Origin of the sequence: Thermosipho globiformans (assembly GCF_003990895.1) — a bacterium.
GTDB lineage: Bacteria > Thermotogota > Thermotogae > Thermotogales > Fervidobacteriaceae > Thermosipho > Thermosipho japonicus.
In genome coordinates this window covers 57,672-115,342 of the sequence record NZ_BHXD01000005.1, presented here as the reverse complement: position 1 = coordinate 115,342, position 57,671 = coordinate 57,672, and the positions used below count along the sequence as shown (strand labels likewise).

Sequence of the window (57,671 nt, the reverse complement as noted above, 5' to 3'; positions counted from 1 at the left end):
TGTTAGTGCAGAAAAAATAGAATTAAAAAATAAGTTAGAAAAGGATTTAAGAAGGAAATTACATCAGTCGATTAAAAAAATAACTGAAGATATAGAAGGTGGATTTAAATTTAATACGGCAATTGCAGGATTAATGGAATTAAACAACAGTTTTTCAGATTATTTGAATAAGACCGAGGAAAAAGATTTAAATTTACCTCTTTTGAGGGAACTGGTTGAAAAACTTGCACTTATACTTTCACCATTTGCACCACATATGGCTGAGGAGATTTGGCATGACTTAGGCAATGATACATTAATTGTAAATGAAGAATGGCCAAAGTATGATGAAAAGGCTTTGGAAGTTGATGAAGTAACTGTAATTATACAAATAAATGGTAAAGTCAGAGGAAAAATAAACGTTGATGTCAATGCAGATGAAGAGACAGTAAAAAAGATTGCTTTTGAAGAGCCAAAGGTATCTTCATATATAGAAGGAAAAGAAATAGTAAAGGTTATTTATGTAAAGAATAAGTTGCTTAATATCGTTGTAAAATGAGGAGGAGATTGTATGAAACGTTTTTTGCTTTTACTTTTTGTTGTTTTTTCAGTGGTGATTTTTTCCGAGGAACTTCCAGCAACATCAACCGTTGCAGTTGTAAACGGTGAGACTATTACGCTTGAACAATTAAATAGAGCCGCAGACGTGCAAAAACTTATGATCGGTATAAGTCAGGTGGATCAAACGTTTTTTAATGTTTTATCGAATACAGAAGAGGGTGTAAAAGTAATATTAAGATACAAAAGAGTAGTTTTAGATGATTTAGTAAATAAGTTATTAATAGTACAATTTGCTCAAAAATATGGTGCAAGACCAACTGAGCAAGAAGTAAAAAGTGTAGTCGACAAACAAATATCAGATTATTTAAACCAACAGGGAATTGATGAAAAAACATTTGATATGTACTTGCAGTATGCAAATATGGGAACTTTAGAAGATTTTAAAGAAAAGATGTATTTTGAAACGCTTGTTAATCTATCGCTTGAAAAACTTTTTAATGTGGTTACAAAAGATGCAACAGTTTCTGATGAAGAATTAATGGATTACTATCAAAAACATATTGATGAGTATTCTACACCAACCCAATATACTCTAAGCTTAATAGCTTTTGACAATGAAAAAGTTGCAAATGCTGCAAAAACTAAGATAGTTTCCGGTGAAACGTTTAATAGTGTTGCAAGTGAATATGGAATTTCTCATTTTAAATATGAAAATATAGCTGAGGATACTACTTTCCCAGATAAGTTATGGAACTATATAAAGAATGCACCACAAGGTGCATTGTTGGGGCCAATAAATGTAGATGAAAAATATTACATCTTTAAAGTAGAAAAAGTTATCCCAATGCAATCTAAAAAATTTGAAGAAATAAAGGAAGAAATTTCAAATATGGTTTTGTCTGAAAAGAAGAAAAATTTGTGGGCCAACTTTATTGACAGTGAATTTAGTAAATTTAAAAATGAAAGTACAGTTGAGGTTTATTATAAAGTGGATGTAGAACAAAAAAATAATAATTAGATGAAAAAATAACCCCCAAGAATTTAATCATCTTGGGGGTTATTTTTTTCTAATGTTTACTTAATTAATGTCCACCCGATACTGGTAATTGATAGGTAGGAAATGTAAGTGGATATCCCGCAAGTCTTGCAATAATTCTTGGTATTTCAGTGTTATCTATTAATCCTTTAAAGTTATCAGCACCTTGTCCAAATGCGTATAGTGCAACAGGTGCCCCTGTGTGATCATATGTAGTCCAACCAAGGTGTGCTTTTTTGCTTATTAGTCTTCCTATTGCATTTGAAAATGCATAATATGAATTTCCTTGTTCTTTTACTAGAGAGTCGAAAAGCTCTAAATCTTCATCGGTTAATTCTAATTGATAGTATTTTTTAATAAGTTCTTTTAATTTATTTTTGTCTTTATTTGATTCTCTCGATATAAAATCCGTATTTTTACTAAATTTTCTTATCATTTCAACATCGAAATAGTATCCGCCACTTGAAAGGCCTAGACCTCCAGTTTCATGATCTGCGGTTACAATAATCAAAGTATCTGGGTTTTGTTTTAAAAATTCCATAGCAACTTTGAATGCTTCTTCAAATTCTATTATTTCTTTCCAAACGCCGTATGGGTCATTACCATGTGCTTCCCAGTCTATTTGTGAGCCTTCGATCATTAAAAAGAAAGGTGAATTATCTTTTGAAAGTATTTCAAGGGCTTTTTTTGTCATCTCAGAAAGTGTTGGTTCATTTACCCTATCAGTATATGCTGGTAAATGGCTTGAATTGAAAAGTCCTATTACTTTTTTTCCGTTGTAATTAAGTAGTTCTTCTTTTGTTGTAATATAATCAAATCCTTTTTCCTTTGCCAATTTAATTAGATCTTTTCCATCGTTTCTTTTTCCGCCAGTTGCTACAAAATGTCTCCAGCCGCCACCAAACGCAACTGTTATAGGGCTGTTAACTAATTGTTCTGCAAGAGTGTTTTCATCCTTTCTTGAATTTACATGACCATACACTGCGCCTGGGGTTGCGTGAGTAATTCTTGATGTTGCTATAATTCCAATTTTTACACCATGTTTTGCTGCAATTTCTGCAATTGTAGGAACACTTGTGCCATCTGGCAATATGCCGATCATTCCATTGTTAGTTTTAAAACCAGCAAAAAGTGCAGTTCCAGCAGCTGCTGAGTCCGTAACATTACTATTTGCAGAATGTGTGGTTACTAGTGCAATATTTTGGGTTTTCATAAACTTTAGAAGTCTTCCTTCAAGATAGCTGGCAAGCATAACGTGATTAATTCCCATACCATCCCCAATCATGTAGATAACGTTTTTTACAGAAAATGAAAATACAGAGACTAGTAAAAGCAATATAAGTAAAAGTTTTTTCATAAAGCTCCCTCCCTTTTTTTGAAATTAAGTAAAAAACTTTCTAGTTTGGGCTTTGTTATTTTATCTTGCTTATTTTCATCAAAAGTTTAAAACATACATTTTATTTTACTATTTAGAAATATTTAGTTATTTTAAGATATGATATAATTAAATAATAGATAAAGTGAAAAGGAGGTTTTGATATGAAATTGAAAACTATGACTATGGAATGGACGGGAGATGAATTGATTTTAATTGATCAGAGGAAAATACCACTTGTTGAAGAGTATGTCAGTTGCAAGTCATATAAGGAAGTTGCTGTAGCTATAAAAGATATGGTTGTAAGAGGTGCTCCTGCTATAGGTGCTTCTGCAGCTTTTGGATATGTTCTTGGAGCAAGAGAAATGTTTGTTGAAGATTTTAATGCATTTGTTAAAAAAATGGATGAAGTAAAAGAAGTTTTAGCAAATACAAGACCTACAGCGGTTAATTTATTTTGGGCTTTAAATAGAATGGAAGATTCATTAAAGAAATATGGAAAAACAGAAGGTGTTTTAGAATATCTTGAAGAAGAAGCTATGAATATTGCAAAAGAAGATATTGAGGTAAATAAGGCAATTGGTAGAAATGGTGCAGAACTTTTAAAAGATGGAGATACTGTATTAACTCATTGTAATGCAGGTGCACTTGCAACGGTTGATTATGGTACAGCTCTTGGAGTTATAAGAGCGGCTGTTGAGCAAGGAAAGAAGATAAAAGTTTTTGCTGATGAAACAAGGCCATACTTGCAAGGGGCTAGACTTACTGCTTGGGAATTGATGAAGGACGGTATAGATGTAACGCTGATAAGTGATAATATGTCTGGTTGGTCAATGAAACTTGGTAAAATAAATGCGGTAATTGTTGGTGCTGATAGAGTAGCTGCAAATGGTGATGTTGCAAATAAGATAGGAACTTATATGGTCGCTGTTTTGGCAAAAAGGCACGGAATTCCTTTTTATGTAGCTGCACCAACGAGTACAATTGATTTGAATACAAAAACTGGTAAAGATATCCCTATTGAAGAAAGAAAGCATACAGAGGTTACACATTGCGGTGGAAGACAGATCGCACCAGATGGGGTAAAAGTATTTAATCCTGCGTTTGATGTTACAGATGCAGAGCTTGTAACAGCGATAATAACGGAAAAAGGCGTAGTTTATCCTCCTTACGAAGAAAATTTAAAAAAGTTGTTTGAGGAGTGATTAAAATGATTGATGTTAAATTGTTAAGAAAAAATCCTGAAATATTTTATGATGCTTTAAAGAAAAGAAATATGGAAATAGAAATTATTGACAAAATTTTAGATGTAGATAAAGAATGGAGGCAACTTGTTGCGAAGGTAAATGAATTGAAAGCAAAGAGGAATGAGTTTTCTAAGTTAGTTGCAAAGGCAAAGGCTGAAAAAGATAATGAAAAGGCGAGTAAATTAATAGAAGAAAGTAAGAAAATAGGAGAAGAGATAAAGAAAATAGAAGAGCAAGAAAAAAAATTAGAAGAAGAAATGCAAAATTTAGCATTGAATATTCCAAATATTCCAGCAGAAGATGTTCCATTTGGAAAAGATGAATCGGAAAATGTTGAAATTAGAAGATGGGGAGAGCCTAGAAAGTTTGATTTTGAGCCTAAAGCTCACTGGGATCTTGGTCCTGAACTTTCAATGATGGATTTTGAAAGAGGTGCAAAATTAAGTGGTTCAAGGTTCACGGTTTTGTATAGTTATTTAGCAAGGCTTGAGAGAGCCTTGATTCAATTTATGCTTGATGTTCATACAAAAGAACATGGATATACAGAAGTTTGGGTGCCACAACTTGTCAAGAGAGAGGCAATGCTTTGGACTGGTAAACTTCCAAAATTTGAAGAAGATGCATATCGTATTGAAAAAGATGATATGTTTTTAATTCCAACAGCCGAAGTTCCACTTGTGGCACTTCATGCACAAGAAATTCTTTCTGAAAAAGATCTTCCAATAAAATATACGGCGTATTCTGCATGTTACAGAAGGGAAGCAGGAAGTTATGGAAAAGATGTTCGTGGAATGATTAGACAGCATCAATTTGATAAGGTTGAGCTAGTATGGATAACAACTCCTGAAAGATCCTTTGAGGATCTTGAAAGGTTAACACAGGATGCAGAAAGGATATTACAGCTTTTGGAACTTCCTTACAGGGTTGTTTCTTTGTGCAGTGGTGATTTAGGATTTGTTTCTGCAAAAACTTATGATATTGAAGTGTGGCTTCCATCTTACAATTCCTACAAGGAAATTTCTTCATGTAGTAACACTACAGATTTTCAGACAAGAAGATCGAATATAAGGTACAGAGGAAGTGACAATAAATTGCATTATGCACATGCGCTTAATGGATCTGGACTTGCTGTTGGAAGAACTTTGGTAGCCATTGTTGAAAACTATCAGAACGAGGATGGAAGTATAACTGTTCCAAAAGTTTTGGTTCCTTACATGGGAGTTGAGAAAATAGAAGTTAAATAAGTTTTTTAAAATTAAAGAGGTGGTTAAGTGGATTATATTTCTTATATAAGAAGAATGGATTACGATAAGTTAGGTAATTTTGCAAAGCAGATAAGAGAATATATTATAGATGTTATATCAAAAAATGGTGGCCATCTTGCATCAAATTTAGGTGTGGTTGAGCTAACTCTTGCACTTTATAGGGTTTACAATCCCTATGAAGATTTCATTATTTGGGATACAGGGCATCAAACTTACACTCACAAGTTGTTAACGGGAAGATGGAATTTGTTTTCAACTATTCGAAGATTTAATGGTTTGAGTGGATATACAAACATTTTTGAATCTCATGTTGATAGATTTGGTGCAGGACATGTCGGAACGGCTATATCTGCTGCATTAGGAATTGAGCAGGCATTGCGATTAAATAATAGCAGTGCAAATGTAGTAGTAGTTATTGGTGATGGTGCTCTAACCTCTGGTCAATCACTTGAGGCATTAAATCAAATTAAGACTTTAAATTCGAAGATAAAAATAATTGTTAATAATAATTCTATGTCGATATCAAAAAATGTAGGTGCGCTATCTCACCTTTTTGACAAGCTTAGATCAAGTAAAGTGTATTTAGAAACCAAGAAAACTCTAAAAAAATCTATGAGTTTTGAATTAAAGAATGAGTTGAAACGGATAAGAGATGCTATAAAGGTTTCAATAAGCGGAGAAGATTTCTTTGAGGGGCTTGGGTTGAAACATTTTGGACCTGTTGATGGGCATAATTTGAAAGAACTTGAAGAAGAATTAAAAAGAATTAAAGATTATGATTATCCTACAATACTAACTGTTAATACTGTTAAAGGTAAAGGATTTGAAAATTCAGAAGTTGATCCTGAAAGTTTTCACAGTGCAGGTAAATTTGATGTTTCATCGGGAGTTTTCATAAAAAATAAGGGAATAATTTCGTATAGTGAAGCATTTGGTAAAATGTTAACTAAAATTGCAGAAAAAGATGAAAAGGTTGTGGCAATTACCGCTGCCATGAAGAGTGGAACAGGTTTAACTGAATTTGCAAAAAGATTTCCAGAAAGATTTTTTGATCTTGGAATAACTGAGCAAATGTGTGTCACATTTGCTGGAGGAATGTCAACTTTGGGTTTTAAACCTGTTTTTGCTGTATATTCTACCTTTTTGCAAAGAGGATTTGATCAAATAATTCATGATATAGCGCTTCAGAATCTCCCAGTAATTTTTGCAATTGACAGAGCTGGTGTGGTGGGCGAAGATGGACCAACCCATCATGGAGTTTTCGATATTGCATATTTGAAAATGATTCCAAATATGAAAATTTATGCACCGATGGATATTCAAGATTTGCTTAATATAATGCATACTATTTTTAAGTTTAATATAGATGGGCCGGTTGCAATAAGATACCCACGTGATTATGAATTTGGGAAATTTGAAGAATTATATGATAAAATAAGATTGGTTGATCTAGATAAATGGCAAATTTTAAATGAAGGAAAAGATATTGCTATTATTGCAACTGGATATCTAACAAAATCAGCACTTTCCGTTGCAAAGAGGAATGGATGGACCTTAGTGTATGCAAGGTCGGTAAAACCAATTGATGCAGAAACTTTAATTTGGGTTTTTGAAAATCACGAGGAAGTTTTTTCCATCGAAGAAGGAGTTATAAATGGTGGTTTTGGAGAATCTCTGAGCAGGTATGGAAAGATTAGAATATTAGGAATTGAAGATAGATTTGTACCACATGGAAGTAGAAAAGAACTTTTAAAACTGCTAAAGCTTGATGAAGAGGGGATTGAAAATCAGATAAAAGGTATTGTTGAAAGGAGGAAGAATTATGAAGATTCAAACAGAACTTGGTGAACTTGATATTACGTTAAATGCAATCAGAAAATTAGTATATTTTGCAATTTTAGAAACTTACGGTCCCGTAAGTATTTCTTCTGATAGCTGGTTTTCAAAACTACTGAGTAGTGAAGAAAGTAGAGTTAAGATTCAAGAAGATGAATTTGGACACGTTAAAGTTGATGCTTATGTAGAATTGGAATATGGTACAAAAATTTCAGAGGTTGGAAGGAATATTATAGAAAATGTGAAACATAAACTTCAAAATTTAGCTGGCTGTGAAAGTGTTGAAGTAAATGTCCATGTTATAGACGTGAAATAGTAAGGAGGGTTATACGTTGGATAAAATAACAGCCAAAGAGCTGAAATATTTATTTATGAAAGGTGCAGAAAATCTTTTAAAACATAAAGACGAGATAAATGCACTAAATGTTTTTCCGGTTCCAGATGGTGACACCGGGTCAAATATGTCATCAACACTTTTGGAAGGTTGTAAATATCTTGAGAGTGTGGAAGATGAAAGAGCAGATAAGATAATAGAAGCTATAAGAAATGGAACATTGATGGGTGCGCGAGGAAATTCTGGAGTAATCTTGTCGCAAATTTTTAGAGGATTTACAGATTACTTGAAAGGAAAGACTGAAATAACGATAGAAGATTTTGCATACGCATTTAAAAGTGCAAAAGAAGTTGCATATGGTGCAGTTATGAAGCCAGTAGAGGGTACTATATTGACTGCTATAAGGTATTTGGCTGAGAATGTTGATTATTTAATTGACAGCAGTGATTTTAAAGAATTTTTCGAAAAAGTGCTTGAAGTTTTAGATAAGGCAGTTAAAGATACACCTAGTATGTTGAAAAAATTAAAGGAAGCAGGTGTTGTTGATGCTGGTGCAAAGGGATTATATTATATTGCTGAAGGGTTTTATAAATATATACAAGGCGAAAAAGAAATAGATTTGAATATAAAAACTACAACAATGCCAGTAGAAGAAATTAATATAATTCCTGAAGATTTGAAATTTCAATACTGTACCGAATTGATAATAAAGGCTTATGAGACTTTAGAAGCTGATAAGGAAGAGGAGTTAAGAAACTTTTTGTATGAAATTGGAGATTCAGTAGTATTTTTCGTTCAAGATAGTGTAATCAAGTTACATGTGCATACCAATAACCCTGGAAGTGTAATAGAAAAGTTCTTAACAGTTGGAGAATTGATGAAAGTTAAAATAGATAATATGAAAATGCAACATGAGCATTTTGTTTCAAAAGAAGTAGAGCAAGAGAAAAAGAAAATAGGAATAGTAGCTGTGTCTCCTGGTGAAGGGATTTCAAGAATTTTAAAAGATTTAGGAGTTGACCAGATAGTTTTTGGCGGTCAAACAATGAATCCAAGTACTGCCGATTTGAAAGCGGCAGTTGAAAGTGTTAACGCCGAAAATGTGTTTGTTTTTCCAAACAATTCAAATATTATACTTGCTGCAAAACAGGTTGCAGAAACTGTTAAAGATAAAGCTGTATACGTTGTTGAGAGTAAGAATGTCCAAGAGTGTATTGCAGCATTGATTAGGAATATTCCTGATGAAGAACCAGAAAAATTGTTTGAAGTTTTTAAAGAAGCAATTTTAGAAGTTGTAACTATATCTATTACTAGAGCGGTTAGAAATGCAAAATTGAAAGGTGAGAAGATAAAGAAAGATGAGTATCTTATCTTTTTAAATAATGATTTTTCAGTACATGATATGGATTTTAGAATTGCACTTGAAAAGACGTTTGAAAAAATTGAAGATATTGAAGATAGGGAAATTGTGACAGCAATAATTGGAAAGGATGCAACAGCTGTAGAAATTGATATTTTTGAAAGCTTTATTTCAAATATATATCCAGATTTAGAACTTGAAACATATGAAGGTGGGCAGGCGCACTATCCATTTTTAATTTTGATTGAATAAGGTGATAATATGAAAGAATTATTTACTATAGCAAAAGTGGATGAAAAATATATTTATCTTGAACGTGACACAAGTGCTTGTGGCTCATGTGCAATATCAGGTAGTTGTAATGTAAAGTCTGTAGAGCAATTAAAAGTGGAAAAAGATAATAAATTTGAATATTTTCCTGGAGATTTTGTTATATTAGATTTAAAATATCGTCCAGCTTTGCTTGCTTTTATTTTGTACGGGCTTCCAGTGATACTTTTAATTTTTGGAGTAGGACTTGGAACGTATTTAAAATTTTCTGATTATTTTAGTTTTTTGATAGGTCTTTTATTTATGAGTGGGGCTTTTGCAGTGTTTAGAATTTGGGATAAAAGATATAAACCGAAAATAGTTGATGTTAGACATGTAAACAGGGGGGGAGTAGGTTGATATATTCGATTAAAAAAGGTGAACCTAAAAAGGGATGGGTCGTTGTAGTTCATGGACTTGGAGAGCATATTGGAAGGTATGAAAAATTAATTGATGGTTTTGTTGACAGGGGGTATGCTGTTCTTGGGTTTGACCTTCCTGGTCATGGGAAAAGTCCAGGAAAGCGGGGGCATACATCTATTGAAGAAGTTATATCTGTAATAAATGATTTAACTAGTGAAAATAACATAGAAAAGTTTCATATCTTTGGCCACAGTTTAGGCGGTCTAATTTCAATTAGATACACCCAAGAAAATTTACAAAGAGTCAAATCTTTAGTAGTTTCTTCTCCTGCATTATTTCTTTCACCAAAGTTTTCACAACTTTTACTTTTAAATTTATTTAGCATAATTTATCCAGCGCTTACGTTAAGAAATGGAATAGATCCAAAAGATTTATCCAGGAATGAGGAAGCTGTTGAGAAATATATAAGTGATGAGCTTGTACATGATAAGATAAGTATAAAACTTGCAAGAAGTTTATTAAAAAATGTAAAATTGGCCCATGAAAAAGTGGGAATTATTTCTGTACCGACTATGATACTTGTTGGTACCGCTGACAAGGTTACACCACCACAGGGTAGCTATTTATTTTTCAATAATTTACAGCTTATGAGGGAAAATAAAAAATTAGTTAGATTTGAAGGCGCTTATCACGAAATATTTGAAGATAATGAATGGTCTGAAGAATTTTATTCTACGATCTTTGAATGGTATGAAATGAGGTGAAAAGTTGAAATATAATACTAGATTAGGTGAAATTGAGATAAATGAAAATGAAATAATAACTTTTGAAAAAGGGATTCCTGGTTTTGAGCACTTGAGAAAATTTTCTGTGATCTCATTAAAAGATACTTTGCCAATACTTTGGCTTGTATCTCTTGAGGATGAAAATATTTCACTTCCAATAATTGATCCATGGATTGTTGATAAAAATTATGAGATTGAGATTTCTAATGAAGATATAAAAGAGCTTGAGATAGAGGATAAGGAAAAAGTTGCTGTATGGGCTATTTTGACTATACCATCTGGGCACCCAGAAGATACCACAGTAAATTTAAGAGCGCCAATAGTTATTAATATGGAAAAAGGAAAAGGAAAACAGATCATTTTAGACACGGAAAAGTATAAAATAAAACACAAACTTTCGGAGTTTTCTTTTCAAGAATGAGGTGATTTAAGTGCTTGTTTTATCAAGAAAAATAGGTCAGAGCATAATAATTGGTAATGATATAGAAATTAAAATCTTAAAGATAGATGGTGGAGAAATAAAGATAGGAATAGAAGCACCAAAAGATATTAAGGTTTTAAGAAAGGAATTATATGAAGAACTTTTAAAAGAAAATAAAGAGGCGGTAAAATTTGATATAAAGAATTTACCAGGATTTTTTAAGAAAAAATAGTACATGGAGGTGTTTGACTTGAAAATAGATGAAAAGTTGATTGAAGAAATTGCAAAATTAGCAAGACTAGAAATTGAAAATAAGCAAGAATTTATTAATGAAATGCAAAAAATAGTTGATTATTTTGAATTATTGAATAATGTTGATACAAAAGGTATTGAGCCAATGTATACTCCTCTAGAGTCTAGTGCATCTCTTAGGGAAAATGGTGTTGTTAATTTTGAAAATGTAGAAGGTATAAGGAAGAATTTTCCTGAAAGAGAAGGTAATTATCTAAAAGTACCAGGAATACACAAGTAGGTGAAGCATATGAAAGTAATAGCTACAAACAAAAAAGCATATTCAGATTACAATATTTTGGAAACATATGAAGCAGGAATTGAACTTAGGGGAACAGAGGTTAAATCTTTAAGAGAGTCGGGAGCAAATTTTAAAGACAGCTTTTGTCGAATTAAAAATGGAGAGGTTTTTCTTTTAAATTTAAATATTCCACAATATAGAAATGGCAATTTAAATAACCATGATCCAGAAAGACCTAGAAGATTACTTCTTCACAAAAAGGAGATTCATAGGCTTATTGGTAAAGTTAAGGAACAAGGGCTTACCATAATACCTACAAAGATTTATTTTAACTCAAGAGGATTAGTAAAAGTTGAGATCGCTGTTGCAAAGGGAAAGAAAAAGTATGATAAAAGAGAAGATATTAAAAAGAAAGAAATTAATAGAAAAATAAATGAATATTTAAAAAGAAATAGGTAAAGGAGTGTGAAAAATATGGATATAAAAAAAATTGTGGAGGAAAAAATTAGAGAGTTTAAAGAAAGCTACAAGTTTGAATTAAAGAACATAGAAGTTAGAGATGTTAATAAGTACATTGAACATACAAACTTAAAGGCTACGGCAACTGAAGAAGATATTTTGAAGTTATGTCAGCAAGCAAAGGAATATAACTTTAGAGGTGTATGTGTAAATCCTTCGTTTGTACCTCTTGTTAAAAAACAATTAGATGGAACGGATGTTAAATTAGTTACAGTTATAGGTTTTCCATTGGGAGCAACATCTACAAAGGCAAAGGTTGAAGAAACAAAAATTGCAGTTGCAGATGGTGCTGACGAAGTTGATATGGTAATTCACATTGGCTACCTAAAACAAAAAAATTATGAGTATATTTATGACGACATTAAGGCTGTTGTTGAAGCTGCAAAAGTGCCCGTTAAGGTTATAATAGAAACATGTTATTTGACTGATGAAGAAAAAGTTGCAGCATGTATGATTTCTAAAGAGGCAGGTGCAGCATTTGTTAAGACATCTACAGGTTTTGGAACAGCTGGAGCAAAGGTTGAAGATGTAAATTTAATGAGATGGGTTGTTGGAGAAGGTATGGGTGTCAAGGCATCTGGTGGTGTAAAAACATATGAGGATGCAGTAAATATGATAAAGGCAGGTGCAAATAGTATTGGAACAAGTTCTGGAATTGATATAGTTAAAGGTAGGTGATATATTGAAAGTATTAGGCTTAATTCTTGCAGGAGGAAAAAGTGAGAATCTTGGAAAGCTAGTTTACAAACGTGCAAGTGCAGCCCTACCTATAGCTGGAAAATATAGAGCAATAGATTTTACTTTGAGTAACATGGTTAATTCTGGAATAATAAAAGTCGGTGTTCTAACCCAATATAACCCTAGAAGTTTAATGGATCACCTAGGTTCTGGCAAAGAATGGGATTTGGATAGGAAAAAAGGTGGTTTGTTTATTTTGCAACCTTATATAGGTTTTTCTGGGGAATATTGGTATAAAGGTACGGCAGATGCAATATTTCAAAATATGACAGTTCTAAGACGTGGAGAAGAGGATTATGTATTGATAGGCTCTGGAGATCATATTTACAAAATGAATTATAGTGATCTTTATATGTATCATTTTTCAAAAGGTGCAGATATAACTCTTGTAACAAAAGAGCTTGATGATACGTATGATATGAGCCAATATGGAAGTGTCGTTGTAGACGAAAACATGAAAATTACTCAATTTTATGAAAAAGTAGAAAATCCTCCAAGTAGAAGGGCATTTTTGGGGATATACTTTATAAACAAACACCTTTTAATGGAGTTACTATATTCAACGGTGCCTAATGGTGGGAACGATCTTTTACTAGATGTTATATTACCTCGACTTGATGAACTGAATGTTTATGCATATGATTTTAAGGGATATTGGAGAAATATTAAAAAGGGTGTTGATGAATATTTCAAAATAAATATGGATATTATTAATGATAGAAATGTGCGGGAAGAATTGTTTTATCAAAATGGTAAAGTATACACTAAATTAAAAGATTTTCCACCTGCAAAATTTACATCTAATTCCGAAGTTATAAACTCTATAGTTGCAGATGGAAGTATTATTTCAGGTAGTGTAAAAAATTCTGTTCTCTTTAGAGGTACGGTTGTAAAGGCTGGTGCAAAAATAGAAAATTCAATAATTATGCAAGGTACTGTAATTGAAGAGGGTGCTGTTGTAAAGAATGCTATTTTGGATAAAGATTGTCATGTTAGAGAAGGTCAAGTTATAATTGGAGAAGATGAATTAGTAGTACTTGAGAAGAGGACTATAATATAGGGGTTGATAGCGTGAAGAATGTTGTTGCGCTTATTTTAGCTGGTGGTCAAGGTACAAGACTTGGAGTATTAACTGAAAAGATAGCAAAACCTGCTGTTCAATTTGGAGGGAAATATAGACTCATTGATTTTACATTAAGTAATTGTGTTAATTCAGGAATTTATAAAATCGGAGTTTTGACACAATATAAACCACATCTTTTGAATCAGCATATAGGAATAGGTAAACCTTGGGACTTAGATAGAAAAGATGGTGGAGTAACTATTTTACAGCCCTATTATACTGAAAAAAAGGGTGTTTGGTATAATGGTACAGCAGATGCTGTTTATAGAAATATAGAATTTGTAGATGATTATAATCCACAATATGTTGTTATTTTATCAGGAGATCATATCTACTCAATGGATTATAATGAACTACTTGATTATCATAAAGCTAAAAGTGCACTTGCAACTGTTGCGTGTATGGAAGTTCCACTATCAGAAGCTAGTAGATTTGGTATAATGGTTACTGATCTTGAAAATAGAATAATAGAATTTCAAGAAAAACCTAAACAGCCTAAATCAACACTTGCTTCATTAGGAATTTATGTTTTCCAGTGGAGTTTTATAAGAGAAGTATTAATTGAAGATGCGAAAAATGATCAGAGCTCTCATGATTTTGGTAAGGACATCATTCCAAAGATTATTCAAACAGAAAGAGTTTTTGCATTTCCTTTTGATGGTTATTGGAAAGATGTAGGGACAATTTATTCATACTGGGAATCTAACTTAGAACTTACGAGACCAATACCACCTTTCAACATTCATGATGAAAATTGGCGAATATATACTCACTCTAAAGAAATGCCACCTGCTTACATAGCAGATAGTACAAAAGTTAAAAATTCACTGATTAGTGAAGGATGTGAAATTTACGGTGCAGTTTCAAATTCTGTTCTTGCACAAGGTGTGGAAATTGGAAAAGATTCAATTGTCAAAAATTCAGTTATAATGAGTAATGTAAGAATTGGTGAAGATTGCTATATTGAAAATGCTATAATTGCTGAAAACGTAGTTATTGGAGATTTTGTAAAGATTGGAATTGGAGAATTTGCAGAAAGTAAGTTAAATAAAAAGGTTTACAATTCGGAGATAACCGTGATTGGTATGGATAGTATTATTGAAAGTAAAGTTGAAATTGGTAAAAACTGTGTTGTTGGAATTGATAAGATTGTAAATAAGAATTTGAGTTCAGGTGATTATATATAGGGGGTTTAATGAATGGACCTATATTTTGTTAAGGTAAAAGGAAGAAGTAAAGCTACTGCGGAAGAATTTGTTGGTTTTCTTTTTGGTAAAGCTAATAATGCTCCAGATTTTGATTTTTTGATGGTACCACTTAGATTTTCTGAGCAATTAGATGAGATAGACTTAAATGATAATATTTTAGATTTTAAGGAGAAATATAACAAGTTGAAAAATGAACTGATGAAAGAATCAGTCGTTGAAGATTTGACGATTTCTTTTAATTCATTTTTAAATACAATCTTTAATAAAAGAGGAAAAATTGCTGTAGGTATTGAAATTACGGCTGCAGTAAAGGAAAATGACATGGAACTTTTGAAGGTTATTTTGACCGGTTTAATTGAAGAATGGTCTCCAAAACCTGACTTGGAGGTAGTAGCGGATGGTTTGACGCTGGAGGAATATTCGGCTTATAACGTTCTAGATATGAAAGAAGACTTTGAGGATGTAATAATAAGTGACTTGTATAAAAGATCTGATCTTGAAAAACTGCCAGAATTTTTTCCTGTTATTGATCCAATAGGAGGAGAATCAATTACTAAGTTTGACGTTGGAGATGTTATATATGTAGTTCCTGTGGAAATAAATAAATTGGAGGAAAAATTAAGAAAAAAATATCCGAAAAATTTTGTCGAAGACAATAAAGTCTTACCATTTCCTGCCAAAATTTTGGCTAAAGAAATGGTTCCTACAAAGAAAGGATATTTGTATTTATGTAAAATAGACCTTGGCGATGAAATTTACGGAAAATTTGTAGTAAGTCCTTCATTTAAGTTATTATATGATGAGAATGTGTTAAGGGAAAAGCAAAAAAATACAGAAAAAGTTTCAGAGCATAAAGTAAAAATAGTAAAACCTGCTAATGTGAATGTTCCTGGTGGTTCTGAGCTTTTCTGGGCATTTATGACTACTATGATATTCTCTGGACTTTTGATTATAATACTTTACTTTCTAAAGATACTATAGGAGAGTGTATGAATGAAATTTACAAAAATTAACGAAGACAATTACATAGATTGTGCAAGGTTCATATATGAAGAAAAAAAAGAATACTTTGATTATTTGTTCAAAAAAGATGCCTTTGAAGTAATTAAAAAGGCAATACTTTTTAATATTCCTCCTTTCTTAATGGAAAATTCACTTGTAATTGAAAGTGATGAAGGAAAAATTTTAGGTGTTCTCCTATATGCTTCTAAAAGTGCTTTTAGGCATAGATATGAAAAGTGGATTAAAATTTTAGGATTGAAAGTTTTAGGAACAGGTGTTAAATTAGCATCTATAATAGGTCAAATTTTGTTGAATTTTTCAGTGGATGATGTATATATCATTTCTCTTTCTGCACAAGATTTTTACTTGGAATATGAGCTTTTATATAGATTTGTAATATCACATGATTATAGTAGAATTTTGACGGATGTTACAGAAGAATTGATTGAAAAATATAAAAGAATGGGATTTGTTGTGGAAAAAGGGTTGGATGATAAGATATTTAGAATGCATAAAAAATCGAAGATGAATATTGCAAGTGGAATAGGATGGGATACCCATCCTATTAAAAAGGATCGAAAATTAATTTTAGGTGGTGTAGAGATAGAATCAGATATAGGGCTTGATGGTCACTCGGATGCAGATGTTTTGATTCATAGTATTGTAGATTCCTTTGTGGGCGTTTCACTGAAGAAAGATATAGGTGAACTTTTTCCAGAAAAAGATGTTCCAAAAGGTATAAGTAGTGTTTTCATTCTAGAAAATGTTCTAAAGAGTATGAAAGAAAATGGTTTTTTTCCAGAGAGCGTTGACTGTGTGTTAATTACCGATTTTAGACTTGGAAAGTATAGAGCTGAAATTTCAAAAAATCTAGAAAAGATTATTAATTGTCCTGTAAGTATAAAATTTAAAACTGGAAATAGTGTATATCCAGAAACTAACCTCAAAGCAATGACGGCAATGTGTGTAAGTAATATTATATCTATTTAGGAGTGTGAAATGAATGAGAAGACTAAGCGTATTTTTGATTTTATCTATCTTTATACTTTCTTTTTCAAGTGTGTATAACATAAAAATTGGTGAAACATCGTTTGGGACTTCTGTGTTGATTAAAGTTGATCCACAAACCTATAGAAGCATATCTACGATAGATTATGGTGTTGTATATACAGTTGATGCTACAACTGTATATGACGGCTTATGGTTTAAAAATTATGTGGCTTCTTTTACTGTTGATGGAAGTTTTACTGGAGTTTTAAAAGCGGAAAATGATGGAAATGAAATAAATTTTGTTTATGAGACCAGATATGGTTCAAAGACAAGTTATAAACTTTCAGGTGGAAAGTTTGTTATACTTGATAATAATTTTATATTGGCACATATTGAAAGACTTTTAGAGTATCCAATACCTTATTTTAAGCTTGTTGTACCACAGTTAATTTTTAATCCTTCAAAGACAGAATTTGCAACTGGACAAGCAAGTTTGAAGAAAAATGGAGAAATTTTTGAAATAAAATTTCAAGATGAAAGTATAAAGATCAGGTATGAAAATGGGAAAATAATAAGTCTTGAGTATCCCGGCTTTGTAAAGGTGGAGTTGAAAGAGTGAAAATTGCTGATTATTTAAGGCAATATAAATTAAACTTAAAAAAGTCACTGGGGCAGAATTTTCTTACAAATATGGAAATTGCAAAGAAAATAGTAGAAAGTGCAGATATTCAAACTGGTGAGACTGTTCTTGAAATAGGCCCCGGGGCTGGAACGATTACGGAACTTTTGATTAAAAAAGGAGCAAATGTTGTAGCGGTTGAAATCGACAAAAGGTTAACTCCCATTTTGGATAGGTTTAATGAGTTTGAAAATTTTAAAATTTATTACCAGGATTTTTTAAAATTTGATATGAAGCTTCTTGGAGAAAATTTTAAGGTTGTTTCAAATATACCATATTCAATAACGGGAATGATAATAAAAAAAATCCTTTTTTCCAAGTTTTCAACAGCTATTTTAATGGTTCAAAAAGAAGTTGGAGATAGATTATTAGCAAAGCCCGGTGAGGATAGAAGTTTTTTAACTGTTGTGGTTCAAACATTTACAGATATTGAGAAAGTATTACATGTTTCAAAGGGGAATTTTGTTCCACCACCTCAAGTTGATAGTGTTGTTTTAAAATTTACTCGTAAGGAAAAGATTTATGAAAAGTACAATATAGAAGAATTTTGGAGTTTTGTATCAAAATGTTTTGAAAAAAAGCGAAAAACTCTTTTAAATAATTTGAAAGGTTTTGTCAAAAATTTGGACTGTTTTTCGGAATTTGATTTAAAAATGCGTCCACAACAACTTTCAAACGATAATTTCTTAAAACTTTTTGAGAAATATAAAGGATGCAAATAGCATCCTTTTTTATTGAAGGAGGTAAGTTATGAGAATACTATTTTTAGGAACCCCTTCTTTTGCAAGCGAACATCTTGAGTTTTTAATAAAAAATAATTTTGATGTTGTAGCTGTCATTTCACAACCTGATAAACCAAAGGGGAGAGGTAAAAAGGTTCAACCTACTCCTGTAAAAGAGGTTGCACAAAAGTATAACATTCCCGTCTTTCAGCCAACAAAACTTACAAGCGAGGGACTTTCTATTATTGAGAGATTTAAGCCAGATTTAGGAATTGTAGTTGCTTATGGAAAACTTTTAAAACCTCCATTTTTAAATGCAATTCCTTTTTATAATATACATGCTTCACTTCTTCCAAAATACCGAGGTGCTGCACCAATTCAAAGGGCGTTAGAAAATGGTGAAGGTGTAACAGGAATTACTATTTTTAAAATTGGTGAAGGTATGGATGATGGACCAATTGCATTGAAAAAAGAAATAAGTGTTGGTGAGTTTGAAACGTTTGGTAGCTTGTATGAAAAACTTTTAAGTCTTGGAAAAGAGGCATTGTTAGAGTTTTTAAATAACTATCCTCCTAATCTTTATCCACAAGAAGGTGAACCAACTTATGCACCAAAGATTTCAAAAGAAGATTTGGAATTAGATTTTTCTGCTGATTATGTAACTGTGAAAAATAAAATCAGAGCATATGATCCTATCCCTGGTGTTAGAGCGGTTTTGAAGGGAAAATTAGTAAAACTATTCCAGGTCTTTTATGTCGAAAGAGATGAAAATGTAAAAGAATATGGAAAGGTGTTAAAGATAAATAATGAAGGTGGATTTATTAGTGCAAAGGGTGGAATTGTAGGAATTAAATATATTCAGTTTCCAGGTAAAAAGCCTATAAGCTTTCTTGATGCAAAAAATGGAGGGCTTGTAAAAGAGGGTGACAAATTTGAAAGTTAATATTGTTGGGGCTGGACTTGCTGGTGTTGAAGTTGCATATAAATTATTGAAGGAAGGATTTAAAGTTAGAATTTTTGAGCAAAAACCTGTGAAGTTCTCACCAGTACATAAAATGGAGACTTTTGGGGAGCTTGTATGTAGCAATTCTTTAAAGTCTGAAAGTTTAAAAAATGCTGAGGGGATATTGAAAGAAGAGATGAAACTTCTTGATTCTCTAGTTTTGGATTGTGCATACAAAACAAGAGTCCCTGCTGGAAAAGCATTAGCTGTTGATAGAGAAAAATTTTCACAATGTATTACAAAAGTTTTAGAAAGTTTTGAAAATGTTGAGATAGTAAGAAAAGAAGTTGAAAAAATAGATCTAGATACTGATGAAATTTGGGTAGTTGCAACTGGGCCTACTACAGATGGAAAGTTTGCTCAATGGCTTTCTAAGTTAACAGGTGGATTTTTAAACTTTTTTGATGCAGTTGCTCCAATAATTTCAAGAGATAGTATTGATTTTAATAAATGCTTTGTAGGGGACAGATATGGTGTTGGAACAGGAGATTATATTAATTGCCCTATGACAAAAGAAGAATATGAAAGATTTTATAACGAATTAGTTAATGCCGAAATGATTGAAATGAAAGACTTTGACAGAAAGCTTCTTTTTGAAAGATGCCAACCAATTGAAGAGATTGCAAAAAGTGGCGAAAAATCTTTGTTATTTGGACCACTGCGCCCAGTTGGACTAGTAAATCCACACACTGGAGAAATTCCTTATGCAGTTATACAATTAAGGAAAGAGGATGAAGAAGGAAATATGTATAATATTGTTGGATTTCAAACGCGTTTGAAATGGTCTGAACAAAAAAGAATAATTAGGCTTATTCCTGGGCTTGAAAATGCAGAGATTTTAAGATACGGTGTTATGCATAGAAATACGTATATTGATACACCAAGAGTTTTAGACGAATTTTTAAGGCATAAAAAATATAAAAACATATTCTTTGCAGGTCAAATTACAGGTGTTGAAGGATATTTAGAATCCGCAGCTTGTGGTATATATGTTGGTTTAAATATATCTAGAATTTTAAGTGGAAAGGAACCTGTAAAATTACCTTCTAAGACCATGATGGGTGCATTAATTAATTATATTACAAAAGCTGATAAATTAAAACCTATGTATGCAAACTTTGGTTTAATAAATATTAAGATGAAAAAGAGTGAAAAAAGAGAGAAACTTCATGAAATATGTATAAATGAAATGAAAAAATTTTTGAATATGCTAAAATAAGATAGAGGTGATTGATTTTGAAATATACACTACTTGGATTTGGTATTAGTAATAAGGAGATTTTAAAATATCTTTTAAAAAAAGGTGAAAATGTTTTTGTAAGTGAAGGAAAAAAATTGAGTGAAATTGATAGAGAATTTTTGCATTCTTTTGGTGTGGAATTTGAAGAAAATGGTCATACTGAAAAAGTATTAGATTCGGATGTTATTCTTGTTAGTCCTGGAATACATTTTGAAAATGAAATAATCAAGAAGGCAAAGGAAAATAATATAAAGATAGATACGGAAATTTCTTTTTGTTTAAAAGAATTTGAAAAAATAAATTGGTTCCCTTATGTTATTGCAGTAACAGGTTCGGTGGGAAAGAGTACAACTGTATCTATGATTCAACATGTATTAAACAAGTATAAAAGAACATTGCTTGCTGGAAATATAGGAATTCCTATAGCAAAGTTATTGAATGATGATTTAAGAGCTGATTATTTGATCTTAGAAGTTAGTAGTTTTCAACTATTTTGGTCCGACAAATTCAAACCTAATATATCTTCGATTTTAAACATTTATCCTAATCATTTAAATTGGCACCCGGATATGAATCACTATATAAATTCAAAATTTAAAATAGCACTTTCCCAAGATGAGAATGATTTTTTTGTTTACAATCCTAATGATGAATATATAGTTAAGAATCTTGGTAAAGTTAAAGCAAAGAAAGTTCCATTTAAATATGATTTTGAAATAAAGGAACTTCCAGAGCATTTAAGGTATAAACAAACTATTGAAAATGTAGCAGCTGCAAAGACTATAGTTGAAGTTGCAGGATTTGAATTTAACATAGATTTTTTAGAAGATTTTGAAAAGTTACCACATAGAATGGAATATGTTACTGAAATAAATGGAGTTAAATTTTTTAATGACTCAAAGGCGACTAATGCTGCTGCCGTTATAAGGGCAGTTGAGAATTTTGATGGAAAACTGCACCTTATAATGGCTGGAATTGGAAAGAACGAAGATTATACTTTATTACGAAAAGTGCTAAAAAATTCTGTGAAAACTGTGGCTTTGGTTGGTCCAATTGCAAAAGATGTAAAGCCATATTTGGATGGGATTAATTTTATGGAATGTTCAAGCATAAATGAGGCAGTGAATCATTTATTTAGAATAGCAAATCCTGGCGATGTAATTATGTTAAGTCCAGGTGGTGCAAGTTTTGATGCATTTAAAAATTTTGAGGAGCGAGGAGAATATTTTAAGCAACTGGTGTTTCAATTAAAGGAGGGAAAATCTTGAGAAATGTAAGAAATATAAGTATTATTGCGCATATAGATCATGGAAAAACAACATTAACGGATAGAATTTTAGAAATAACAGGTGCTATTGAGAAGAGAAAAATGAGAGAACAATTTTTAGATAGTATGGATATTGAAAGAGAAAGAGGGATCACTATAAAGTCTCATCCCTTAAGAGTTTTTTACAAATCCCAGAAAGATGGAAAAGAGTATGAAATAAATATAGTTGATACCCCTGGCCACGTAGATTTTTCGTATGAAGTTGATAGAAGTCTTGCGGCAGTTGAAGGTGCAATACTTCTGGTTGATGCATCCCAAGGCGTTCAAGCTCAGACTGTTGCTAATACCTACAAAGCGTTGGAACACAACTTGGAGATAATTCCAGCCATTAACAAAATAGATCTTCCAAATGCCAACGTTGCTGAAACAGAACTTGAAATTGAGGATTTAATTGGTATACCAAGTTCTGAAATTTTGAAAATTAGTGCAAAAGAAGGAATAGGTGTTGAAGAGCTACTAGAAGATATTATTGAAAAGGTTCCCGCACCAAGTGGTGATGAGAATGGAAAATTGAAAGCATTAATATTTGATGCAAAGTATGATAAATACAGGGGAGTAATAGTTTATATTAGAGTATTTGATGGCAAAGTTTCAGTTGGAGATAAAATAATGACATTTTCAAACGGTCAAAGTTATGAAGTTATCGAGACTGGTGTATTTACTCCTGATATGACCCCTGTAGATGAACTAAAGGCAGGGGATATAGGGTATATAATTGCAGGTATAAAGGAAGTTTCACTTGCAAGAATTGGTGATACAATTACCAATGCAAACGATCCAGTTGAAGAACCACTTGAGGGTTATAAAGAGGTAAAACCGATGGTTTTTGCTGGGATGTTTCCTGGAGTTCCAGAATATTACGAAGAACTTAGAAAAGCTTTAGAAAAGTTAAAATTAAATGATTCGGCTCTTGTCTTTTACCCAGATCATTCACCAGCACTTGGATTTGGTTTTAGGTGTGGTTTTTTAGGTTTGTTGCATATGGATGTTGTGAGAGAAAGACTTGAGAGAGAATTTGAAATGACCGTAATATTAACGGCTCCAAATGTTGAGTATAAAGTTTTATTGAAGAATGGCGAGGAATTGATAGTAAATGATCCTGCAAAGTTTCCAGATGAATCAACTATACAAGAAGTATATGAACCTTACGTAAAACTTTCGATTATAACGCCGCCTGAATATCTTGGAAAATTGATGAATCTTGTTCAAAATGAAAAGCGTGGAACAATGATAAGTACTGAAAATGCTGGTTTTGAAAGAGTTGTTTTGAATTTTGAAGTACCTCTTGCTGAAATAATATTTGATTTCTTTGATAAAATGAAAGCGTTGAGTAGAGGATATGCATCTATGGATTATGAATTTATAGGATATAGGAAAAGTGATCTAGTTAAGGTTAGTATATTAGTAAATAAAGAACCAGTTGAGGCTCTTTCTATAATTGCTCACAAAGATAAGGCGTATTCAATGGCAAGAAAGTTAGTTGATAAATTGGCAGAGCTAATTCCACAACATCAATTTGAAATTCCAATTCAGGCAAAAGCTGGAGGTAGAATCATAGCACGTTCTACAATTAAAGCTTTAAGAAAGGATGTTCTTGCAAAATGTTATGGTGGAGATGTTACAAGAAAGATGAAACTGCTCCAGAAACAAAAAGAAGGAAAGAAGAAATTGCGTGAGATTGGAAATGTTTCTATACCTCAAGAAGCATTTTTAGCATTATTAAAGGTTGGAGAAGATGAAAATAAGTAGTATTTTAATTATTTTCCTTTCTTTAGTAGCATTTTCAGCTAATGTTTATTTCACTGAATTTGTTGATTTAACTGATGTTGTAGTTGATTTTATAAATAATTCTAACAATTTTCTTTATGTATCTTCGTACAGTTTGGATAATTATTATGTTGTTGAAGCGATAAATAGATTAAGTGAAAAAGGATTGGATGTTAGGGTTATATTAGAAGTTTCAAATAAGGATTTAAAATGTAAGGTTTTAAAAGATTATGAAAAATCTCTTCATCACGCAAAATTCATTGTGAATGACAATGGCGTGATTTTTGGCTCAGCAAATTTTACAGATAGTGGACTTTTTGAAGGATACAATGACATAGTTGTATTTGAGAAAGATAAGGTAGAAGATTTTAAAGATTTATTTTTAAATTTATGGAATGAAGGTAAAGTATCTGGATGTAAAAATTTTTTTGTTGTAGGCTATGATGATGTAGAATCAAAGCTTTTAGAGTTCATTCAAAGCGCTAAAAAAAGAATCTATGTTTGTGTGTATGCATTTACCAATCAGAAAATTTTTGCACTTTTAAAATATAAAGAATCACGTGGAGTTGAAGTGAAAATAATTACTGACAAATGGTTTGATAACTCAATTTTAAAGAAATATCCTATTAGAAATATTGTTATTGTAAGAGATAGAATGTTGCATCATAAATTTGTGATAGTGGATAATTCAGTTTTTTTAGGGTCGGTTAATATTACAGTAAATGGCCTAACAAAAAATTTTGAAATGGCATATATTTCAAAACAGTTTTTAAGCAACTATTTGAAAGTTTTTGATTATCTTTGGAGGAGATACGGTGAAAACAAAGATATTGAAAATTGATCCATTAGATTTTGATGAAAAGGATTTAATAGAAGCATGTAATGTTATAAAAAGTGGTGGACTTGTTGCGTTTCCTACAGAAACGGTTTATGGTCTAGGTGCAAGTGCGTTTAAAGAAAATGCAGTTGACAACATTTTTAAAGTTAAAGGTAGGGCAAAGGATAACCCGTTAATAGTTCATGTAGATAGTTTTGAAAAACTTTTAGAGATTGCAGAGGTAGATGAAAAATATTTTGAGGCGATAAATAAGTTAACTCCAGGGCCTGTTACATTTGTATTGAAACAGAAGGTAAACCTGCCAAAAAATGTTACGGCTGGGCTCAAAACTGTTGGAGTTCGAATTCCTGCACATCCTGTTGCAAGAAAATTGTGTAAATGTGCGGGTCTTATAGCTGCTCCAAGTGCAAATTTATCAGGAAAACCAAGTCCTACTGATTCTCAAGCGGTTATTGAAGATCTTTTCGGGAAAATTGATTTTATTATTGATGCTGGAAGTTCAGAATTTGGGCTTGAGTCTACAATTATTGATCTAACATCTGAAATTCCTATTATATTAAGACCTGGACCTATAACAATAGAGCAACTTGAATCGATTTTTGGAAAAGTTGAAATTCCACAGTTTGTAATTGATGCAAGTTCTGTTGAAAATCCCAAAGCTCCTGGTATGAAATATAGGCATTATGCACCAGAAAAACCAGTGTATAGGTTCAATGAAGTTCAAAGAGAGAAAGTTATAAAGAAAGCAATAAGTGAAAATGGTGTGTTTATATGTCCTGAAGAACATAAAAAATTTTATCCTGATGATCGTATAATGATCCTTGGAAAATTATCAGAACCTTATTCAATTGCCCAAAATTTGTTCAAAGTGTTGAGAGAATTTGATAGGTCTAATTTCAAGGTTGCTTTTATAGAGGCTTTTGAAGAAAAAGGAATATTACTATCAGTCATGAATAGGTTAAAAAAGGCAAGTGTGGAGGTGGAATTGTGAAATGGCGTTCGACTACTGTGGTGTGTGTTAGAAGAAATGACTCCGTTGTTATGATTTCAGATGGACAAGTTACATATGGTAATACTATTTTAAAAGGAAATGCTAAAAAAGTTAGAAAGATGGGGGATGGTAATGTTCTTGCAGGGTTTGCCGGTTCTGTTGCGGATGCAATGGCCCTTTTTGATAGATTTGAGGCAAAATACAGAGAATGGGGAGGAAATTTATTAAAAGCAGCTGTAGAACTTGCAAAAGATTGGAGAACTGATAGAGTCTTAAGAAGATTGGAGGCAATGCTTCTTGTAGCAGATAAAAAATACACTTTTATAGTTTCAGGAACAGGTGAAGTGATTCAGCCAGAAGATGATATTGCTTCAATTGGTTCAGGTTCCCCATATGCTATTGCAGCAGGAAAGGCGCTTTTAAGGCATACAGATTTAAGTGCAAAAGAGATAGCACTTGAAGCAATTAAAATAGCAAGTGAAATATGTATATATACAAATGATAACTTTACAATTGAGGAGTTATAAGATGCCTGCTAGTTATTTGGAGATTACTTTACGAATATTTGGTATTAAATCTTTAAAAGAGAAAAGATCAATTGTTAAAAGACTAATAAATGATTTAAGAAGTAATTTTAATATTTCTATTGTAGAAATTGCTGATCAGGATTCAAAAGATTTTATTACGTTGGGTATTTCTTTGGTAAGTATAAATAAATCTCAAGCATATAAAAGTATTGAAAGTATTGTTGAGTATATTGAAAGGTATTATACAGTTGAAAATGTCTACAAGGAGGTGTATGATTGATAGTAGATATAGATGAAATAAAGAATGTAGTAAATTTGCTTGTTAGCAAAGATAGGCTTTTACATGTTGAAGGAACTGCAAAGTTTGCAAAAACTCTTGCAAAAGTTCATGGGTTAGATGAAAATATTGCAGAATTTATTGGATATGCACATGATATTTTTAGAGATATCAATCAAGAAAAACTTTTAAAACTTGCAAGAGGGTATAATTTGATTTTAACTGATGAAGAAAAATTACATCCAATATTACTTCATGGCAAACTGGCTGCTGAGTTTTTAAGATTTAGATTTAATGTTGAAGATGAAGAACTTTTAGATGCTGTTAGATATCATACATCTGGTTATAAGAATTTTGGAATATATGGAAAACTTTTATTTTTAGCTGATTCATTGGAAGAGACAAGAAACTATCCAAATGTTAATAAATTAAGAGAAATAGCATTTAAAGATATTGAAATGGGATATTTTGAGGTTCTTAGAAACAAGTTAATTTATGCTATTGAGAGGAATTTATTTATTTTAAAAGAAAGTATAGAATCCTGGAATGCATTGATAAGGAAGAGAAAGGGAGGTTCAATATGAGAAGAAGGAGAAGAAATACAGGATGGATTTGGATAGTGCTTGTTTTAGTTATAATAGCAGGGGTTGTAGGTGCGTTTTTTTGGAAAGTTTATTCCGTTAAAAATAGCGAAGAATTTAATCTTTCTTATGTAAGTCAATATTTGTTTATTGACAAGTCTAATGAAGAAGGTTTTTATGTTATTGTCAATGGTTCAAAAAGAACAGTCAATATTTTAAAGATAAAAAATCATACATTTGATCCAAGAAAGAAACAGGAAATTAATTTTTCAAGTCCAATACTTGCCTTAAAAATACTTGGTGAAATGTTTAATGTAGATTCAAGTTATAAATATTATGTAGTAGTTGATTCTGGCAAGATTGCAAGTGCTGCAAAAAAGCTCAATATAAATGCAAGCAGTTTTGATGAATTATTTAATGTATTGAGTGAGAGAGGATTAAAAATATTCGATTTCTTTAAATTGAATTCGATTTTAAAAGAATTAAGGCCTGAGACTACTTTAAATGCTCCTTCAATTGCTAAGTTAATTTATTCTCTTGGTAATTTCAGTGTAAGGTTTAAAGATATTCCAACACTAACCAAACGCCCTTTGAGTATAACAGTTGGAGATAGTACATTTGAAAGGATTTACATTGATACAGAAAAAATTCAGCAGTTAAAGAATGATATAGGGGGATGATTTTATGAAAAAGTTCCACTTTTTCTTGTTAGTTATCCTTGCATCTTTTGCTTTTTCTTTTGATTTTGAACCATATGCTGGATGGAATTTTACAATAGATTCTTCAAATACTAGTAGTTTTTACAGTGTCTTTTTAGATTTTCCATTAACTGTAAATAATGATACAGAATTTGGAATATCTATTGGTTATATAGGAACAAATAATTTTGTATTACAAAGTTTTGGAAAATATAATATAAAGACATCATTTGGTGTTTTTACAACTTATGGAAAAGGTGGAGCAGTATTTGCAGGTGATTTTAAACTTAATTCTATTGGCTATTCAGTTTTAGCTGGTGTCAGATATTATTTTAATAACTTTTTTGTAGGATTTTCATATGCTGTATATTATATTGAGAATGAAAAAATTGGGACGATTCCTTTAGAGGTTGGTTATAAAATAGAATTTTAGGGAGGAATATATTTTGATTAAAGAAGGAGATAAGGTTTTACTGTATGGAGATGATGGAAGTAAGATTATTATTACAGTTGAGGCGGGTAAAAAGAAAGGGACACATCTTGGACATGTTGATATGGATGAGCTTATAGGAAAGGAATATGGAGATACAATTGTCTTTGGGAAAAATAATAGGGTCTTTTATATTTTAAAGCCAACTTATGTTGATCTAATTTTCAATATGAAAAGAAGAACTCAAATTATATATCCAAAAGATGCATCATATATTTTATTTAAACTTGATATTAAACCTGGCGATAGAGTTATTGATACCGGCGTTGGTAGTGGGGCGATGTGTGGGGCCTTTGCAAGAATTGTCGGAAAAGAAGGGAAAGTATATGGTTATGAAAGAAGAGAAGATTTTTACAACTTAGCTAAAAAGAATTTAGAATATTGGGGATTAGTTGACAATGTGGAGCTAAAATTAAGGGATATTTCAGGAGGTTTTGATGAAGTAAATGTTGATGCTTTAATGTTGGATGTTCCTGATCCGCACAATTATATTGAACAATGTTGGCAAGCATTAAAAGGTGGAGGAAAGATGGGAATAATCTGTCCTACTACAAATCAAGTTCAAGAGGTTTTGGAAAAGCTATACGAATATCCTTTTATAGATGTAGAGGTTTGGGAAAATCTTATGAGAAGATACAAGCCAAATCCTGAAAGGTTGAGACCTTTCGATAGAATGGTGGCTCATACAACGTATTTGGTGTTTGCTACCAAGGTCCTTAAAAAGTAGGAGGTGTATTAAATGAAAAAGAAGAATTTTATAGTTATAACTGCTGTTATTATTTCTATTTTAGTTGGTACTATTATTTTATCGGGTGCTACAACGGATAAAAATTTTCAGGATAATCTGACACCACTTGCAGAAACTCTTTATTATATATTAAATTATTATTATGAAATTGATAAAGCAGATATTAATAAGGTAATTGATTATGGTATAGATGGTCTTGTTAAAGGATTAGGTGATGATTTTAGCTATTATTACAACAAAGATGTATATGAAGAAAAAGAAATTGAAAATAAAGGCGAATATGGTGGACTTGGAATTGAAGTTACATACGATGCAGATAGCAAAGCAATAAAGATAATAAGTCCTATGTATGGTACACCCGCCTGGAGAGCCGGTTTAAAAGCGGGAGATCTAATCATTAGTGTTGATGGAAGTTCGGTTCAAGAAATGAGTTATATTGAAGCTGTTAATAGGATGAGAGGAGAGCCTGGGACAAAGGTTAAGCTCACAGTTTTGCGTGGAGAAGAAGTTTTGGAATTTGAAATCACAAGGGAAATAATAAAGATTACTCCTGTAAAATACGGTTTTGTAGAAACTCAAATAGGAAGGATTGGTTACGTTAGACTAACACAGTTCAATCAACCATCTTCTAAGAAACTTGAAGAAGCATTAAACAAAATTTATGAAAAAGGTGTTGTAGCGTTAATATTTGATTTAAGGGATAATCCTGGAGGATATCTAGATAGTGCTATTGATGTTGCAAGTATGTTTTTAGATGCTGGAAAATTAGTGGTTACAGTGGAACCCAGAGTTGGAAGTGTGGAGCGCTACGTAAGTAAAGGAAATGATTTTCCAAAGGTTCCAGTAGCTGTTCTTGTTAATGGTGGTTCAGCTTCAGCTTCAGAAATTGTTACGGGAGCATTAAAAGAAAATAATAGAGCTGTGATTATAGGCCAAAAAACATTTGGAAAGGGTTCAGTTCAACAAGGGTTTCCACTAAGTAATGGTGGAGTATTGTTTATTACAATTGCACATTATAAGACTCCAAGTGGGAATGATATTCACAGGGTTGGTATTGAACCGAATATTTACGTAACACAAGAAGCAACAGATAATGTTGCCCATGAAGAAGAAGTGGTAGACTATACAAAAGAGATCACTGAGGTAAATTTAGATGATCCTTATATAAAAAGAGCAATTCAGTACTTTATTGAAAAAAGATGAAAATAGCATTTGTTGCGTTTTTAATTACTTTAATAAATTTGGCTTTGATTTTAACTATTGCATTTGTATATCAAAAAAATATGGAGATTGTAGAGATACAATCTCCACCTTATTTTTATTTTACTAATCCTTATAGTAACTTATTCTCCAACTTGAAAAAACAGCTTATTTTGCAGAAGATTTTATCTGAAACAAAAATATATGGTAAAAGTCCTTTCTTAGTAGAAAGTATACAAAAGCTTGAGGAAGTTAAATATTTTTTGAAGGTTTTTAATGTAGATTATCTTGAAAAAACAATATCTAAGAAATATTGGTGGGGATCTTCTGAAATTGAAGTCTTGAAGTTTAAAGATATAGTTTTTTATTACATGCCGATTGTGGAAATTGCAAAAAGTGATGAAAAATTTGGAAAAATATTGTTTTACTCTTTAAAAGGCAAGAAAATGTTTTTAGATCCAAAAGATTTAAATTCTATTTCCATTGAGTTATTAAAAAAGTATGGAGTGAAAATATATGAAAAATGAAAAATATAAATTAATAGTTTTTTTGGAATTTTTGCTTGTGTATGTTTTTTCATCGTTTATATTACACGTAAATTATTTTACTTTATCACCCTTTGTAGTAAAATTTTTTGTTTTTTACTTTTTGGTTTTAAGTTTGTTTTCATCTATAAAAGGTAAGAAATTTTTATTTTCTGAAATTTCAAGATTATGGATTTATTCATTTACTCCACTGTTATGCTATTTATTCTTCATTTTAGGAGTTCATTTTCACATTTCAATTGATTCGAGGTTTTCGTATTTTATCCCCTTTTTGTTTTCAAACTATTATAATCTTGAATATGAGTCAAGAAAATATATAACCTTTTTAAGACTTTTTTCGTTTTCGCTCTTTATTTTGGGGGTGAATTAGTTGATTGAAAGATTTGCAAAGTTTCTAATAAAAAAGTCCTCGCTTTTTATTCTTATACTATCACTAATTGGTCTACTATTTGGGATATATAGCTTGTTAAATTTAAAAGTTAATGCGGAACTTACAGAACTTGCTCCGGAAAAAATTCCGGAATTTAAAGATATGGTTAAATTTACAAATGAAAAAGTTGTTTCAAATACCTTGCTTTTAGTTATTGAATTAGAAAATAAAAAAATCAATGTGAATGAGTTTGTTGAAAAATTAAAGGAAGCATTTGAAAAAACACCTTATATATCAAAAGCAGAAGCATTTGACGATCCTGAAACGATGCTAAAATATGGAATTTTCACGATTGATGAAAATAGTTTGACTAATGTTTTAAATTACTACAATGCAGTTATAAATGTTGAACCAAGGTCTGCTATAGATTTTAGATTTTGGAGAAACTTGGGGATAGCTATTTCTACGGTCTCAGAATATGCTAATAGTTTTTTGTCAAGAAGTGGTATAAAAAAATACTATTTAATTTCGAATGATGGAAATGTAATATTAATGAATTTTTCCATGAGTAAGCCAGTAACGGATATTGATTTTCTAAACAAAGCAATTCCAGATTTAAAAAATATAGCTAGCAAATTATCAAAAGAGTTTGAGGCAAATATTCTATTTAGTGGTTCTGCGATGAATAATTATATAGGAAACAAGCAAGTAACAAAAGATTTTCAAATTACAACAATTGTTTCTCTTGTTGGTATATCACTTCTATTATTAATTTCATACGGTAGTTCTAAGACTATGTTATTCATGTTTTATTCAATGATACTTGCTATGGGTACAAGTCTTGGGATTATAGTATTACTTTTTAAACAAATTAATATTATTACTTCTTTTGTGAATGCAATGCTTCTTGGACTTGGAATTGATTATGGTATTCATATAACTGCAAAAATACATGAGAATTTGAGAATATATGGAAAGACAAATGAAAGTATTGTTGAAGCTTTCAAGGAAAATTTTACCCCTTCATTTGTCTCTGCAATAACTACTTCCATTGCTTTATTAGCACTTGCTCTCAGTCCTTCAAAGCCTTTACAGGAAATGGGAATATCTTCTGGAATAGGTGTAATGATATTTTTTGTTTATATGAACTTTCTGGTTCCTGCTTTTTATTCAAGATTTCTACAAAGTATAAATATTCCTAAAAAAGAGTACTTTTCAAGTTTTTTAGAGATACTTAGAAGAATAAAACCTATAAAAGTACTTGTATGGTTTGCAGTTATTATTTTTTCAGCATTTTCATACCTTGCTGTGAAGAATTTTTCCTATACTCCACCAGGACTTGTACCAGAAAATTCTGAGGCCGTTAAAGCTCTTGAAATTGCAGAAGAAAAGTTTGGGGAATTTGGTGTTGGACAAATTGTAATTGCTGCAAAAAGTATAGATGAATTGAAAGAAATTAAAAATGAGATAGAAAATTCTAAGTATTTTTCAAATACTTTTTCGTTACTTTCGTTTGTTGAAGAGCCTGAAAAACTGGAAGAAATAAGGCCGAGTTTTTATGAGACGGTTTACAAGGTTATTAATGAGCCTATATTAGATGTGGTATTTAAAAAGTATGGTTTGTATAATAGCCTTTTGGAAACTTTGAGTTTGCTAAGAACAGCCAAAACATACGATGATGTTATTTCAAGTATAGAAAAAGATATTCCAGCATTATTTTTCTACGATACCAATAATACTAGATATTATTTATTATATGCAAAAGAAAAAGTTGCATTGTGGAAAGATAACAATTTAAAAAAGATTTTTGATGAAGAACTTAAAGGAAAAAAGGTATTTGGATATCCAGCATTATTTTACAAAGTAATGGTATATTTAATTAATTCAACAAGCAAAGCGGTATATTTTGTGTTTTTAGCGATAATAATTACACTTTTGATTGATTTAAGAAGTTTTTTAAAGTCTTTGAAAGTGACTTTCTATGTGGTTCTTTCAATATTAGCTACCATTGGTATAGGTTATGTGGCTTTAAAAATAGATTTAACATTTTTAAATCTTTTAATAATTCCAATCTTTCTTGGAATTGGTGTAGATAGTATGGTTCATTTATCACACAGTATACTTCATGGAAGGGATAGTATTATGAAGACAGAAAAAGCTGTAACTATTTCTGTTTTAACTACGATAATTGCATTTGGAAGTTTTATTTTAGCCCAAGGAGAGCTTTTAAAAGAATTTGGAGAGCTTGTTTCAATAGGCTTGCTTGTTTCATGGTTTGTTAGTATTTTTGTTTATTTAAGTAGTATTGATAAGAAAGGGTAGGTTAATTGTTTTCTTTTATTTTTAAAAATTTAATAAGGACCAATGTTCCGATAAGAATTACAAGATAATATGAGAGAAATCTAAAATATAAAACACCATTGACAATTAATGATGGTTTTTTTGAAAATGAGGAAAGAACATGAGAGTAAATTACTTCAAAGCTACCACTAGCACCAGGAGTTGGAACTAAAAATGCCACTGCATTGATTATATTTACAATTGCAAAAAAGTGCAGAAATGGAATGTTGAGTTCTGTGAATATGTTTATAGAATAGTAAAAAACATAGCTTTGAAAAATTAGTAATGCAAACATCATTACAAAATCTATTGCAATAAGTAATTTATGATTTTTAAGAATGTACCTTATAGTTTCATCTAATTCTATAAACCAATTTTCTAATTTTTCAAATTTTATTAATCTGTTTAAAAACTTAGATTTTTTGAAAACTTCTAGAATTTTTATAAATATTTTCGGGAATAATATGCTAAATAATATAACAGTTGAAGAAAGCAATGTTAAGATTAAACCTAAAGCTATTATATTTCTTGAAATTCCGATGACGTTATTTTTCAATATAAATATGTAGGTAAGATCAACGAGAAACATAAGTAAGATCATTTCGAATAGCCTTAAAAATACTACTTGTGTAGCATATGTTGATTTTATTCCCTTTTTATTTAGGTAATAAATTTGAAAGGGCTGACCACCAACAGAAAAAGGGGTAACAGCAGAAAAGTATCCTGTTACAAAACAGGAGTTTATAGATGAAATTAATGAAATTTTTTGTTTCAGACTTTTGAAAACGATATAATGTTTTATTCCATCAAAAACAAAACTTAAGATCATAAGTATAGTTGAAAAAAGTATTTTTTTAAATGATAAATTTGAAAAAATACTCAATAAGATATTTTTGTTAAGTGAAAAACTGTAGAAAAATATTACAATTCCAGAAATTATTATTGAAAGAATAACTCCTATAGTGACCGTTTTTTTATCTTTATTTGTCATTTTTTACTCCTTTCTTTTTATAATATTCCTTACTATAGTAGTTATCATATTTTATTTTGTTTATATTAAAAGCAACATCTGCCCAAAATTTAAAAGCTTTTTTCATTGACTTAAAGAATCCTTCTTCCTTTAATCGCCTATTTGAAGTTTTAACTACTAGTGATGGAACGAATTTTACTTTTCCAACTTTAGAAAGCTTTTTTGCAAGCCTAAAATCTTGTGAAGCAAGATTACTTTTAGTATCATAGCCTCCAACTTTTTCATATGCTTCTTTCTTTATTGCAAAATTTGCCGCACCAACTATGTAGGTTTTTGTAAATAATCTAGATAGAAAATCTAATAAGATGTAGAATAATATAGTAAGGAAATTTTTGAACTTATTTTCTTCAATTAACGAAAATGGGCCATAAACAGCGCAAATTTTACTGTCTTTCATAAAAATTTTTACTATTTTTTCTAAATAGTTTTTAGGATATATACTATCAGCATCGCAGGTTACAAGTATATCACCTGTTGCATTTTTAAATCCCTTAGACATTGCGTGAATTGATCCTTTTTTTGATTCAAACAAAACATTATCAGTGTACTTGGATGCTATTTCAACTGATCTATCAGTACTTCCATTGTCGACAACTATTAATTCGAAATTTTTGTAAGATTGATTTATAATACTTTTCAAGGTATTTTCCAAGATTTTTTCTTCGTTTAAAACTGGTACAATTATTGAAATTTTCATTTTATCACCTTTTATCCTTTGACTCTTTTTACTTTGTACCATTCAACAGCTTTACTAAAAGGTCCGAGAATGTAGCTTACTAAAAGAACTAAAAATTCAAATACTATTAATAGTGGAACAAATAAAAAAGAATAAGGAAAAGAAAATATACCAAATTGTCGGCTATCAAGTGAACTAACCCACATGAGTATGTAAACAGCGATAATTAATCCAGCAGTGATTTTTAACATTCCGATTTTAAATAAAATATCTAATACTATAGAGATTATTGGTAAGAAAACTATTAAACCTACAAGAAGGTAGTAAAATAGGAATGCAATATTTCCTTCTTTTAATCTTTTGAACATTTCTCTGAAGCCACCAACATACCATCTTTTATGCTGATTCCATAGGTCTTTAAAGTTAGTTGCATATTGAATTTTTATAAAAGGGTATGTTGAATAATATTCTTTTACTTTCATTTTAGAAAGTTTTGTTGCCATACTAAAGTCATCTACAAGCGTGTCAGGATCTATTGGTAGTATTTTTTCTAAGAGGGTTCTTCTAAAAAATACACCATTTCCCATGAATATCATTTTAACAAATATGTTTGAATAAAATATTGCTTTTACAAAGTTGAAATATAATTCTTGAATTATATATACCGGTTTAAATTTGAAATTGTAAGGTTCAAAATTTGTAAAAATCATATTTACTTTGTCATTTGAAAAACAAAATATATGCGATGAAATATAGTTTTCCGGAATTCTTGCATCGGCATCTATTAATAGAATTATTTCACCTTTTGCCAATTCCATAGCTTCATTTATTGATTGAGGTTTCCCTTTTTCCCCTTTTTTTTGAATAACTTTAAGATTTGGATAAATTTTTTCAAGACTTTTTGCAATTTTAAATGTATCATCTTTTGAGTTATCATCTACAACTATTATTTCTATATTTTTGTAGCTACTTTTTTCAACTGTTTTTATTGTATTTTCAATGACATCTTCTTCGTTATATGTAGGAATTATTACTGTAACAAGTGGGTTATACTCTGGATTTCTATTTTCGTGTAAATAGTTTGTTCTTTTTTCGTTTTTGTATTTTCCAAAAAGAACAATTATAAGGCTTATAAGGATGTTTAATATGTAAAAAGAAACAGTAAAAAGCATCTAATTCCTCCTTTAGTTAAAAATTAACTTGCAAAGAGATAAAATAGTTTTTATTGATAAAATAGTTTTTATTTACAAATAAACTTTTAAGTGATAAAAATTTATAACCAATTTCTAGACTAAAAATGTTATAAACTTGATCGTAAGTATTTATCACCGAAGATTCTGGTGTGGGATTAACATTGCCACTCCAGCTATCCCAAAACCATTTCCACCTAATTTTTCCACTACTATCATCTATTACCATACCCTTAACTAGAAAATTATATTCTGTTGAAATTTTAAAATCATTTTTTGAAAAAGAAAAGCCTAAACTAAGCATAGTAGCATCAGGTCCATATTTAAAACCAAGAGGGTAGTCCATCAAACTTCTTGATGGGAAAGAATTATTATCTATGTAAAAATGTCTAACGTTAACCCTTAAATATGGTAAATAGTTTGTTATGTACATCCATTCGCTTGTAAAGTCATACTCAATCCATACATTAAATGGCTTATAGCCTATAGACATTCCAAAATTGTATCCGTAAGCATCTGGTTTATAATTTGACCCAACTTCGGTTGGGCCATTAATATCATCAAGACAAAATTCACCGTAAATTGAAATATTGCTAACTTTTACATTAAAGTCAATTGAAGATAATACGTTTGAAAAACCTTCACCGTAAGTATTATGAAAAAACATTAGAGGGTTTATGTCAATTATATCAGGAAATTTTCCACCAACTACATTTATTTCACCAATTCCAATTCTGAAATTGTCTATGAAAAAGTCGAATCTGTGAGCAGCGATAGTTTTTACAGGTTCAAAGAAATTTGTTGATGGGGTATGTTTTTCAAAATAGTTTCTTTGAATTTCTTGTTCATATGATGATAGAAGTGGATAGGAAGATATCAAGTGGTATGTATATTTGAAAAAAATATTTTTTGTTGAAAAAGTAATGTTATCTTGGAAAGTTGTATCTGATATTGAAATTGGATATTTTGAATTTCCCCAATGCAATGGAAACCTTCCAATTCCAAGGAAAACATTATCAGATATATAACCTAAGAGAAAATTTTCTGGACCATTCATATCAAAAGTGGGCTTTCCATCTACCAAGAAAAAATTGGTAGAAGGATCTTTTACTTTTGATATGATTTCTTTTTGAAAAGGAATATTTGTGTACAATACAAGATTTTGGAAATTGTAGAAAAGACTAACTTCTATAAATGGCTTTACATTGTCAAACAAATAAAAAACGTTTTCTGCTGGATTTGTTGGATATCCATTTCCATCTCCATGAAAAACAACAAAATTATTACTCCAATTAGAAAAAGAGTACATGATATTAAATGAAAACTTATTTTCGAAATTTTTTTCAAAATTTTTTGAAGAGTAAAAAATAAATTCTGAAAAGTAAATACTTGAAAGAAGCAATAAAAAGATAATAAATTTTTGTTTTAGCATTTATTTCCTCCATATACTATACAACAATGTTTTTCTGCAAAAAGAAGCCTTACGATTTCAGGGTCAAAATATTCAACAATGAAATCATGTGAATTATAATTTTTTATAATTTCTAATATTTTCCCTTTTTCTTCTTTGAAAATGTTGCTTTTAATATTTTGATAGAATTGCCTTATACCAATGTATGAGGTTGTTTTTGCAATAATTTTGACTGATACATTTTCAACCTGGTTTTCGAACTTTTCAAAATATTTTTTAGCGTTTTCTAATTCTTGTTTATTTAAATAATAAAATCCATAAAATAGATTATATTCTGGAGTTTTTTCAAAAATTTTGAGTTTTGATTCATCAAATTTTCTATTATTAACTATGCTCCACGCAGCTTGTGCAAAATTGGCTTTTATACAATATTCCTTTGGATTTGGAATTGTTCCCTCTTTTTTACTGTAGTTAACATTTAGACAGTAGCTTTTCGTATTTTCTGTTTCCAAACTTTTTTGCTTTATTATGTATAACAAAAGTTCAGTAAATTTTTTATGCATTACCGCATTTTTAACAATTCCAACATCTTCTAAAGTATTTGTATAAACTTGATAAATGATTTTGAAAAAATCATCTATTTTTGAAATTAAAGATAATATTTTAGAAAAATTAGAGTAATTACCTTCTATTAGATAATATTCTAATAGAAGAAGATATGGGTATATTGAATCTGGAAAATTTTTAACAAATTGTATAATTTCTTTTATTACATCCTCTCGATTATACATTCTAGAGAGAAGATAGTTATACTTAAAAATAACATCATTTTGGTTTTCTAGTAAGGTTTTATTTTTTTCAGATTTGCCTTCTAGAATATTTAATAACGCCAAGAATAATGTTCTTTTTTCAGGAGATTTTTCGTTTATCAGAAATTTTCTTAATGTTTTTATAACGTCCATTACTGAAGAATCATAGTCTTGTGAATTAATATCAAATATTGACAAAGTTTTATCAGTGACAAGATTTGCTTCTTTTGTAATTTTTTCTTTTATGATCTTCATTTGTTCTAGATCCTGAACTTTTTTTGATTTTTTTTCTGATTTATTTTTTATTTTTCCTTTTTTTATTAAATCTTTTTCCAATTCTTCTTTTAGTTTTAATATATTCTTTAATTTATCATCATTATTGTTCATGCATTAACACCTCACAATAGTTTATTGTGTTTAAAGCTATAAAATCCATTGCCAATTATAACATGATCAAGCAGTTTAATACCAATTATTTCTCCAGCCTTTTTGATTTTTAAAGTAACTTCCCTATCTTCTTTGCTTGGCCTAACATCACCCGAAGGGTGATTGTGTACAACAACGACATAGCTAGCAGAGTTTTTAATAGCTTCACGATATATTTCTCTTGGATGTGCAAGGCTTGTATCGATTAAACCAATTGTTATATCTTTTGTAGAAATTTCGTATAATTTTGAATTTAAAGATATAACCCTAACAACTTCTTGTTCAAAGTGCTTCATGTCAAGGCAATGCTCGTATATAAGCTCTGGAGAATTTAGAAATTTCCCTTTTCTATCTTCTAAAAGATATCTTTTTGAAAGTTCCATTGCTGCTAGTATGGTAACTGCTTTGACAATTCCAAGTCCTTTTACTTTGCACAGTTCATCAATTGAAGCGGCACTTATTTTTTTCAAGCTCTTGTCAAAACTTTCAAAAAGATTTTTTGAAAGTTTTAAAACATCTAAATCTTTTGTCCCAGTTCTTAAAAGTATAGCAAGTAGTTCTTCTGTGCTTAGATTTTCAACACCTTCATTTATTAATTTCTCCCTTGGAAGCATCTATTATCCCCCTATCCCATAAGATATCCCAAACTTTTGAAATGGGAAGACCAACTACATTAAAATAATCACCTTCAATTTTTTCTACCAAAACACTTCCAAGTTCTTGGATTCCATACCCACCAGCTTTATCAAAAGGTCTTGCAGTATTAATGTAAAATTCAATCAATTCTTTTGGGAGATTTTTAAATTTTACATTTGTTTCTTCTGAGAAAGTTATAACTTCCTCTTTAAATTTAATTGTAACCCCAGTAATTACAGTGTGCCATTTTCCTGATAGACTTTTAAGCATTCTAAAGGCTTCTTTATAATCCCTTGGTTTTCCAAATATTTCTTTGTTGAGAGTTACTACAGTATCTGCAGCAAGAACTACACCATCTTTTTTAATACTCATTGCTTTTAAGTATGATAATTTTTCAGCTAAAAGTTTAGGATCTTTTTCGTTAATATTTTCGTCTATATTTGAAGGTATAACTTCAAAATCTATTTTTAGTAATTTTAATAACTCAATCCTTCTTGGAGATTTTGAGGCCAAAATTATTTTCATCAATTATTTCCTCCATTTTTTTTGCAAGATATGCATTAATAATTGCAGAAATTAGTCCTAATCCTATCATCAAAGGTAAAAAAGAAAAAATTGCACTACTTTTTATTAAAAAACTTCCAACCAAAACTTGAACAAAATTATTACTAATCATACCAATGATACTCAAAGTTGTGTAACTAAAAATCTTTGTTTTAGAAAATATCCATTCAAAAGTTGCAGCAGAGATTATTCCAAAAAAGCCCATGAAAAAAGGTGGTGTAAATAAAATTCCTGAAAAGAGCGATCCAATAATTGTTTTAAGTGTTCCTACAAGAATTCCAGCTCTAAACCCAATATTTACAACGGTGTAAAGAATAACAAAATTTGAAAACCCCCATTTTCCCCCTGGCACTGGATATGGTATAAAACGTTCAACAACAAACATTACCGAAGAAATGGAAATAAGTAGTGAATATATTACCACGTTTGTAGTTCTTGAGTTTGTGATTCGATTACTATCTTGTTGGGAACGCAAATTATTTTTCCTCCTCTTTTTATTTTCCCAGTTTTTTCACAAATTTTTAGGGGACATGTTGAATCTGTAACCCAAACATTTTTACCATCATAGTGAACTATAGTTAATATTTTTCCTTCTTTATCTTTTACCGGATAGTCTCCAGGCTTTTTTAATTCAGTATATATTTTTCCGTCTAATTTTACCAAAAATATTTCATCTTCTCTATTGTTTGTTTTTAAAGTGAAAAAAACGGCTATTAATATAACGGCAAGAATCAAGAAGATATCAATTTTCTTAAATGTTTTCATATATTGTCACCTTGCCGTTAATTATTATTGCACTTAAAAAATTTTGATCAAACATGTATGGAATATCCAAAAGTTCATTTGTATTCCAAATTGCAATGTCACATTTGTAGCCGGGCTCAATTTTTCCGTTTTCTATACCCAAAACATATGAAGAATTTAGAGTATATGCAGTTAATATCTCTTCCGGTTCCATTTTTAAAAATCTAAGTGCAAGATGAAAGATAAATGCAGGATTAAATATAGGGCATGAACCTGGATTGAAGTCAGAACCAATACTAATTGCAGCACCATTATCTATTAGTTTTCTTGCTGGTGCAAAATCCTCTCCCAGATAAAAACTTGTTCCAGGCATTAATGTAGCGACAGTATTTGAATTTGCAATTTGAGAAATGTCTTCATCACTTATTTTTAGTAAATGATCAGCAGATATTGCACCAAGTTTAATAGCAAGTTTTGCAGCGCCAACATTTTCAATTTCATCAGCATGAAATCTAATTTTAAAGCCTTTATTTTTGGCAAGTTCAAAAAATTCTTCAATATCTTGTGGTAAAAAAACTCCTTTATCGCAGAAAACATCTATTGTATCAGTGAATTCTTTGATGTCATCAAGCCATTTTTTTACTTCATCTATGTAATCTTTTTTATTGATATCAATAGGAATTGCGTGCAAGCCCAAAAAAGTAGGAATTATTTTAACATCTTGTATCTCGTTTAAAATTTTCATAGCTTTTAGTTGTTTTAATTCGGAAATTTTTTCGAGCCCATATCCACTTTTTCCTTCAATTGCTGCGATACCGTGTCTTTTAAATAAGCTTAAATATTTTAAATTTTGCTTTACAATTTCATCTGTTGTTGCATTTCTTAGCATTCTAACACTACTATGTATTCCACCACCACTTTCAAAGATTTCAGAGTAGGATTTTCCTCTTGCTCTTAAATAAAATTCTTTTGCTCTGCTTCCAAAAAATGGAATATGTGTATGAGCATCTACAAAAGCAGGCGTAACAAGTTTTGCTTTTATGGTAAAATCATCGGTTATTTTGTGCTTTTTTATGTCTACTATTTTTCCATTATTAAATATGATGTCTACATCAAATGCTTCGAAAATTTTTTTCATTTCATTTCCTTTTTTTGGTGCTTGTCCAGAAGGACTAATAAGATGTTCTGCATGGATTTTTAACATTTATTTCACCCCACAAAAAAAGTTATAATAGCTATTAAAAGACAGTAATATGAAAATATTTTTAGCTTTTTAGATATAGTTAGCTTTTTTAAGATTAATAGACTTAACAACCCAGAAAGAAATGCTATAAGGCCGGAAATTAGGATATAACTATTTAACTGAATTTTGCTAGTTTCAAGTATTCCGGCTCCAAGTATTACAGGAATTCCCATTAAAAAAGAATATTTTAGTGCTTTTTCTCTCTTTAGACCAACGGTTAATGCTCCAAAAAGTGTTATTCCACTTCTTGAAATCCCAGGGAAAATTGCTATCATTTGAAATAGACCTATTATCAATGCATCAATGTAGGATATATCAAAAAAATCTTTTTTACCTTTTAGTTTGTCTGAAACAAACAATGATGCAGCAGTTACTAGAAAAAAGAAAGAAATAATTTTTAGTTTTGAAAAAGAATTTTCTATTATTGAATTAAAAAGAAGTCCAAAAGTTGCAGCTGGAATTGTTGAAATAATAATTTTTAAAACTAAAGAATAATATTCTTTTTTTAGTGTAAATAGCCCTTTTAAAATTTCAACTATTTCTTTCCAGACAAATACTATAATTGCAGCTAGGGTTGCAAGGTGTAAAAATGCAAAATTTGAAATATTAGGTTCAATATTGAATAAATAAGAAAATAAAGTTAAGTGCCCAGAACTTGAAATAGGTAAAAATTCTGTTAATCCTTGAATTAGTCCTAACACTATTTGATTCATTTTTTCCTCCTTAAGGTGTAATTTTTCCCACGTATGGTCCGTAGGTTACAACTAAACTTCTTAATTTTTCTAAATCAAGAAAATTAAAATATTCTTTTGCTGTATCTATGTCTGGAAATGCTCCAAGACATAGGGTATAGAAAGTTTTGTTATTTCTTTTAAATCTCATTGAATATGATACGTAACCATTTGCTTTTAAAGTCATTATATCCTGAAAAATTTGTTCCGGATGTTCTCCTGTTTTGAGAAAAATAGTATACACACTTTTTCCAGGAATAAGTCCAGGGATTTTTACATCATTTATTGGTAAAACCACAAAATAGGCATTTTCTGAAAGTATATTTATAATAAAACTTTTGTATTTATTTACTATTTTAAGAGCGTTTTCTTTGTCAACTACAAAAGTTGATACTTCAGTTCCTTTTTCTAATATTTCAATGCTATGGGCAATTAATTTGTTATAGTCAAATTCTTCAAAACTTATCATAGTTTCAGTTGAAGGCAAAGAAAATTCTGGAAGCTTTTCACTTCCAGAATTTTCTTTATTTAATTCTAAAGGTTTTGGAATGTAAATTACGTCCACTTTAACAGCTGCTTTTTTTACATACAAAAATATTGTTGAAGCTAAAAAGAGCAAAGTAAGCAATGATAAAACTAATATAATACTGCTTATTATTTTAAACTCAAGTGGTGTGAAATTTTTTCTAGGCAGTTTATAAGCCCTCCTCAGCGTATTTTAATAACAAATCGATTGTTGCCTCAACATCTTTTTTATGAACCATTTCATTTGGTGTATGTATATATCTAGTTGCAATTGATACTGTTGCACTTGGTATACCGGCCTTTGTATGTTGATATCCTCTTGCATCTGTACCACCAAATATTAATACTTCCATTTGATATGGTATGTTGTTTTTTTCTGCTAAATCTTTAAGAGTATCTATTATTTTCTTGTCACTTATTGATGCGTTATCTTTAACTTTTATGCACGCACCATTTCCAAGCTTCATTGGGACTCTTTTATATCCTTTTGGAGTATCTCCGGCTGCAGTAACATCAATTGCAATAGCAACGTCAGGGTCAATATTATAACCTGCAACGCTCGCTCCTACCAATCCCACTTCTTCCTGAACGGCAAATACACCATATACTGAGTTTTTGGGATTTTTAAGTTTTTTAAATAATTCTATGATTACGGCACAACCTATTCTGTCATCCATTGATTTTGAGATGTAGTAATCACCTTGTTCGACAAAGTATCCATCGAAAGTTCCAAATGTTCCAATTGGACATAATTTTTCTGCTTCCTCTTTACTTTTTGCACCAATGTCTACGTATAATTTGTCAAAAGACAAATTTTTAATGTTTGATACCATATCACTACCTGTTTCACCTTCAACTCCTACAATTCCAATGATATTTCCAAATCTAATCTTAGACTGTAATATTGTATATGGTGAAACTCCACCAACCATGTCAATTCTTAAAAAGCCGTTATCATCGATATTTGTAACAACTACACCTATTTCATCCATATGTGCGTCAAAAAGAATCTTTTTATCAGAAGAACCTTTTTTCCAAACAATGAGGTTTCCGAGTTTATCAACTTCGTATCCGTCTATGAAACCTTCAAGTTCAGAGAGAATAACTTCTCTTATTTGATGTTCTCTACCACTTGGACTGTGAGTTTCTGTTAATTTTTTAATTAATTCTTTCATCAAAAAACCTCCTTTTATTTTTTTCAATTTTATTATACACTACTAATATGAAAAATGGCAAATGAAAGAAGGTGAAGAAAGTTGACACTATTGGAGAAATTTATGCAAAAAATTAAAGAATATAATTTGATAGTGGAAAATGACAGAATATTAGTGGCGGTTTCTGGAGGAATTGATTCATCAGTTCTTTTAAACTTATTAGCTAAGATAAGAGATTATTTTAAATTTAGTATTTTTTGTGCAACCATAGATCACGGTATTAGAAAAGAGTCAAAAGAAGAAGTAAAATTTGTTTACAATATGGCACAATCACTTAATGTTGAATGTTTTATCAAAAATTTTGATGTGCCATTGCATGCAAAAGAGAATAAATTATCTATAGAAGAGGCTGCAAGAAAGTTGAGATATAAATTTTTAAATGAACTTGCAGAGAAAATTAATGCAAATAAAATTGCAACAGCTCATAATTTAAATGATCTAGCTGAAACTGTACTTTTTAGACTTGCGCGAGGTACTGGCCCATTTGGCATATACGGAATGAAACCTAGAAATGGAAATATAATACGTCCCCTTTTATTTTTTGAAAGAAGAGAAATCGAGCAATTTGCAACTGAAAATAAAATACCGTTTGTGGTTGATAAAACAAATTTTGATACAAAATATACAAGAAATTTTATCAGGCATAAGATTATACCTATTTTTAAAGAAATTAACCCCTTATTTGAACAAGCTGTGTTAAGATTTGTAGAAAATGTATGGGAATTGGATAGTTTTGTGAAAGACAAGCTAAATGTCGAAACACTTGAATTTGAAGGAAGAGTATTTTTTAAGGTACCAAAAGATGAATATATTCTTGTAGAATTTTTAAGAAGAAAGACAATAGAGCATTTTGGAAAAGCTCCTGATAAAGAAAAGCTGGATAGATTGAAAAAGAATCTTTATAAGACATCTTTTAAAATAAGTTTTTGGGGGAATTATGGAGTTGAAATTTCATATGGATATGGAGTTTTGGGAAAATTTATAGAACATATGAACTATGAGTATAGTATGGACTGTCAAAATAAAGTTAATTTTGGCCCATTTGTGGTTAAATTTGGAAATAATGGTATAATATTTAAGAAAATGAATATAACCATTAGAAATTATAGATTTGGAGATAAAACAAAGGGAGGTAAGAAATTAAAAGAAGTATTTGTAGAAAAAAAGGTTCCTTCATTTATTAGAAGAATTATTCCTGTTTTTGTGGATGAAGAAGGTTATGTATTTTATATTCCAAATGTTTTTCTTGATAGAGATTACTTAGCAAAAGAAGAGAATGGAATAGCAATTAAGGTGGAAATGAAAGGAGGTTTTTGGTTTTGAATAGAGGAATTGGTTCGATAATAATTGGGTTGTTGATTATTCTAAGCCTATTTTGGATTTTTGAAAGTGTATTTTTTGGTGGAGCATCATCAGATGTAACGATGCATTATAGCGATTTTCTTAAGAGATTAAATTCAGATTCGGTGGATATTGCAGAGGTAGTTATTAAAGATGATGGAAACGTGTTGTTAAAAACGATTTCAGGAAGACGATACAATGTCTATGCTCCTTGGGTGAAATATGATATTGATTTGATTAACTCTATGGTTGAAAAAGGGATAAGAGTTACTGCTGAAAAAGGTGTGGACAGCTCATTCTGGGTAAATCTTGTGGGTAATTTACTATTTTTTGTTTTAATGCTTGTAATGTTTGGATTTTTGATAAGAGGACTTGGTGGTAGAAACAATCAGGCATTTACTTTTACAAAAAGTAGAGCAGAAAAAGTAATGCCTGGTAAAAAGAAAATAACTTTTAAGGATGTAGCAGGTGTTGATGAAGCTGTAGAAGAGCTTCAAGAGATAGTAGAATTTCTAAAAAATCCTACTAAATTTAATAAAATTGGTGCAAGAATGCCAAAAGGTGTGCTTTTAGTTGGGCCTCCGGGAACTGGTAAAACCTTACTTGCAAGAGCAGTTGCAGGTGAAGCCAACGTTCCATTTTTCCATATAAGTGGTTCTGATTTTGTTGAGTTATTTGTCGGTGTTGGTGCTGCAAGGGTTAGAGATTTGTTCAATAAAGCAAAGGAAAGTGCACCATGTATAGTATTTATAGATGAAATTGATGCGGTAGGAAGACATAGAGGAGCAGGTCTTGGCGGGGGTCATGACGAAAGAGAGCAAACACTAAACCAGTTACTTGTTGAGATGGATGGATTTGATGTAAGAGAAGGTATTGTTGTAATGGCTGCAACAAACAGGCCTGATATACTTGATCCTGCTCTGTTAAGACCAGGTAGGTTTGATAAGAAGGTAGTAGTTGATCCACCAGATGTAAAAGGAAGGGAAGAAATTTTAAAAATTCATTTGAGAGGGAAACCAATAAGTGAAGATGTTGATGTAAAGGTCTTGGCAAAAAGAACAACAGGATTTGTTGGCGCTGATTTAGAAAACCTTGTAAATGAAGCAGCACTTCTTGCGGCAAGAAATGGGCGAGATAAAATGAATATGTTTGACTTTGAAGAAGCTATAGATAGAGTAATAGCTGGACCAGCAAGAAAATCAAGACTTATTTCGGAAAAACAGAAGAAAATAGTTGCATATCATGAACTTGGGCATGCTATAGTTGGAACGGAACTCCCAAATTCAGATCCAGTTCATAAAATATCAATAATTCCACGTGGCCATAGAGCATTAGGTTTTACTTTACATTTACCAGCGGAAGACAAGTATTTGATCAGTAAAAACGAGCTTTTGGATAATATTACTGCTCTCCTAGGTGGAAGGGCGGCAGAAGAAATTGTCTTTGGTGATGTAACAAGTGGTGCGGCAAATGATATTGAACGTGCGACTGAGATGGCAAGGAAAATGGTTTGTGAACTTGGAATGAGTGAAAATTTTGGTCCACTTGCTTGGGGTAAAACTGAACAAGAGGTCTTTCTTGGTAAAGAAATTGCAAGAATGAGAAATTATAGTGAAGAAGTTGCAAAAATGATTGATAGTGAAATACAAAATATTGTTGGAAGATGCTACAATAAGGCAAAAGAGATATTGTTGAAGCATAGAAAAAAGATGGATGAACTTGCTGAAATTTTATTAGAAAGGGAAGAAATAAGCGGTGAAGAATTAAGAGAGCTTCTTGTTAAGGAGGATGAAAGATTTGTGGAGGAAGATAGAGGGGATAAGCAAGACGATTGATTTTATTCCTGATGAAAGTTATCTTTGGGATGAAGATGATGAGATGAGAAATTATCATTTTGTTTCTTCTTCTAGTCTTGCTCGTGTTGCTTTTAAACTTGGTGCTGATATGGTTAAAGATTTTTTGCCGGAGGATTTGATATCAGTTGTGTCAGAGTTTACTGTAAAACATTATATGCCGGTAGTTATTGGAGCAAAACTTGTTGTTGGTGTGAGAGTAAAGTCGGTTGATGGAAATTTAATAAATTTTTCTGGGTTAATTACTAAAGATAATAAGAAAGTTGCGGAAGTAGAATTTACTAGAGTTATAGTTTCAAGAAATTATCTTAGGAGGAAAGCAGTTGAGGAGACCACGTAAGAATGATGATTTTAAAGAGTATTCATATGTAAAAAAATTTAGCGATTCTGAGATAAGATTAAATAGTATTAATGGCAACCGTGGGGTTGCCTTAATTTTTCCAAATAATTATACGGTTGCTGCAAGTTCACTATCTTGGAGTTGGGTTCAGCAGCTATTTTGGGAATATAATATTCCAGTGGAAAGATATTTTTATGAAAGATGGTTTAAAAAATTTTATTCAATAGAATCTTTTACTCCACTAGATGAAAATAAGGTTTTTTTATTTTCTTTTCATTTTGAACCTGATATTGAAAATATAGTGGATATATTAAAAAAACAGGGAATACCGATTTTAAAAAATCAAAGAAATGAAAATCATCCTACTGTAATTGTAGGTGGAGCAATAACCTTTTTTAATTTAGAACTTATAAAACCTATTGCAGATGTTATAGTAATTGGTGATCTAGAAGATAAAGTTGAGAAAATCTCAGAGGGTATTAATATTTTACTAAGGGATAAGGAAAGTGGATTAAAGTTTTTAGAAAAAATTGAAAATGTAATAGTTAATGAGCAAAAAAATTATACGTTAAGTAATTTTGATATATCAAAAAAGCTTCCTGCTTCACACATTATTACTAGATTTTCAGAATTTGGAGAAAAAAGACTTATAGAGATTGGACGTGGATGTATAAGAAGATGCAAATTCTGTGTTATGGGTAATACAAAAAAGCCGGTAAAGTTTGTAAAAACAGATCTTATAGAAGAATTATTAAAAGATGAAAAATATCCTATCGGTATAATCAGTGCAACCATAACAGATTATCCATGGCTTGATGAATTACTTGATCTTTTGGAATACTATAAAGTTAAATTTTCGGTTTCTTCGATGAGGGCAGACGGAATTACGCGGAGACTTTTAAGGCTTTTAAAAGGAAGTGGTCAAAATACATATACGATCGCACCAGAAGGTATTTCTCAAAAAATTAGAGACGTTATGTTAAAAGATCTTAATGAAGAAGAATTGTTAACTGCTCTTGAGATGGGAAGAATGGAAAATTTTTCAAGTGTTAAATTGTATTATATCGTTGGTTTTGATGAAGAAGAAAGGGAAGATTTTAATGAACTTAAATCTTTTATTGACAAGGTAAAAAAGCTTGGATATAAGTCTATTACTTTAAGTATTAATCCTTTGATTCCAAAGAAAAACACACCATTCTATGGAAGAAAATTTATAAGTGAGAGAAGGTATAATGAAATAAGGAAGTGGATGTATGAAAATTTAAAGGGAGTAAAACTTCACTTTGAAAGTTATAAACTTTCTAAAAAGCAGAATTTATACAATGATATTAGTTTTGAAGAATTAATAAAACTTTTTAGTAAGTAATTAAAGAGAATCTCAAAAAAGATATTGACTAATTAAAAATTTATGATAGAATAGAAAGCGGTGACGCCGGGGTGGCGGAATTGGGAGACGCAGCGGACTTAAAATCCGCTGGGGGTTACACCTCCGTGTCGGTTCGAGTCCGATCCCCGGCACCACTTGAAAAAAATGGGAGTTTTGTTATAATAGATATAGACGGTGCGGGGTGGAGCAGTCTGGCAGCTCGTTGGGCTCATAACCCAAAGGCCGCAGGTTCAAATCCTGCCCCCGCTACCAGACAAAGAGAGCAGACTATTGTCTGCTCTCTTTTTTTATTTTTCCTAAGCTTTTTTTAAGGTTAGTTTGTTATAATTTATACAACAAAATTTAAAGGAGGGAAAACGATGAAAAAATGGTATCGTTTTTAATTCTATTTTTTGTTTCTTTTTCATTTGCACTTTCTGATGATATAATTTTGGGGTTAAAACAGAAAGATTCTTATGTTTTAAACGCTTTGACTTTTGAAAAAAAGAAGATTGAATATGAAAATTTAAAAATTACTGCAGATAGTACCATTTCAAAATTAACTGCCGAGGTTCAATATTATTCTGCACTTTCACAATTTAAAAACGGGAAAAGTAATTTTTTTAAGTCTGTTGTCTCGATATTGTTTTCTTTAAACATTAATAAGCTAAATTTACAGATAAAAAAGCTTTCATATGAAAATGCAAAGATCAGTTATGAAAATTCAAAAGAGTTGTATGAAAAAAACTTTATTTCTAAAGCAGAATGGCTAAAAGCAGAGTATGATTTGAAGAGTGCTGAGTATAATTTAAAGCTTGCAGAAAAAAATCTTGAAGATAGTTTAAGTGATTTTAGAAAATATTTTGACTTTGATGAAAATTTTACTCTTGATGTCAATTTTATTGATTTAAAAATTACTACGAATGTAGAGGAATTGCCTGATTATAAGGTTCAGTTATTAAATTATCAGATTTTATATGATGAATATATGGTTGAAAAAGATTATCTCTCAGAATCTGAAAAAAGGCAAAAGGAAATTGACCTGCAAATTTCAAAAATTAACCTTGAAGATTTAAAAGAAAGTATTGAAGAAAGTATTTCATCTTTTAATGATGAACTCGAACTTATTAAAAAGGAACTTGAAGTTTTAGAGGCAAATAGAAAATATCAAGAAGAAAATTTAAATTATACTAAAGTAAGATATGAAAAGGGATTAGTTGAAAAGTCTCAATACAATCAAGCACAAATTTCTTATCTTAACGCTTTGCTTCAAATTGAAAATAAAAAGATGAATTATATTACTAAGCTAATAGATATTTCAAAATATTCTGAAAGGAGTATCGAAGATATTTTAAAAGAAGCATTGGTTATCAATTGGGGTGATTAAAATTGAAGAAAATAATATTAATATTTATTTTTATCTTTTCAGGTCTTATTTTTTCAAATATGCAAGAGGAGATAAGAAATTACGTTGAAAATTCTCCAGAATATCTTCAAGCATTAAAAAATTACATCAATTCATCTTATGAGAAAGGATATAGCTTGAGTTTTGGTACAAATTTAAATAAGGTTTCATTTGAATACAACTTTGATAGTTATCAGTTAAGTGTGCCAGTGACTTTCAGGTTTTCCGATGATTTTAGTGTGAGCGCAAATTTTTCAGCTAATAACGATGTTCTAACATTTCCTGTTGGAGTAGATTTTAATGTTTTTAATTTTGATATTAATCTAAGTGGCAACTTTAGATTTGCTAATGATGAATTCAAAGATTCATATGAAATTTCAATTAGCAAAAGTCTGTTTGATAATAGTGATGAAGAGGATTTAGAAGAGAAAATTTCTCTTTTAAATGCAGAGTGGAATTTACTCAATGTAAAAAATCAAAAGGTTATTGAATACCTAAATAATGCGTATTATAGCCTTTACTATTCTAAAATGTATGAAATCTATTCTAAATTGTATCAATTAAAGAAAGAAGAGTTTAAGAAAATAGAGGAAAAATACTCGAAAGGTATTATCTCTCAGATAGAATATCTTAATCAGAAAAAATCTTTGCTTACATTGCAAAAAAATTTAAAAAGCTATGAAAGTAAAAAAAAGTGAATATGAAAAATATTCTAGTCTTCCATTTAATACTTTTGAAGTTAACTTACCACAGAAAGATTTTGAAAAAAGGTTAGATTTAAAAGCCTTAGAAATTCAAAAAGAGTTAAATGAGTTGAAAAAAGAAAGATTATATCAACTTTATGTGCCAAATATAAACTTGGGTTTTTCTATTGACTATGATTACAAAGAAGGTAGCAATGATAAAGAATTTAAACCTAAAGTCTATTTTAACTTTACATTAGATTTATTCGGAAATAAAGAGCTTGAAAAAGAAAATATTCTAATTGACTATGAGATAGCCTCAAAAAATCTCCAAGAAAAGATTGATATGTTAGAAAACCAATATGAACAATTTTTATACGAACTTGAAAACTCTAATAATGATTATGAAATAGCATTAATTGAAAAAAAGATAAAAGAAATTAACTTGGAAAATGTAAAGGAAAAGTTTGAAAAGGGTTTAGTAACTGAGGATGAATATAAGATATCAGAGTATGAATATTTGATAGAAGACTATAATCTTGAAAATGTAGAATTTTCTATCTTTATTAAAAAGCTAAATATTTATAGCTTTTTAGGATACGATCTTTTGTCTCTTATTGAGGAGGTGCTAGAGTGAAAAAGAAAGCTTTTATTTTTTCTTTAATGATTTTAATTTTATTAATCTCTTCGTGTGGTTTGAAATCTAATAAGGATAATGTATCGCTTGTAAAAAGTATAGAATATACAGTAAAAAAATCAGACTTGGTAGAATCAGTAAGTGCAACTGGAAAAATCATACCAAAAAATTATATGACGATTTATCCGGAGGTTTCAGGAAAAGTTGTAGAAGTTTACGTAAATGAGGGTGATTTTGTTGAAAAAGGCGATCCCATTTTAAAGATTGATGATGAAGATTATAAGATTTCTTATTTAAGTGCAAAACTTTCATATGAAATGGTAAAAGGAAATGGAACACTCGAGGAAGAATTAAAGAGACTTCAATATGAAAAGGCATACGATGATTTTGTAAATACCGTTATAAAGGCACCAATATCTGGATATATTGTAAATTTTTCAAAGAAGGTTGGGGACTTGGTAAATCAAAATCAAGCTTTATGTGTGATTTTAGATAGGTCTAGTTTTGAATTTGAAGGAACTATTGATATTATTGACTATTCAAAGGTAGAGGTGGGTCAAAAAATAAGTGTTGAAGTTGAAGGAAATTCTGAAATATTGCAGGGTGAGATTACTTATAAGCAAATTGCTAATATTTCATCTGCAAATGTTACAACAGCGACGATAAGAGCCGATATTAATAAGGTAAAATTTCCTGAAAATATTTTTATAGGAGCGTCATGTGAAGGTGAAATTTTGACAATTAACAAGAAAGATGTCTTAAAAGTCCCAACAAACGCAGTGATAGTAAAAAATGGTAAGAGGTATGTTCAAGTGAAAACTGGAGAAGATGAAAATAGTAATCCCATTAGTAAGCTTAGAGAAATTCAAATTGGTGCAATTACTGAAGATTTTGTAGAAGTTGTATCAGGATTAAATGAAGGAGATGTTGTACTAATTCAAAATAAATCTTTAAGTAAGAATTTCATTAAAACTGGGAATGCGGCACCACCTCCACTTGTAAGACCTGGTAAATAAAGAAAGAGGTGAGTATATGGAAATAGTTTTTGAAATGAATCAGGTTAAAAAAATATATAAAATGGGTGATGTGGATGTCAAAGCTTTAGATGGAATATCGTTTAAAATAAAAAAAGGAGAATTTGTTATCATTATGGGACCTTCAGGCTCTGGAAAATCAACTACTTTACATATTATGGGATGCCTTGATAAACCAACTAGTGGAAATGTTTATATAGATGGTGTTGATGTGAGTAAACTAAACGATAAATCGCTTGCGAAAATTAGAGGTGAAAAGATAGGTTTCGTCTTTCAACAATTTAATTTGCTTCCAAGACTTACAGCGCTTGAAAATGTAGAGCTCCCGATGATGTATAAAGGAGTTCCTTTGAAAAAGAGGCGTAAAAGGGCGAAAGAATTGCTGGAGTTAGTTGGACTTGGTGATAGAATAATCACAAACCAACACAACTGTCAGGAGGGCAAATGCAAAGAGTTGCTATTGCAAGGGCACTTGCAAATGAGCCAAGTTATATTTTGGCAGATGAACCAACTGGGAATTTGGATTCAAAGAGTGGAGAAGATATCTTAGAGATATTTAAGCGTTTAAATAAAGATGGTATGACCGTTGTAATTGTAACTCATGATCCTGAGTTGGAGCTCTTGGGAAATCATGTAATTTTCTAAGAGATGGAAAGATCCAAGAGGAGAGATATCTATGATTTACGAGATGTTTAAAGAAGCTATAAGAAGTTTGATGTACAATAAAATGAGATCTTTTCTTTCTATGCTTGGAATAGTAATTGGAGTAATGGCAGTTATATTAGTACTTTCACTTGGAAATGGTGCAACTTACTCAGTAAAGAGTGAAATTGAATCAATAGGATCAAACGTCTTTTTTGTAATGGCAAAGAGGACTAAATATGGAAAACTTACATTGGATGATATTGAAGAGATGAAAATGCAAGCGATGTATCTTACCGACATTACTCCAAGCTTTTCATCGAATGGTAATTTCAAATATGCTGAAAATACTATTTCAACACAATTTTATGCTACAAACCCAGATTTTATAAATATATTTGGTCTCAAGGTGGAAAGTGGAAGGCTGATTAATGAACTAGACTTTGAAGGTGGTTTAAAGGTTGCTGTAATAGGAAATTATGTTGCCGAAGAATTATTTGGAGAAGAAGATCCTTTAGGAAAAGAAATAAAGCTATATATTAATAATAGGTTTTTGCCGTTAAAAGTTGTTGGAGTTCTTGAAGAAACAGGATCAAAATTATTTTTAAATGTAGATAATGTAGTATTCATACCATTTACAACGGTTGAGCAACGGTTATTAAAATTAGATACTGTAAATCAATTTTTTGCTAAGGCAAAAAATAGCGAAGTGGTAGAGCAAGCAAAAGATGAACTAGAAATATTTTTATTTTCAAAGTTAAAAGATGAGGATTCTTATAAGATTTTAAGTCAGGATGAAATACTTGATACTATAAATCAAGTTACAGGAATGCTTAATTTAGTTCTCGGAGCTATAGCAGGGATTTCACTTCTTGTTGGTGGTATAGGAATTATGAATATTATGTTGGTATCAGTTATGGAAAGAACACGTGAGATAGGAATAAAAAAAGCAATAGGTGCAACCAATTCAAATATTATGCTTCAATTTTTAATTGAATCTTCCATTTTAACAGTTAGTGCTGGAATCATTGGAGTAGTTATGGGAATGATCTTTTCAAACTTTATAGGTAAATTTATAAATGTTACTCCACACTTTAGAGTTGATCAAATTATTCTGTCATTTGTTATATCAGGTCTTATTGGACTATTTTTTGGAATTTATCCTGCAATTAAAGCTTCAAAGCTTAATCCTGTTGATGCATTAAGGTATGAATAAAAGCCCTATGGAATTTTCCATAGGGCTTAAAATTCAAGTGCAATAACTATTGAAAATTTATAGTCATTAAATCTATGCATTTTATATAGCATTATACCATATATATCTGCAAGTATATCGTAAAAATCACATACGCCATTTTTAGATAATAAATCATACACTTCTTTTACAATTCCTATTGAAAAAGTAATAACTTCACTTTTATCTGAGAAGGTTGAGAAAATAGATTCTAAAATGCTTGATACATTCATATGAAGTAATTTGTCGTCTGAAAAGCAAGAAATAGCAATCAAAATTATAACTATTAAAACTAACCTTTTCATTTTGCTTGCATTCTTCTATAAAGTTCTTTTGCAATAAAAGCACCAACATGTTCTGCAAATGTATTTGGACCAAAGCCTGCATCATATCCAAGTTCTTTTGCAAGTTCGTGTGTAATTCTTGGGCCACCAACAACTAAAATAACGTTATCACGAATTCCTTCTGCTTCAAGTAGTTCTACTAATTCAGTTAAGTGTTTTATATGAATATTTTTTTGTGTAACAGTTTGTGAAACAAGCAAAGCATCAGCTTTTACTTCAATAGCTTTTTTAACAAATTCTTCAACAGGAACCTGACTTCCCATATTGTAAACTTCGAACATTTCGTATCTTTCTAGTCCATAGTGCCCTGCAAATCCTTTCATGTTTAAAATTGCATCGAGGCCGACCGTGTGTGCATCACTGCCAATTGTTGCACCTACAACCACTATTTTTCTTCCAATTTTTTCTTTTATAAATTGATCGATTTCATACATTGTCATTTCATCAACTTGAACTTTTGGAACATGTATGCTTTCATAATCGACTGTGTGGATACAGTCTCCGTAACCTACAAAGAATGTAAAACCTTTTGTAAGCTCTTTTGAAAACACTACTTGTGGATTTTCAAGCCCCATTTTTTTCATGAGTATTTTTGCGGCCTCTACTGCCTCATCTCCATATGGAACTGGCAAAGTAAAACTGACTTGTACTTTTCCATCGTTCATTGTATCTCCATATGGTTTGACTGCTTTTAGATTAAGAGTTTTATCTATATTTTTCTTTTCAAGATTGTATCCACTCATATTTTAGCACCTTCCTTCTAACATTTTTTCGATAAATGGGTTAATATAATTTTTTCCTTTTAAGAAGACGCCATCGAGCCCTTTTCCACCATCAATTGGTCTTTTTACATTTGCAAATACACCTTTGCTTAGAGCTTTAAACAACCCATCTTCGGCAATTTTTTCCAACAATTCTATTGCTTCATCAAGTACTTGTTTTGCTCTTTTTTGAATAATTCCGTCTTCTTTAAAGTAAATTTCATCACCAATATTTCTCATGTTGTTGAATATATATTTGGCAGTTTCAATGGCAAGGTACCTATCTGACATAAATGGAGTGTGAATAGCTTCTGTAAGCATACCAAGAAGTTGTATTCCTTGCTTGGTCCATATAGATACAACGTTAAACATAGCATCTTGAACGATTCCTTTGAAAATATTTCCAGTCATGTATTTTGTTGGAGGCATGTACTTTAGTGGAGCTTTTGGGAATATTTCTCTGGCCATTTGAGCCTGTGCAAGTTCATATAAAAATCCGTTTTCTATATCCGGATTCATTTCAAATGCATGGCCCAGCCCCATTTGTTCTTCAGGAATTCCTGCCATTAATGCAAGTTGTTCGTTTATAAATTGTGAGGCAAGTACTGTGTGTGCCTCTTCATATGCGTCAGCAGTTGTAAGATAATTATCTTCACCTGTATTTATTATTATTCCTGCAAATCCGTTTATAACCCTTGAAAAGTGTTGATCTATTATCGTTCTTTGCATATTAATATCTCTAAAGAGTATTCCATACAGTGCATCATTCAGCATCATATCTAGTCTTTCAAGTGCACCCATTGCAGCTATTTCTGGCATACAGAGTCCAGAAGCATAATTAACCTGACGTATATACCTTTTAACTTCGTATGAAACCTCATCAAGAGCTTTTCTCATTATTCTAAAGTTTTCTTGGGTTGCATAAGTTCCGCCAAATCCTTCAGTTGTTGGACCATATGGAACATAATCAAGCAAGCTTTGTGCCGTTGAACGTATTACGGCTATAATATCTGCTCCTTGTCTTGCAGCTGCTTGAGCTTGAACAACATCTTCGTATATATTTCCAGTTGCAACTATAACGTAAAGATATGGTTGTTTTCCTTCGCCAATTTCCCTTATCATTCTTTCACGCGTTTCTTTGTTTTCTTTTATTTTATTTATTGTCTGATTTACATAAGGTTCTAGTGTATCAAGAACTTTATCTAAAGAATTCATTTTTAATTTTCCTATATTTAACTTTTCTTCAGCAATTTCTTCAGCAATTTGTTGGGGTGAGAGCCCTGTTTCAATAATTGCGTTGCCAATACAATATGCTGTTCCCAATTCAAGTAATCCGTTTTCTTTTAGATGATCAACTACAACGTTTGGAAGAGGCACGTCTTCAGCATTTACTCCATCAATTCCTAAAAATCTACATATTGTTCTTTCGATTGATGTTGTAGAACGTGGCTCAACAAATTCTTTTACTCCATCAGCGATCTTTTTAGAAAGTTCTCTTGCGTATTC

Annotated in this window: 63 protein-coding genes, 2 tRNA genes and 1 pseudogene (2 of these 66 cut by a window edge); 49 read left to right on the top strand and 17 right to left on the bottom strand. The window is 30.7% G+C overall.

Features of this window, described 5'->3' with window-relative positions:
- Positions 1-538 carry the end of a leucine--tRNA ligase gene (gene leuS, locus EO083_RS05370; protein ID WP_126993149.1) on the top strand. Its footprint begins 1,940 nt before the window's first position, so only the last 538 of its 2,478 coding nucleotides appear in the window; its start codon lies off the left edge, out of view; it ends in the stop codon at positions 536-538.
- A gap of 12 nt (positions 539-550) precedes the next feature.
- Positions 551-1,558, top strand: a complete 1,008-nt coding sequence (locus tag EO083_RS05365; RefSeq protein WP_126993148.1) for a peptidyl-prolyl cis-trans isomerase — start codon at positions 551-553, stop codon at positions 1,556-1,558.
- Between the two features lie 64 nt (positions 1,559-1,622).
- Here the strand turns inward: EO083_RS05365 and EO083_RS05360 are convergent, their stop codons facing one another.
- Positions 1,623-2,933: an alkaline phosphatase gene (locus EO083_RS05360; protein WP_126993147.1), complete on the bottom strand. Its 1,311-nt coding sequence runs from the start codon at positions 2,931-2,933 to the stop codon at positions 1,623-1,625.
- Between the two features lie 182 nt (positions 2,934-3,115).
- On the opposite strand from EO083_RS05360, the gene mtnA reads away from it, so the two are divergent.
- The 34 genes from mtnA to EO083_RS05190 are packed head-to-tail and all read left to right on the top strand — an operon-like array spanning position 3,116 to position 33,308.
- Entirely contained in the window at positions 3,116-4,156 is a 1,041-nt protein-coding gene (mtnA, locus tag EO083_RS05355) for an S-methyl-5-thioribose-1-phosphate isomerase (RefSeq protein WP_126993146.1), read from the top strand.
- Positions 4,157-4,161: 5 nt separating this feature from the next.
- Complete coding sequence (gene serS, locus EO083_RS05350; protein ID WP_126993145.1) at positions 4,162-5,442, top strand: serine--tRNA ligase; 1,281 nt, start codon at positions 4,162-4,164, stop codon at positions 5,440-5,442.
- A 27-nt stretch (positions 5,443-5,469) separates the two neighbouring features.
- Complete coding sequence (dxs, locus tag EO083_RS05345) at positions 5,470-7,311, top strand: 1-deoxy-D-xylulose-5-phosphate synthase (RefSeq protein ID WP_126993144.1); 1,842 nt, start codon at positions 5,470-5,472, stop codon at positions 7,309-7,311.
- Positions 7,286-7,615 (top strand): Asp23/Gls24 family envelope stress response protein, encoded by a 330-nt coding sequence (locus tag EO083_RS05340; protein WP_004104284.1) that lies wholly within the window; start codon positions 7,286-7,288, stop codon positions 7,613-7,615. Before dxs ends, EO083_RS05340 begins: the two co-directional genes overlap by 26 nt.
- A gap of 16 nt (positions 7,616-7,631) precedes the next feature.
- Complete coding sequence (gene fakA / locus EO083_RS05335; protein WP_126993143.1) at positions 7,632-9,245, top strand: DAK2 domain-containing protein; 1,614 nt, start codon at positions 7,632-7,634, stop codon at positions 9,243-9,245.
- Between the two features lie 9 nt (positions 9,246-9,254).
- Positions 9,255-9,662, top strand: a complete 408-nt coding sequence (locus EO083_RS05330) for a SoxR reducing system RseC family protein (RefSeq protein ID WP_126993142.1) — start codon at positions 9,255-9,257, stop codon at positions 9,660-9,662.
- Entirely contained in the window at positions 9,659-10,429 is a 771-nt protein-coding gene (locus EO083_RS05325) for an alpha/beta hydrolase (RefSeq protein WP_126993141.1), read from the top strand. Before EO083_RS05330 ends, EO083_RS05325 begins: the two co-directional genes overlap by 4 nt.
- A 4-nt stretch (positions 10,430-10,433) precedes the next feature.
- Positions 10,434-10,871 carry a flagellar assembly protein FliW gene (gene fliW, locus EO083_RS05320; RefSeq protein ID WP_126993140.1) on the top strand — a complete coding sequence of 146 codons (438 nt, stop codon included), beginning with the start codon at positions 10,434-10,436 and terminating at the stop codon, positions 10,869-10,871.
- 10 nt (positions 10,872-10,881) lie between these two features.
- Entirely contained in the window at positions 10,882-11,103 is a 222-nt protein-coding gene (gene csrA, locus EO083_RS05315; RefSeq protein WP_126993139.1) for a carbon storage regulator CsrA, read from the top strand.
- 18 nt (positions 11,104-11,121) lie between these two features.
- Positions 11,122-11,403 carry an Asp-tRNA(Asn)/Glu-tRNA(Gln) amidotransferase subunit GatC gene (gene gatC / locus EO083_RS05310; RefSeq protein ID WP_126993138.1) on the top strand — a complete coding sequence of 94 codons (282 nt, stop codon included), beginning with the start codon at positions 11,122-11,124 and terminating at the stop codon, positions 11,401-11,403.
- A gap of 9 nt (positions 11,404-11,412) precedes the next feature.
- On the top strand, positions 11,413-11,862 hold the full coding sequence (smpB, locus tag EO083_RS05305) for an SsrA-binding protein SmpB (protein WP_126993137.1): 450 nt from the start codon (positions 11,413-11,415) through the stop codon (positions 11,860-11,862).
- A 15-nt stretch (positions 11,863-11,877) separates the two neighbouring features.
- Entirely contained in the window at positions 11,878-12,600 is a 723-nt protein-coding gene (gene deoC / locus EO083_RS05300) for a deoxyribose-phosphate aldolase (protein WP_126993136.1), read from the top strand.
- A 4-nt stretch (positions 12,601-12,604) separates the two neighbouring features.
- Positions 12,605-13,720 carry a glucose-1-phosphate adenylyltransferase subunit GlgD gene (glgD, locus tag EO083_RS05295; protein WP_126993135.1) on the top strand — a complete coding sequence of 372 codons (1,116 nt, stop codon included), beginning with the start codon at positions 12,605-12,607 and terminating at the stop codon, positions 13,718-13,720.
- An 11-nt stretch (positions 13,721-13,731) separates the two neighbouring features.
- Positions 13,732-14,970, top strand: a complete 1,239-nt coding sequence (locus tag EO083_RS05290; protein WP_126993134.1) for a glucose-1-phosphate adenylyltransferase — start codon at positions 13,732-13,734, stop codon at positions 14,968-14,970.
- A 12-nt stretch (positions 14,971-14,982) separates the two neighbouring features.
- Positions 14,983-15,972, top strand: a complete 990-nt coding sequence (locus EO083_RS05285) for a DUF4899 domain-containing protein (RefSeq protein WP_126993133.1) — start codon at positions 14,983-14,985, stop codon at positions 15,970-15,972.
- A gap of 12 nt (positions 15,973-15,984) precedes the next feature.
- On the top strand, positions 15,985-16,983 hold the full coding sequence (locus EO083_RS05280) for a 2-C-methyl-D-erythritol 2,4-cyclodiphosphate synthase (protein WP_126993132.1): 999 nt from the start codon (positions 15,985-15,987) through the stop codon (positions 16,981-16,983).
- Between the two features lie 13 nt (positions 16,984-16,996).
- The gene (locus EO083_RS05275; RefSeq protein ID WP_126993131.1) at positions 16,997-17,602 is read left to right on the top strand and encodes a hypothetical protein; all 606 of its coding nucleotides are present in this window, start codon (positions 16,997-16,999) and stop codon (positions 17,600-17,602) included.
- Positions 17,599-18,384, top strand: coding sequence for a 16S rRNA (adenine(1518)-N(6)/adenine(1519)-N(6))-dimethyltransferase RsmA (rsmA, locus tag EO083_RS05270; protein WP_126993130.1), 786 nt, complete (start codon positions 17,599-17,601; stop codon positions 18,382-18,384). The genes EO083_RS05275 and rsmA overlap by 4 nt, the downstream gene beginning before the upstream one ends.
- 28 nt (positions 18,385-18,412) lie before the next feature.
- Complete coding sequence (gene fmt, locus EO083_RS05265) at positions 18,413-19,327, top strand: methionyl-tRNA formyltransferase (RefSeq protein ID WP_126993129.1); 915 nt, start codon at positions 18,413-18,415, stop codon at positions 19,325-19,327.
- A complete protein-coding gene (trmFO, locus tag EO083_RS05260; protein ID WP_126993128.1) occupies positions 19,317-20,606 on the top strand; it encodes a methylenetetrahydrofolate--tRNA-(uracil(54)-C(5))-methyltransferase (FADH(2)-oxidizing) TrmFO in 1,290 nt (429 codons plus the stop codon). Before fmt ends, trmFO begins: the two co-directional genes overlap by 11 nt.
- A gap of 17 nt (positions 20,607-20,623) precedes the next feature.
- Complete coding sequence (murD, locus tag EO083_RS05255) at positions 20,624-21,895, top strand: UDP-N-acetylmuramoyl-L-alanine--D-glutamate ligase (protein ID WP_126993127.1); 1,272 nt, start codon at positions 20,624-20,626, stop codon at positions 21,893-21,895.
- Positions 21,892-23,703, top strand: a complete 1,812-nt coding sequence (lepA, locus tag EO083_RS05250) for a translation elongation factor 4 (protein WP_126993126.1) — start codon at positions 21,892-21,894, stop codon at positions 23,701-23,703. The genes murD and lepA overlap by 4 nt, the downstream gene beginning before the upstream one ends.
- Positions 23,690-24,562, top strand: coding sequence for a phospholipase D-like domain-containing protein (locus EO083_RS05245; RefSeq protein ID WP_126993125.1), 873 nt, complete (start codon positions 23,690-23,692; stop codon positions 24,560-24,562). Before lepA ends, EO083_RS05245 begins: the two co-directional genes overlap by 14 nt.
- The gene (locus tag EO083_RS05240) at positions 24,537-25,550 is read left to right on the top strand and encodes an L-threonylcarbamoyladenylate synthase (protein WP_126993124.1); all 1,014 of its coding nucleotides are present in this window, start codon (positions 24,537-24,539) and stop codon (positions 25,548-25,550) included. Before EO083_RS05245 ends, EO083_RS05240 begins: the two co-directional genes overlap by 26 nt.
- Positions 25,547-26,077 (top strand): ATP-dependent protease subunit HslV, encoded by a 531-nt coding sequence (gene hslV / locus EO083_RS05235; RefSeq protein ID WP_004104244.1) that lies wholly within the window; start codon positions 25,547-25,549, stop codon positions 26,075-26,077. Before EO083_RS05240 ends, hslV begins: the two co-directional genes overlap by 4 nt.
- A 1-nt stretch (position 26,078) precedes the next feature.
- A complete protein-coding gene (locus EO083_RS05230; protein ID WP_126993123.1) occupies positions 26,079-26,357 on the top strand; it encodes a DUF503 domain-containing protein in 279 nt (92 codons plus the stop codon).
- Positions 26,354-26,938, top strand: a complete 585-nt coding sequence (yqeK, locus tag EO083_RS05225) for a bis(5'-nucleosyl)-tetraphosphatase (symmetrical) YqeK (protein ID WP_126993122.1) — start codon at positions 26,354-26,356, stop codon at positions 26,936-26,938. Before EO083_RS05230 ends, yqeK begins: the two co-directional genes overlap by 4 nt.
- Positions 26,935-27,615, top strand: coding sequence for a hypothetical protein (locus EO083_RS05220; protein ID WP_126993121.1), 681 nt, complete (start codon positions 26,935-26,937; stop codon positions 27,613-27,615). The genes yqeK and EO083_RS05220 overlap by 4 nt, the downstream gene beginning before the upstream one ends.
- 4 nt (positions 27,616-27,619) lie before the next feature.
- Positions 27,620-28,066 carry a hypothetical protein gene (locus EO083_RS05215; RefSeq protein ID WP_126993120.1) on the top strand — a complete coding sequence of 149 codons (447 nt, stop codon included), beginning with the start codon at positions 27,620-27,622 and terminating at the stop codon, positions 28,064-28,066.
- 13 nt (positions 28,067-28,079) lie between these two features.
- A complete protein-coding gene (locus EO083_RS05210; RefSeq protein ID WP_126993119.1) occupies positions 28,080-28,850 on the top strand; it encodes a tRNA (adenine-N1)-methyltransferase in 771 nt (256 codons plus the stop codon).
- 12 nt (positions 28,851-28,862) lie between these two features.
- The gene (locus EO083_RS05205; protein WP_126993118.1) at positions 28,863-30,074 is read left to right on the top strand and encodes a S41 family peptidase; all 1,212 of its coding nucleotides are present in this window, start codon (positions 28,863-28,865) and stop codon (positions 30,072-30,074) included.
- Positions 30,071-30,598 carry a hypothetical protein gene (locus EO083_RS05200; protein ID WP_126993117.1) on the top strand — a complete coding sequence of 176 codons (528 nt, stop codon included), beginning with the start codon at positions 30,071-30,073 and terminating at the stop codon, positions 30,596-30,598. The genes EO083_RS05205 and EO083_RS05200 overlap by 4 nt, the downstream gene beginning before the upstream one ends.
- Complete coding sequence (locus tag EO083_RS05195) at positions 30,588-30,986, top strand: hypothetical protein (protein ID WP_126993116.1); 399 nt, start codon at positions 30,588-30,590, stop codon at positions 30,984-30,986. Before EO083_RS05200 ends, EO083_RS05195 begins: the two co-directional genes overlap by 11 nt.
- Positions 30,987-33,308 carry an efflux RND transporter permease subunit gene (locus tag EO083_RS05190; RefSeq protein WP_126993115.1) on the top strand — a complete coding sequence of 774 codons (2,322 nt, stop codon included), beginning with the start codon at positions 30,987-30,989 and terminating at the stop codon, positions 33,306-33,308.
- Position 33,309: 1 nt separating this feature from the next.
- Here EO083_RS05190 and EO083_RS05185 read toward each other — a convergent pair whose 3' ends face one another.
- The 13 genes from EO083_RS05185 to EO083_RS05125 form a co-directional block, all read right to left on the bottom strand.
- Positions 33,310-34,317 (bottom strand): lysylphosphatidylglycerol synthase transmembrane domain-containing protein, encoded by a 1,008-nt coding sequence (locus tag EO083_RS05185; protein WP_126993114.1) that lies wholly within the window; start codon positions 34,315-34,317, stop codon positions 33,310-33,312.
- Positions 34,307-35,053 (bottom strand): glycosyltransferase family 2 protein, encoded by a 747-nt coding sequence (locus tag EO083_RS05180; RefSeq protein WP_126993113.1) that lies wholly within the window; start codon positions 35,051-35,053, stop codon positions 34,307-34,309. The genes EO083_RS05185 and EO083_RS05180 overlap by 11 nt, the downstream gene beginning before the upstream one ends.
- 11 nt (positions 35,054-35,064) lie before the next feature.
- Positions 35,065-36,204 carry a glycosyltransferase family 2 protein gene (locus tag EO083_RS05175; RefSeq protein WP_126993112.1) on the bottom strand — a complete coding sequence of 380 codons (1,140 nt, stop codon included), beginning with the start codon at positions 36,202-36,204 and terminating at the stop codon, positions 35,065-35,067.
- A 16-nt stretch (positions 36,205-36,220) separates the two neighbouring features.
- Positions 36,221-37,654, bottom strand: a complete 1,434-nt coding sequence (locus EO083_RS05170; RefSeq protein ID WP_126993111.1) for a hypothetical protein — start codon at positions 37,652-37,654, stop codon at positions 36,221-36,223.
- Positions 37,648-38,829, bottom strand: coding sequence for a hypothetical protein (locus EO083_RS05165; RefSeq protein WP_126993110.1), 1,182 nt, complete (start codon positions 38,827-38,829; stop codon positions 37,648-37,650). Before EO083_RS05165 ends, EO083_RS05170 begins: the two co-directional genes overlap by 7 nt.
- 11 nt (positions 38,830-38,840) lie before the next feature.
- A complete protein-coding gene (gene radC, locus EO083_RS05160) occupies positions 38,841-39,482 on the bottom strand; it encodes a RadC family protein (RefSeq protein ID WP_126993109.1) in 642 nt (213 codons plus the stop codon).
- Positions 39,454-40,029 carry a Maf family protein gene (locus EO083_RS05155; RefSeq protein WP_126993108.1) on the bottom strand — a complete coding sequence of 192 codons (576 nt, stop codon included), beginning with the start codon at positions 40,027-40,029 and terminating at the stop codon, positions 39,454-39,456. Before EO083_RS05155 ends, radC begins: the two co-directional genes overlap by 29 nt.
- Positions 39,989-40,543 carry a Gx transporter family protein gene (locus EO083_RS05150; protein WP_241229978.1) on the bottom strand — a complete coding sequence of 185 codons (555 nt, stop codon included), beginning with the start codon at positions 40,541-40,543 and terminating at the stop codon, positions 39,989-39,991. The genes EO083_RS05155 and EO083_RS05150 overlap by 41 nt, the downstream gene beginning before the upstream one ends.
- A complete protein-coding gene (locus EO083_RS05145) occupies positions 40,486-40,833 on the bottom strand; it encodes a NusG domain II-containing protein (protein WP_126993107.1) in 348 nt (115 codons plus the stop codon). Before EO083_RS05145 ends, EO083_RS05150 begins: the two co-directional genes overlap by 58 nt.
- The gene (gene hutI, locus EO083_RS05140; RefSeq protein WP_126993106.1) at positions 40,820-42,016 is read right to left on the bottom strand and encodes an imidazolonepropionase; all 1,197 of its coding nucleotides are present in this window, start codon (positions 42,014-42,016) and stop codon (positions 40,820-40,822) included. Before hutI ends, EO083_RS05145 begins: the two co-directional genes overlap by 14 nt.
- Positions 42,017-42,021: 5 nt before the next feature.
- A complete protein-coding gene (locus EO083_RS05135) occupies positions 42,022-42,768 on the bottom strand; it encodes an undecaprenyl-diphosphate phosphatase (protein WP_126993105.1) in 747 nt (248 codons plus the stop codon).
- Between the two features lie 10 nt (positions 42,769-42,778).
- Positions 42,779-43,414, bottom strand: a complete 636-nt coding sequence (locus EO083_RS05130) for a hypothetical protein (RefSeq protein WP_126993104.1) — start codon at positions 43,412-43,414, stop codon at positions 42,779-42,781.
- 67 nt (positions 43,415-43,481) lie between these two features.
- Entirely contained in the window at positions 43,482-44,486 is a 1,005-nt protein-coding gene (locus EO083_RS05125; protein WP_126993103.1) for a M42 family metallopeptidase, read from the bottom strand.
- Positions 44,487-44,588: 102 nt separating this feature from the next.
- Here EO083_RS05125 and tilS point away from each other — a divergent pair, with 102 nt between their 5' ends.
- The 13 genes and pseudogenes from tilS (at position 44,589) to EO083_RS05070 (ending at position 55,042) form a co-directional block, all read left to right on the top strand.
- Positions 44,589-45,848, top strand: a complete 1,260-nt coding sequence (tilS, locus tag EO083_RS05120) for a tRNA lysidine(34) synthetase TilS (protein ID WP_126993102.1) — start codon at positions 44,589-44,591, stop codon at positions 45,846-45,848.
- A complete protein-coding gene (gene ftsH / locus EO083_RS05115) occupies positions 45,845-47,701 on the top strand; it encodes an ATP-dependent zinc metalloprotease FtsH (protein ID WP_126993101.1) in 1,857 nt (618 codons plus the stop codon). Before tilS ends, ftsH begins: the two co-directional genes overlap by 4 nt.
- The gene (locus EO083_RS05110; protein ID WP_126993100.1) at positions 47,664-48,059 is read left to right on the top strand and encodes a thioesterase family protein; all 396 of its coding nucleotides are present in this window, start codon (positions 47,664-47,666) and stop codon (positions 48,057-48,059) included. The genes ftsH and EO083_RS05110 overlap by 38 nt, the downstream gene beginning before the upstream one ends.
- Complete coding sequence (locus tag EO083_RS05105; RefSeq protein WP_126993099.1) at positions 48,043-49,425, top strand: B12-binding domain-containing radical SAM protein; 1,383 nt, start codon at positions 48,043-48,045, stop codon at positions 49,423-49,425. The genes EO083_RS05110 and EO083_RS05105 overlap by 17 nt, the downstream gene beginning before the upstream one ends.
- A 65-nt stretch (positions 49,426-49,490) precedes the next feature.
- Positions 49,491-49,580 (top strand) — tRNA-Leu (locus EO083_RS05100).
- Positions 49,581-49,621: 41 nt separating this feature from the next.
- Positions 49,622-49,698 (top strand) — tRNA-Met (locus EO083_RS05095).
- Between the two features lie 115 nt (positions 49,699-49,813).
- Complete coding sequence (locus tag EO083_RS05090; RefSeq protein WP_126993098.1) at positions 49,814-50,812, top strand: TolC family protein; 999 nt, start codon at positions 49,814-49,816, stop codon at positions 50,810-50,812.
- A gap of 2 nt (positions 50,813-50,814) precedes the next feature.
- Entirely contained in the window at positions 50,815-51,528 is a 714-nt protein-coding gene (locus EO083_RS10005; protein WP_241229977.1) for a TolC family protein, read from the top strand.
- Positions 51,509-52,150 carry a TolC family protein gene (locus EO083_RS10000; RefSeq protein ID WP_241229976.1) on the top strand — a complete coding sequence of 214 codons (642 nt, stop codon included), beginning with the start codon at positions 51,509-51,511 and terminating at the stop codon, positions 52,148-52,150. Before EO083_RS10005 ends, EO083_RS10000 begins: the two co-directional genes overlap by 20 nt.
- Entirely contained in the window at positions 52,147-53,166 is a 1,020-nt protein-coding gene (locus EO083_RS05080; protein WP_126993097.1) for an efflux RND transporter periplasmic adaptor subunit, read from the top strand. The genes EO083_RS10000 and EO083_RS05080 overlap by 4 nt, the downstream gene beginning before the upstream one ends.
- A gap of 16 nt (positions 53,167-53,182) precedes the next feature.
- Positions 53,183-53,539, top strand: a pseudogene (locus EO083_RS10225) (ABC transporter ATP-binding protein); the annotation flags it as partial.
- Positions 53,540-53,628: 89 nt separating this feature from the next.
- Positions 53,629-53,829 carry an ATP-binding cassette domain-containing protein gene (locus tag EO083_RS10220; protein ID WP_277600363.1) on the top strand — a complete coding sequence of 67 codons (201 nt, stop codon included), beginning with the start codon at positions 53,629-53,631 and terminating at the stop codon, positions 53,827-53,829.
- A gap of 31 nt (positions 53,830-53,860) precedes the next feature.
- A complete protein-coding gene (locus EO083_RS05070) occupies positions 53,861-55,042 on the top strand; it encodes an ABC transporter permease (protein ID WP_126993096.1) in 1,182 nt (393 codons plus the stop codon).
- 26 nt (positions 55,043-55,068) lie between these two features.
- Here the strand turns inward: EO083_RS05070 and EO083_RS05065 are convergent, their stop codons facing one another.
- The 3 genes in view from EO083_RS05065 to kamD are tightly spaced (at most 3 nt apart) and all read right to left on the bottom strand, a layout consistent with a single transcriptional unit that may run on beyond the window.
- Positions 55,069-55,365 carry a hypothetical protein gene (locus tag EO083_RS05065; RefSeq protein WP_126993095.1) on the bottom strand — a complete coding sequence of 99 codons (297 nt, stop codon included), beginning with the start codon at positions 55,363-55,365 and terminating at the stop codon, positions 55,069-55,071.
- A complete protein-coding gene (gene kamE / locus EO083_RS05060; RefSeq protein ID WP_126993094.1) occupies positions 55,362-56,147 on the bottom strand; it encodes a lysine 5,6-aminomutase subunit beta in 786 nt (261 codons plus the stop codon). The genes EO083_RS05065 and kamE overlap by 4 nt, the downstream gene beginning before the upstream one ends.
- 3 nt (positions 56,148-56,150) lie before the next feature.
- Positions 56,151-57,671, bottom strand: partial view of a lysine 5,6-aminomutase subunit alpha gene (gene kamD / locus EO083_RS05055; protein WP_126993093.1) — the 3' portion only. The gene runs 36 nt beyond the window's last position; only the last 1,521 of its 1,557 coding nucleotides appear in the window; its start codon lies off the right edge, out of view; its stop codon occupies positions 56,151-56,153.

What these genes read in the sequence shown, in the direction of transcription:
- EO083_RS05285 (WP_126993133.1), top strand. Translation starts at nt 14,983, where the DNA reads ATGGACCTATATTTTGTTAAGGTAAAAGGAAGAAGTAAAGCTACTGCG.
- EO083_RS05090 (WP_126993098.1), top strand. Translation starts at nt 49,814, where the DNA reads ATGGTATCGTTTTTAATTCTATTTTTTGTTTCTTTTTCATTTGCACTT.
- EO083_RS05200 (WP_126993117.1), top strand. Translation starts at nt 30,071, where the DNA reads ATGAAAATAGCATTTGTTGCGTTTTTAATTACTTTAATAAATTTGGCT.
- EO083_RS05215 (WP_126993120.1), top strand. Translation starts at nt 27,620, where the DNA reads ATGAAAAAGTTCCACTTTTTCTTGTTAGTTATCCTTGCATCTTTTGCT.
- EO083_RS05365 (WP_126993148.1), top strand. Translation starts at nt 551, where the DNA reads ATGAAACGTTTTTTGCTTTTACTTTTTGTTGTTTTTTCAGTGGTGATT.
- fmt (WP_126993129.1), top strand. Translation starts at nt 18,413, where the DNA reads ATGAGAATACTATTTTTAGGAACCCCTTCTTTTGCAAGCGAACATCTT.
- EO083_RS05135 (WP_126993105.1), bottom strand. Translation starts at nt 42,768, where the DNA reads ATGAATCAAATAGTGTTAGGACTAATTCAAGGATTAACAGAATTTTTA.
- EO083_RS05070 (WP_126993096.1), top strand. Translation starts at nt 53,861, where the DNA reads ATGATTTACGAGATGTTTAAAGAAGCTATAAGAAGTTTGATGTACAAT.
- EO083_RS05330 (WP_126993142.1), top strand. Translation starts at nt 9,255, where the DNA reads ATGAAAGAATTATTTACTATAGCAAAAGTGGATGAAAAATATATTTAT.
- EO083_RS05185 (WP_126993114.1), bottom strand. Translation starts at nt 34,317, where the DNA reads ATGACAAATAAAGATAAAAAAACGGTCACTATAGGAGTTATTCTTTCA.
- EO083_RS05155 (WP_126993108.1), bottom strand. Translation starts at nt 40,029, where the DNA reads ATGAAAATAATTTTGGCCTCAAAATCTCCAAGAAGGATTGAGTTATTA.
- serS (WP_126993145.1), top strand. Translation starts at nt 4,162, where the DNA reads ATGATTGATGTTAAATTGTTAAGAAAAAATCCTGAAATATTTTATGAT.
- EO083_RS05340 (WP_004104284.1), top strand. Translation starts at nt 7,286, where the DNA reads ATGAAGATTCAAACAGAACTTGGTGAACTTGATATTACGTTAAATGCA.
- EO083_RS05220 (WP_126993121.1), top strand. Translation starts at nt 26,935, where the DNA reads ATGAGAAGAAGGAGAAGAAATACAGGATGGATTTGGATAGTGCTTGTT.
- EO083_RS05125 (WP_126993103.1), bottom strand. Translation starts at nt 44,486, where the DNA reads ATGAAAGAATTAATTAAAAAATTAACAGAAACTCACAGTCCAAGTGGT.
- mtnA (WP_126993146.1), top strand. Translation starts at nt 3,116, where the DNA reads ATGAAATTGAAAACTATGACTATGGAATGGACGGGAGATGAATTGATT.
- EO083_RS05230 (WP_126993123.1), top strand. Translation starts at nt 26,079, where the DNA reads ATGCCTGCTAGTTATTTGGAGATTACTTTACGAATATTTGGTATTAAA.
- deoC (WP_126993136.1), top strand. Translation starts at nt 11,878, where the DNA reads ATGGATATAAAAAAAATTGTGGAGGAAAAAATTAGAGAGTTTAAAGAA.
- tilS (WP_126993102.1), top strand. Translation starts at nt 44,589, where the DNA reads ATGCAAAAAATTAAAGAATATAATTTGATAGTGGAAAATGACAGAATA.
- EO083_RS05245 (WP_126993125.1), top strand. Translation starts at nt 23,690, where the DNA reads ATGAAAATAAGTAGTATTTTAATTATTTTCCTTTCTTTAGTAGCATTT.
- EO083_RS10000 (WP_241229976.1), top strand. Translation starts at nt 51,509, where the DNA reads ATGAAAGTAAAAAAAAGTGAATATGAAAAATATTCTAGTCTTCCATTT.
- EO083_RS05175 (WP_126993112.1), bottom strand. Translation starts at nt 36,204, where the DNA reads ATGCTTTTTACTGTTTCTTTTTACATATTAAACATCCTTATAAGCCTT.
- EO083_RS05065 (WP_126993095.1), bottom strand. Translation starts at nt 55,365, where the DNA reads ATGAAAAGGTTAGTTTTAATAGTTATAATTTTGATTGCTATTTCTTGC.
- radC (WP_126993109.1), bottom strand. Translation starts at nt 39,482, where the DNA reads ATGCTTCCAAGGGAGAAATTAATAAATGAAGGTGTTGAAAATCTAAGC.
- EO083_RS05195 (WP_126993116.1), top strand. Translation starts at nt 30,588, where the DNA reads ATGAAAAATGAAAAATATAAATTAATAGTTTTTTTGGAATTTTTGCTT.
- hutI (WP_126993106.1), bottom strand. Translation starts at nt 42,016, where the DNA reads ATGTTAAAAATCCATGCAGAACATCTTATTAGTCCTTCTGGACAAGCA.
- EO083_RS05360 (WP_126993147.1), bottom strand. Translation starts at nt 2,933, where the DNA reads ATGAAAAAACTTTTACTTATATTGCTTTTACTAGTCTCTGTATTTTCA.
- EO083_RS05165 (WP_126993110.1), bottom strand. Translation starts at nt 38,829, where the DNA reads ATGAACAATAATGATGATAAATTAAAGAATATATTAAAACTAAAAGAA.
- EO083_RS05205 (WP_126993118.1), top strand. Translation starts at nt 28,863, where the DNA reads ATGAAAAAGAAGAATTTTATAGTTATAACTGCTGTTATTATTTCTATT.
- smpB (WP_126993137.1), top strand. Translation starts at nt 11,413, where the DNA reads ATGAAAGTAATAGCTACAAACAAAAAAGCATATTCAGATTACAATATT.
- EO083_RS05180 (WP_126993113.1), bottom strand. Translation starts at nt 35,053, where the DNA reads ATGAAAATTTCAATAATTGTACCAGTTTTAAACGAAGAAAAAATCTTG.
- EO083_RS05280 (WP_126993132.1), top strand. Translation starts at nt 15,985, where the DNA reads ATGAAATTTACAAAAATTAACGAAGACAATTACATAGATTGTGCAAGG.
- EO083_RS05275 (WP_126993131.1), top strand. Translation starts at nt 16,997, where the DNA reads ATGAGAAGACTAAGCGTATTTTTGATTTTATCTATCTTTATACTTTCT.
- EO083_RS05170 (WP_126993111.1), bottom strand. Translation starts at nt 37,654, where the DNA reads ATGCTAAAACAAAAATTTATTATCTTTTTATTGCTTCTTTCAAGTATT.
- EO083_RS05145 (WP_126993107.1), bottom strand. Translation starts at nt 40,833, where the DNA reads ATGAAAACATTTAAGAAAATTGATATCTTCTTGATTCTTGCCGTTATA.
- EO083_RS10220 (WP_277600363.1), top strand. Translation starts at nt 53,629, where the DNA reads ATGCAAAGAGTTGCTATTGCAAGGGCACTTGCAAATGAGCCAAGTTAT.
- kamE (WP_126993094.1), bottom strand. Translation starts at nt 56,147, where the DNA reads ATGAGTGGATACAATCTTGAAAAGAAAAATATAGATAAAACTCTTAAT.